Origin of the sequence: Pseudomonas sp. NPDC087803 (assembly GCF_044742995.1) — a bacterium.
GTDB lineage: Bacteria > Pseudomonadota > Gammaproteobacteria > Pseudomonadales > Pseudomonadaceae > Aquipseudomonas.
The window spans coordinates 1-56079 of sequence record NZ_JBIUVO010000019.1 but is presented as its reverse complement, the minus strand read 5'-3'; the positions used below and the strand labels follow the sequence as shown (position 1 = coordinate 56079).

General features: G+C 57.3%; 60 protein-coding genes and 1 tRNA gene. 35 read left to right on the top strand and 26 right to left on the bottom strand.

Going from position 1 to position 56079, the window contains the following annotated elements; all coding sequences use genetic code 11:
- Positions 1–57: 57 nt before the first annotated feature.
- Both ACIOUG_RS13180 and ACIOUG_RS13175 read right to left on the bottom strand, forming a co-directional pair.
- Positions 58–615 carry a hypothetical protein gene (locus ACIOUG_RS13180; protein WP_401066066.1) on the bottom strand — a complete coding sequence of 186 codons (558 nt, stop codon included), beginning with the start codon at positions 613–615 and terminating at the stop codon, positions 58–60.
- Between the two features lie 189 nt (positions 616–804).
- Positions 805–1515 carry a DUF2971 domain-containing protein gene (locus ACIOUG_RS13175; protein WP_401066063.1) on the bottom strand — a complete coding sequence of 237 codons (711 nt, stop codon included), beginning with the start codon at positions 1513–1515 and terminating at the stop codon, positions 805–807.
- 112 nt (positions 1516–1627) lie between these two features.
- On the opposite strand from ACIOUG_RS13175, the gene ACIOUG_RS13170 reads away from it, so the two are divergent.
- The 17 genes from ACIOUG_RS13170 (at position 1628) to ACIOUG_RS13090 (ending at position 14640) form a co-directional block, all read left to right on the top strand.
- Positions 1628–2200, top strand: coding sequence for a phage baseplate assembly protein V (locus ACIOUG_RS13170; RefSeq protein ID WP_401066112.1), 573 nt, complete (start codon positions 1628–1630; stop codon positions 2198–2200).
- Positions 2197–2541 (top strand): GPW/gp25 family protein, encoded by a 345-nt coding sequence (locus ACIOUG_RS13165; RefSeq protein ID WP_401066060.1) that lies wholly within the window; start codon positions 2197–2199, stop codon positions 2539–2541. The genes ACIOUG_RS13170 and ACIOUG_RS13165 overlap by 4 nt, the downstream gene beginning before the upstream one ends.
- Positions 2538–3449, top strand: a complete 912-nt coding sequence (locus ACIOUG_RS13160; RefSeq protein ID WP_401066058.1) for a baseplate assembly protein — start codon at positions 2538–2540, stop codon at positions 3447–3449. Before ACIOUG_RS13165 ends, ACIOUG_RS13160 begins: the two co-directional genes overlap by 4 nt.
- A complete protein-coding gene (locus ACIOUG_RS13155) occupies positions 3449–4072 on the top strand; it encodes a phage tail protein I (RefSeq protein WP_401066057.1) in 624 nt (207 codons plus the stop codon). Before ACIOUG_RS13160 ends, ACIOUG_RS13155 begins: the two co-directional genes overlap by 1 nt.
- A 21-nt stretch (positions 4073–4093) precedes the next feature.
- Positions 4094–5413, top strand: a complete 1320-nt coding sequence (locus ACIOUG_RS13150; protein ID WP_401066054.1) for a phage tail protein — start codon at positions 4094–4096, stop codon at positions 5411–5413.
- Positions 5414–5420: 7 nt separating this feature from the next.
- Positions 5421–5984, top strand: a complete 564-nt coding sequence (locus tag ACIOUG_RS13145; protein ID WP_401066051.1) for a tail fiber assembly protein — start codon at positions 5421–5423, stop codon at positions 5982–5984.
- 119 nt (positions 5985–6103) lie between these two features.
- Positions 6104–7273 (top strand): phage tail sheath protein, encoded by a 1170-nt coding sequence (locus ACIOUG_RS13140; RefSeq protein ID WP_401066049.1) that lies wholly within the window; start codon positions 6104–6106, stop codon positions 7271–7273.
- Between the two features lie 15 nt (positions 7274–7288).
- Positions 7289–7804, top strand: coding sequence for a phage major tail tube protein (locus ACIOUG_RS13135; protein ID WP_139055421.1), 516 nt, complete (start codon positions 7289–7291; stop codon positions 7802–7804).
- 27 nt (positions 7805–7831) lie between these two features.
- Entirely contained in the window at positions 7832–8161 is a 330-nt protein-coding gene (locus ACIOUG_RS13130) for a phage tail assembly protein (RefSeq protein ID WP_401066046.1), read from the top strand.
- A gap of 8 nt (positions 8162–8169) precedes the next feature.
- Positions 8170–8289: a GpE family phage tail protein gene (locus ACIOUG_RS13125; RefSeq protein ID WP_401066043.1), complete on the top strand. Its 120-nt coding sequence runs from the start codon at positions 8170–8172 to the stop codon at positions 8287–8289.
- The gene (locus ACIOUG_RS13120) at positions 8279–10837 is read left to right on the top strand and encodes a phage tail tape measure protein (RefSeq protein WP_401066041.1); all 2559 of its coding nucleotides are present in this window, start codon (positions 8279–8281) and stop codon (positions 10835–10837) included. Before ACIOUG_RS13125 ends, ACIOUG_RS13120 begins: the two co-directional genes overlap by 11 nt.
- Before the next feature lie 5 nt (positions 10838–10842).
- The gene (locus tag ACIOUG_RS13115) at positions 10843–11283 is read left to right on the top strand and encodes a phage tail protein (protein ID WP_401066039.1); all 441 of its coding nucleotides are present in this window, start codon (positions 10843–10845) and stop codon (positions 11281–11283) included.
- The gene (locus tag ACIOUG_RS13110; RefSeq protein WP_401066036.1) at positions 11280–12548 is read left to right on the top strand and encodes a phage late control D family protein; all 1269 of its coding nucleotides are present in this window, start codon (positions 11280–11282) and stop codon (positions 12546–12548) included. The genes ACIOUG_RS13115 and ACIOUG_RS13110 overlap by 4 nt, the downstream gene beginning before the upstream one ends.
- Positions 12549–12566: 18 nt before the next feature.
- On the top strand, positions 12567–12767 hold the full coding sequence (locus tag ACIOUG_RS13105; protein WP_401066033.1) for a Com family DNA-binding transcriptional regulator: 201 nt from the start codon (positions 12567–12569) through the stop codon (positions 12765–12767).
- Positions 12728–13579: a DNA cytosine methyltransferase gene (locus ACIOUG_RS13100; RefSeq protein ID WP_401066031.1), complete on the top strand. Its 852-nt coding sequence runs from the start codon at positions 12728–12730 to the stop codon at positions 13577–13579. The genes ACIOUG_RS13105 and ACIOUG_RS13100 overlap by 40 nt, the downstream gene beginning before the upstream one ends.
- Before the next feature lie 232 nt (positions 13580–13811).
- Positions 13812–14123, top strand: coding sequence for a DUF1778 domain-containing protein (locus ACIOUG_RS13095; protein ID WP_401066028.1), 312 nt, complete (start codon positions 13812–13814; stop codon positions 14121–14123).
- Positions 14095–14640 carry a GNAT family N-acetyltransferase gene (locus ACIOUG_RS13090; RefSeq protein ID WP_123374721.1) on the top strand — a complete coding sequence of 182 codons (546 nt, stop codon included), beginning with the start codon at positions 14095–14097 and terminating at the stop codon, positions 14638–14640. Before ACIOUG_RS13095 ends, ACIOUG_RS13090 begins: the two co-directional genes overlap by 29 nt.
- Before the next feature lie 455 nt (positions 14641–15095).
- On the opposite strand, the gene ACIOUG_RS13085 is transcribed toward ACIOUG_RS13090, so the two are convergent.
- The gene (locus tag ACIOUG_RS13085) at positions 15096–15941 is read right to left on the bottom strand and encodes a hypothetical protein (RefSeq protein ID WP_401066025.1); all 846 of its coding nucleotides are present in this window, start codon (positions 15939–15941) and stop codon (positions 15096–15098) included.
- 2285 nt (positions 15942–18226) lie between these two features.
- Here ACIOUG_RS13085 and ACIOUG_RS13080 point away from each other — a divergent pair.
- Positions 18227–18520: a DUF3077 domain-containing protein gene (locus tag ACIOUG_RS13080; RefSeq protein ID WP_401066022.1), complete on the top strand. Its 294-nt coding sequence runs from the start codon at positions 18227–18229 to the stop codon at positions 18518–18520.
- Positions 18521–18671: 151 nt separating this feature from the next.
- Here the strand turns inward: ACIOUG_RS13080 and ACIOUG_RS13075 are convergent, their stop codons facing one another.
- Together ACIOUG_RS13075 and ACIOUG_RS13070 are read right to left on the bottom strand one after the other, a co-directional pair.
- Positions 18672–18845, bottom strand: a complete 174-nt coding sequence (locus ACIOUG_RS13075; RefSeq protein WP_401066020.1) for a hypothetical protein — start codon at positions 18843–18845, stop codon at positions 18672–18674.
- A gap of 103 nt (positions 18846–18948) precedes the next feature.
- Complete coding sequence (locus ACIOUG_RS13070; protein WP_401066019.1) at positions 18949–19323, bottom strand: helix-turn-helix domain-containing protein; 375 nt, start codon at positions 19321–19323, stop codon at positions 18949–18951.
- A gap of 75 nt (positions 19324–19398) precedes the next feature.
- Here ACIOUG_RS13070 and ACIOUG_RS13065 point away from each other — a divergent pair, with 75 nt between their 5' ends.
- The 7 genes from ACIOUG_RS13065 to ACIOUG_RS13035 all read left to right on the top strand — a co-directional run bounded on the left by ACIOUG_RS13065 (position 19399) and on the right by ACIOUG_RS13035 (position 26236).
- Positions 19399–19605: a DNA-binding protein gene (locus ACIOUG_RS13065; protein WP_401066110.1), complete on the top strand. Its 207-nt coding sequence runs from the start codon at positions 19399–19401 to the stop codon at positions 19603–19605.
- Between the two features lie 33 nt (positions 19606–19638).
- On the top strand, positions 19639–19929 hold the full coding sequence (locus ACIOUG_RS13060) for an ogr/Delta-like zinc finger family protein (protein ID WP_401066016.1): 291 nt from the start codon (positions 19639–19641) through the stop codon (positions 19927–19929).
- A complete protein-coding gene (locus ACIOUG_RS13055; RefSeq protein WP_401066014.1) occupies positions 19926–20150 on the top strand; it encodes a hypothetical protein in 225 nt (74 codons plus the stop codon). The genes ACIOUG_RS13060 and ACIOUG_RS13055 overlap by 4 nt, the downstream gene beginning before the upstream one ends.
- An 82-nt stretch (positions 20151–20232) precedes the next feature.
- Positions 20233–20472 (top strand): hypothetical protein, encoded by a 240-nt coding sequence (locus tag ACIOUG_RS13050; RefSeq protein WP_401066011.1) that lies wholly within the window; start codon positions 20233–20235, stop codon positions 20470–20472.
- Complete coding sequence (locus ACIOUG_RS13045; protein ID WP_401066009.1) at positions 20469–23192, top strand: bifunctional DNA primase/helicase; 2724 nt, start codon at positions 20469–20471, stop codon at positions 23190–23192. The genes ACIOUG_RS13050 and ACIOUG_RS13045 overlap by 4 nt, the downstream gene beginning before the upstream one ends.
- A gap of 437 nt (positions 23193–23629) precedes the next feature.
- On the top strand, positions 23630–24811 hold the full coding sequence (locus ACIOUG_RS13040) for an Arm DNA-binding domain-containing protein (RefSeq protein WP_401066007.1): 1182 nt from the start codon (positions 23630–23632) through the stop codon (positions 24809–24811).
- Positions 24812–24961: 150 nt separating this feature from the next.
- Complete coding sequence (locus ACIOUG_RS13035; RefSeq protein WP_401066005.1) at positions 24962–26236, top strand: RES domain-containing protein; 1275 nt, start codon at positions 24962–24964, stop codon at positions 26234–26236.
- Positions 26237–26387: 151 nt separating this feature from the next.
- Here the strand turns inward: ACIOUG_RS13035 and ACIOUG_RS13030 are convergent, their stop codons facing one another.
- Together ACIOUG_RS13030 and ACIOUG_RS13025 are read right to left on the bottom strand one after the other, a co-directional pair.
- A complete protein-coding gene (locus tag ACIOUG_RS13030) occupies positions 26388–27509 on the bottom strand; it encodes a DUF4238 domain-containing protein (protein WP_401066002.1) in 1122 nt (373 codons plus the stop codon).
- A gap of 255 nt (positions 27510–27764) precedes the next feature.
- Positions 27765–27854 (bottom strand) — tRNA-Ser (locus ACIOUG_RS13025).
- 295 nt (positions 27855–28149) lie between these two features.
- Between ACIOUG_RS13025 and ACIOUG_RS13020 the strand changes: the two genes are divergently transcribed.
- The 3 genes from ACIOUG_RS13020 to ACIOUG_RS13010 all read left to right on the top strand — a co-directional run bounded on the left by ACIOUG_RS13020 (position 28150) and on the right by ACIOUG_RS13010 (position 30886).
- Positions 28150–28839: a crotonase/enoyl-CoA hydratase family protein gene (locus ACIOUG_RS13020; RefSeq protein ID WP_401065999.1), complete on the top strand. Its 690-nt coding sequence runs from the start codon at positions 28150–28152 to the stop codon at positions 28837–28839.
- Positions 28840–29056: 217 nt separating this feature from the next.
- Complete coding sequence (locus ACIOUG_RS13015) at positions 29057–29779, top strand: 1-acylglycerol-3-phosphate O-acyltransferase (protein ID WP_401065996.1); 723 nt, start codon at positions 29057–29059, stop codon at positions 29777–29779.
- Positions 29780–29914: 135 nt separating this feature from the next.
- Positions 29915–30886 (top strand): magnesium and cobalt transport protein CorA, encoded by a 972-nt coding sequence (locus ACIOUG_RS13010; protein ID WP_027613314.1) that lies wholly within the window; start codon positions 29915–29917, stop codon positions 30884–30886.
- A 98-nt stretch (positions 30887–30984) separates the two neighbouring features.
- Here ACIOUG_RS13010 and ACIOUG_RS13005 read toward each other — a convergent pair whose 3' ends face one another.
- The 3 genes from ACIOUG_RS13005 to ACIOUG_RS12995 form a co-directional block, all read right to left on the bottom strand.
- Entirely contained in the window at positions 30985–31707 is a 723-nt protein-coding gene (locus tag ACIOUG_RS13005; protein WP_401065993.1) for an amidotransferase, read from the bottom strand.
- Positions 31708–31802: 95 nt separating this feature from the next.
- Positions 31803–33947, bottom strand: coding sequence for a 3-hydroxyacyl-CoA dehydrogenase NAD-binding domain-containing protein (locus tag ACIOUG_RS13000; protein ID WP_401065990.1), 2145 nt, complete (start codon positions 33945–33947; stop codon positions 31803–31805).
- Positions 33948–33971: 24 nt separating this feature from the next.
- Positions 33972–35177 (bottom strand): acetyl-CoA C-acetyltransferase, encoded by a 1206-nt coding sequence (locus ACIOUG_RS12995; protein ID WP_401065987.1) that lies wholly within the window; start codon positions 35175–35177, stop codon positions 33972–33974.
- A 638-nt stretch (positions 35178–35815) separates the two neighbouring features.
- On the opposite strand from ACIOUG_RS12995, the gene ACIOUG_RS12990 reads away from it, so the two are divergent.
- Positions 35816–36583: a c-type cytochrome gene (locus ACIOUG_RS12990; protein ID WP_401066108.1), complete on the top strand. Its 768-nt coding sequence runs from the start codon at positions 35816–35818 to the stop codon at positions 36581–36583.
- A gap of 113 nt (positions 36584–36696) precedes the next feature.
- Here the strand turns inward: ACIOUG_RS12990 and ACIOUG_RS12985 are convergent, their stop codons facing one another.
- From ACIOUG_RS12985 to ACIOUG_RS12940, 10 genes are all read right to left on the bottom strand, one after another.
- Complete coding sequence (locus ACIOUG_RS12985) at positions 36697–37500, bottom strand: transglutaminase N-terminal domain-containing protein (RefSeq protein ID WP_401065984.1); 804 nt, start codon at positions 37498–37500, stop codon at positions 36697–36699.
- Positions 37497–38447, bottom strand: a complete 951-nt coding sequence (locus ACIOUG_RS12980; protein ID WP_027613321.1) for an alpha-E domain-containing protein — start codon at positions 38445–38447, stop codon at positions 37497–37499. The genes ACIOUG_RS12985 and ACIOUG_RS12980 overlap by 4 nt, the downstream gene beginning before the upstream one ends.
- Positions 38448–38459: 12 nt before the next feature.
- Positions 38460–39869 carry a circularly permuted type 2 ATP-grasp protein gene (locus tag ACIOUG_RS12975; protein ID WP_083366520.1) on the bottom strand — a complete coding sequence of 470 codons (1410 nt, stop codon included), beginning with the start codon at positions 39867–39869 and terminating at the stop codon, positions 38460–38462.
- Between the two features lie 495 nt (positions 39870–40364).
- Positions 40365–40712 (bottom strand): ribonuclease E inhibitor RraB, encoded by a 348-nt coding sequence (locus tag ACIOUG_RS12970; protein ID WP_007960698.1) that lies wholly within the window; start codon positions 40710–40712, stop codon positions 40365–40367.
- Between the two features lie 212 nt (positions 40713–40924).
- Entirely contained in the window at positions 40925–41158 is a 234-nt protein-coding gene (locus ACIOUG_RS12965; protein WP_003223224.1) for a hypothetical protein, read from the bottom strand.
- Positions 41159–41369: 211 nt separating this feature from the next.
- A complete protein-coding gene (gene speE, locus ACIOUG_RS12960; protein WP_003223223.1) occupies positions 41370–42245 on the bottom strand; it encodes a polyamine aminopropyltransferase in 876 nt (291 codons plus the stop codon).
- Positions 42246–42501: 256 nt separating this feature from the next.
- Positions 42502–42693 carry a PLDc N-terminal domain-containing protein gene (locus ACIOUG_RS12955; protein WP_007960694.1) on the bottom strand — a complete coding sequence of 64 codons (192 nt, stop codon included), beginning with the start codon at positions 42691–42693 and terminating at the stop codon, positions 42502–42504.
- Between the two features lie 71 nt (positions 42694–42764).
- Entirely contained in the window at positions 42765–43295 is a 531-nt protein-coding gene (locus ACIOUG_RS12950; protein WP_401065979.1) for a hypothetical protein, read from the bottom strand.
- 216 nt (positions 43296–43511) lie between these two features.
- Complete coding sequence (locus tag ACIOUG_RS12945) at positions 43512–44030, bottom strand: ankyrin repeat domain-containing protein (protein ID WP_401065976.1); 519 nt, start codon at positions 44028–44030, stop codon at positions 43512–43514.
- A 97-nt stretch (positions 44031–44127) separates the two neighbouring features.
- A complete protein-coding gene (locus ACIOUG_RS12940) occupies positions 44128–45966 on the bottom strand; it encodes a long-chain-acyl-CoA synthetase (RefSeq protein WP_401065973.1) in 1839 nt (612 codons plus the stop codon).
- A gap of 378 nt (positions 45967–46344) precedes the next feature.
- Here ACIOUG_RS12940 and ACIOUG_RS12935 point away from each other — a divergent pair, with 378 nt between their 5' ends.
- The gene (locus ACIOUG_RS12935) at positions 46345–46623 is read left to right on the top strand and encodes a DUF3509 domain-containing protein (RefSeq protein ID WP_401065970.1); all 279 of its coding nucleotides are present in this window, start codon (positions 46345–46347) and stop codon (positions 46621–46623) included.
- A gap of 178 nt (positions 46624–46801) precedes the next feature.
- On the opposite strand, the gene mtnC is transcribed toward ACIOUG_RS12935, so the two are convergent.
- From mtnC to aroC, 5 genes are all read right to left on the bottom strand, one after another.
- Positions 46802–47485 carry an acireductone synthase gene (gene mtnC, locus ACIOUG_RS12930; RefSeq protein WP_401065967.1) on the bottom strand — a complete coding sequence of 228 codons (684 nt, stop codon included), beginning with the start codon at positions 47483–47485 and terminating at the stop codon, positions 46802–46804.
- Positions 47486–47489: 4 nt separating this feature from the next.
- The gene (locus ACIOUG_RS12925) at positions 47490–48035 is read right to left on the bottom strand and encodes a 1,2-dihydroxy-3-keto-5-methylthiopentene dioxygenase (protein WP_401065965.1); all 546 of its coding nucleotides are present in this window, start codon (positions 48033–48035) and stop codon (positions 47490–47492) included.
- A gap of 92 nt (positions 48036–48127) precedes the next feature.
- A complete protein-coding gene (locus ACIOUG_RS12920; protein ID WP_400496937.1) occupies positions 48128–48754 on the bottom strand; it encodes a methylthioribulose 1-phosphate dehydratase in 627 nt (208 codons plus the stop codon).
- Positions 48751–49896: an MFS transporter gene (locus ACIOUG_RS12915; RefSeq protein WP_401065962.1), complete on the bottom strand. Its 1146-nt coding sequence runs from the start codon at positions 49894–49896 to the stop codon at positions 48751–48753. The genes ACIOUG_RS12920 and ACIOUG_RS12915 overlap by 4 nt, the downstream gene beginning before the upstream one ends.
- 31 nt (positions 49897–49927) lie before the next feature.
- Complete coding sequence (aroC, locus tag ACIOUG_RS12910) at positions 49928–51019, bottom strand: chorismate synthase (RefSeq protein ID WP_003223202.1); 1092 nt, start codon at positions 51017–51019, stop codon at positions 49928–49930.
- A 130-nt stretch (positions 51020–51149) separates the two neighbouring features.
- On the opposite strand from aroC, the gene ACIOUG_RS12905 reads away from it, so the two are divergent.
- Positions 51150–52103, top strand: coding sequence for an alpha/beta hydrolase (locus tag ACIOUG_RS12905; protein ID WP_401065959.1), 954 nt, complete (start codon positions 51150–51152; stop codon positions 52101–52103).
- 99 nt (positions 52104–52202) lie between these two features.
- The gene (locus tag ACIOUG_RS12900) at positions 52203–52994 is read left to right on the top strand and encodes a hypothetical protein (RefSeq protein WP_401065957.1); all 792 of its coding nucleotides are present in this window, start codon (positions 52203–52205) and stop codon (positions 52992–52994) included.
- A 160-nt stretch (positions 52995–53154) separates the two neighbouring features.
- Here ACIOUG_RS12900 and prmB read toward each other — a convergent pair whose 3' ends face one another.
- Positions 53155–54063: a 50S ribosomal protein L3 N(5)-glutamine methyltransferase gene (gene prmB / locus ACIOUG_RS12895; protein WP_401065954.1), complete on the bottom strand. Its 909-nt coding sequence runs from the start codon at positions 54061–54063 to the stop codon at positions 53155–53157.
- A 238-nt stretch (positions 54064–54301) separates the two neighbouring features.
- On the opposite strand from prmB, the gene ACIOUG_RS12890 reads away from it, so the two are divergent.
- The 3 genes from ACIOUG_RS12890 to ACIOUG_RS12880 all read left to right on the top strand — a co-directional run bounded on the left by ACIOUG_RS12890 (position 54302) and on the right by ACIOUG_RS12880 (position 55975).
- Positions 54302–54892, top strand: coding sequence for a cysteine hydrolase family protein (locus ACIOUG_RS12890; protein ID WP_003223193.1), 591 nt, complete (start codon positions 54302–54304; stop codon positions 54890–54892).
- A 130-nt stretch (positions 54893–55022) separates the two neighbouring features.
- Entirely contained in the window at positions 55023–55343 is a 321-nt protein-coding gene (locus ACIOUG_RS12885) for a hypothetical protein (protein ID WP_003223191.1), read from the top strand.
- Positions 55344–55417: 74 nt separating this feature from the next.
- Positions 55418–55975, top strand: a complete 558-nt coding sequence (locus tag ACIOUG_RS12880) for a Smr/MutS family protein (protein ID WP_401065950.1) — start codon at positions 55418–55420, stop codon at positions 55973–55975.
- The last annotated feature ends 104 nt before the right edge of the window (positions 55976–56079 follow it).

The window sequence follows — 56079 nt, the reverse complement described above, 5'->3', positions numbered from 1 at the left end:
CCTAGCTTAGCCACTTAAAAAGCAAAAGGAAAATGACCTTTTCAGACCTAACTCATTTCAATCCCCGTGCCATTCCTCGAAATGATGAGAAAAGTATGTCGCGCCCTCCATCACCGAAGTTTCTGTGGTGACATAACCATTATTTGTTCGAACCTCAAACATATAAATCCGTCTATCCGTCATCCCTGGCATAGATACGTAAATGCTTCTTACATCTTTGACATAAAGCTCCTGATACGCATCAGCCAAATATTTCGGTTCATTATCCGCCCCATCCTTTATCGGCCACCATGATGACCTTTCAACACGCTGCCATTTCGATGTAAAAATCCGCAAAAACCAATTTTTACTTTTTGGCTTTTCAAAAACTGAACAACTTTGAATTACGGCTGCTACGGAGCCTGGATTAAAAATCACAAGCTTCATTAACACTGACCCTTCCAACTGTTCAACATGCACTAATTTCAGCACAATCGTACTACTGCGATAAGTAGCACGGGACAAGTTATATGAAGACACCTGAGTAAACCGATTTTTTATCTGCAAAAAAAGCAAGCATACTGATATCGCAAAACCTGACCAAGAAATAAACATCTGCACAAAGTCTTTACTCATCACCACATCCTGATATAAAACAATAGTAAGCATCCCACCTGATGCAACCTCAACTCTCGGCGCGCGACCACTTCACGGGCAACATCAAACCACCCCATATGTATTTATTCGACTATCACCTTGCCAAACATTAGCCCAATATTCGTGCCGTATTAGACGCACCTCGAAATCACGCAACGCTAAACCCTCTCAAAGATCCTCAATACTAATATCATCATATTCGATTTTGAGCTGCCTTGGTGCTTTATACAGTTGAGATCGAACAACCTCCCCACGAAATTTTACTTTGTTCTTAAAATAAAACTTAAAAGCATCAACCAATTCGTCAGGAGCTCGCGGATCGAGCAGAATCCGATCAATAAAGCTATGTGGATCAATAGGCAACTTTATAGCTTTCGCCCCTCCAATATCTTTCTCGTTTGGAAAGAACAGAGTCGCACGCCACTCGCTTTCGTGACGAAATGCATCTCGCTTGAGGTAAAGCATATCGACTGCACGATGTATATTAAAATCTTGGCTCAGCTCTTTCGCTATTTTCGCGGCCTCGACTTCAAACTTCTTTTGACTTTTATAAACCACCTTCCTGACTCGATACTTGTAATTTTTCTCCTTCGCCAAAGACTTTAATGCAGACTCCAACTTCTCCTTAGTAGTAGAAATTCTAACTCCCATACCGTTTTGTGAGTAAATCCTCCACATAGCATCGGAAATTCCTAACTGGCACCAGCACTGCGCGAAGAGAGCATGATTCTTTGAGTGCTTTATACGTTCCTCATAGGGATCGTCCCACACACTAGGATTTACAAAATATAATTCTTTATTTTCGAAAATCTGGACAACACGCGAAAAATCCATAGTGCGATATAACATGGTCGGTTTAATACTTAGCATTACTTCCATTTGCCGCCCTCTTACAAATTTTCTATCTGATTACCAACAGACTAGTTGTACAAGATAAGCATACAAACTCTCTAAGCTGCACGCACGTATCTGAATGGGCAACATCGGCGCCATGACCAATTTATCCACCCTCACCCGCCTCATTGAAAACCTCATCCGCCTCGGCACCATCACCGCCGTCCGGATGAAGCCCCCGCGCGTGCAGGTGAAAACCGGAGCACTCACCACCGGTTGGCTCCCCTGGATCGCCCCCCGAGCCGGCACCGACCGCGAGTGGAGCCCGCCGACTAAGGGCGAACAAGTAATACTATTCAGCCCATCCGGCCAACTCGGTAACGGCATCGTTCTGGCTGGCCTGTTCAGCGACCACATTCCCGCCAACGGCGACCGCGAAGGCCTCCACCGCAGCACCTACCGCGACGGCACCGTCATCGAGTACGACAGCCTCACTCACCACCTCAACGTCACACTAGCCGAAGGCGGCACCACCAACCTGACAAGCACAAGCGGCATCCACATCGTCGGCCCGATCACCCACGAAGGCGACTACACCCAAACCGGCAACCAGAGCATCACCGGAAAGGTCACCGTATCCGCGGACGTCGTCGCAGCGAACATCAGCCTGGTCAACCACCCGCACGGCGGCGTCATGCCCGGCGGCGCAAAAACGGGGAAACCGGAATGAACCGAGAAACCGGCGCAACCATAGGCGTGGTCGAACACATCGCCCAGTCCATCACCGACATCCTCACCACCCGCATCGGTATCCGCGTCATGCGCCGCGAATACGGAAGCCTTCTGCCGGAGCTGGTCGATCAACCGTTCAACGACTTCACCCGCCTGCAGGTGTACGCCGCCACCGTCATGGCCCTGATGCGCTGGGAACCGCGGATCAGCCTCAGCCGCGTGCAGTTTGTCGGTGCGAATCTTCAAGGGCAGTCGTCGCTGGATCTGGAGGGTACCTTGGTGGACAGCAATCAGCCGCTGAGCCTGAGCGTGCCGCTGCAATTGGGGGGCAGCGTATGAACACCTTCGTTGCCCTCGACCTTAGCCAACTGCCCGCCCCGCAAATCGTCGAGCAAATCGACTACGAGCAGATCCTCGCCGAGCGCAAGGCGTACGCCATCAGTCTTTGGCCGTTTGAGCAGCAGGCCGAAATTGCCGCGCGCCTCAACATGGAGTCGGAACCGCTGACCAAACTGCTAGAGGAAAACGCCTACCGCGAAATCCTTTGGCGGCAGCGGGTCAACGAAGCCTCCGTCGCCAACATGCTCGCCTTGGCAAAAGGCACCGACCTCGAGCAGCTCGCCGCCAACTTCAACGTCAAGCGCTTGGTCATTCAGACCGCGAACCCGGCAGCGGTGCCGCCGATTCCCAGACGGATGGAAAGCGACGACAGCCTGCGCGAGCGCGCACAGATGGCGTGGGAAGGACTCAGCACAGCCGGCCCTCGCAATGCCTACATCTTTCACGCCCGCTCCGCTGACGGTCAGGTCGCCGATGCCACTGCTGAGAGCCCGGCGCCGGCCGAAGTGGTTGTCACGGTGCAATCGGTGCTGGGCGATGGCTCGGCGTCACAAGCACTGCTCGACAAGGTCAAGGCCTATCTCAGCGATGACGACCGCCGACCGCTCGCAGATCGCCTGAACGTGCAAAGTGCGCAGATCCTCAACTACCAGATCAAGGCCACGATCTACCCACTCAGCAGCGGCCCGGAAACCGAACTCGTCCTCGCTGCCGCGCAATCTCAATTACTCAAGTTCGTGCACCAGCGGCGACGCCTGGGGCTGGAGGTGTCCGAATCAATCGTGCACGCCGCGTTACACGTAGAAGGCGTGCGCAAGGTCTTGCTGCAAGACTGGACAGACATCGTTGCCACCCGATACCAGGCGCCCTACTGCACGGGAATCGAATTGGCATTAGGGGCCGAGTGATGACCTATCAGCCTTTGCTACCAAGCAATTCGACCCCTTTGGAGCTTCAGGCGGCTCAGGCCCTGGCACAGATCCAACGCGTCCCCATCCCCCTGCGCACGCTGTACAACCCGGACAAATGCCCAACATCACTATTGCCGTATCTCGCATGGTCGTTTTCGGTGGATCGCTGGGACAGCCAATGGCCCGAATCCGCCAAGCGTTCGGCCATTCGCTCCGCGTATTACATTCACTCGCGCAAAGGTACGCTCGGCTCACTGCAGCGCGTCGTCGAGCCGTTAGGCTTTGCGCTTGAAGTCGTGGAATGGTGGCAGACCATTCCGCTCGGTCGACGCGCTACGTTTGCGCTGAACATCAGCGTTTCCGAAACCGGCATCACCGAACAGATGTACCAGGAACTGACCTGGCTCATCGATGACGCCAAGCCACTCACACGCCACCTCACGAGCCTGGACATCATTCTGGAAACCGGCGTCGAGTCCTACACGGCGATTGCCATCGAGGACGGCGACGAGATCGACGTATACCCATGGATTAATCCGGACATCGACGTGTTCATTCAGAGCTACGGCAGCGCAAGCATTTACACCCTCGATGAAATGGACGTGTACCTTCATGGTTGATAAGAACACCCTGTCGGCGGCATGCTCACCACCCTCGGAGCCGCCAAGAAAACCAACTGCGACGCCCTCGGCATCCCTTGGGAACCCAGCCATCTGCTGATCGGCGACGCGAATGGCACTGACCCCGTGCCGGATCCGGCACAGACCCAGCTCATCAATCAGGTGCACCGCGCACCGCTCAATCAATTACGCGTCTCCCCTACCGATCCCAACATTTTGATCGCCGAGGTGGTGCTTCCACCGGAAGTGGGCGGCTGGTGGATGAGGGAGTTGGCACTTGAAGACAAAGTCGGCGTCTTTTCTGCGGTGGCGAATCTTGCTCCCAGCTACAAGCCACTCTTAGCGCAAGGCTCGGGGCGTAACCAGGTTGTGCGGATGCACATCATCACCAATGGCAACGCTAACGTTCAGTTGAAAATTGATCCCTCCGTCGTGCTTGCTACCCGTGACTACGTGGATCGCTCCATACGCAATAGCTATTTGCGGCCCTACACACTGGTTCGTGAAGGGAAAAGCCTCTCTTCGGAGCACATGGGTCTGGTTCTCTGCGATGCCAGCAACAGTGCAGTGACGTTGGAACTCCCGCCCTCCGATTCGAAATTGACGAGGCGAGAGATTCTGATACGTCGCAAAGACCACTCAGGCCATCGCCTTGTGGTGCGAGCACATGGCTCAGATCGCATCCTGTTTCATACGCATCTTTCCCATAGCGGCTATCCGTTTTTCCCCCTGATGGGTACGGGCGACTGGTGGCACTTATGTGCGGACGGGCGGGGTCACTGGTGGCTCCTCGGGCGGCTGGATACGCTGCCGCTGGGGCATCCCGTTTTTGAAACCACCACCCAGTTCAGTCCAGGTGGATACGCCGCGTTGAGTGGTCGGACGTTTGATCGCTCAGAGTGGCCCTGGCTTTGGGATCATGCGCAGCAATCAGGAATGGTCAATACGGAGCAACACCGCATTGGTAATGAGGGTGGATGGATTGCACATGACGACGGTTTGACCTTTCGGGGCCCAGAAGGCCGGGGCGAATTTCTTCGAATTCTGGACGAGTCACGCAACGTGGATACAGGTCGGAAACCTGGTTCTTGGCAAAAGGGCTCAAGACAAACCTACGACGCCAGGGGTGACGAGATTGTCGCGCTAACTACAAGTCTCACCCAAGAGTATTTGGTACGCGCCCACGACATCCATGGATTCGACCTAGGTGAAAACGCGAATTATGAAGAAAGCCTACTGGCATCTGAACAATCTGACATTTTGGAAGGAAGCGAAGTCGGTACGATTGCAACATCGCGCCCGCGAAACATTGCCTATCCAGGACGGATCAAAATAATTTGAGGCAGCGATGACGAATTACTTGATTGATAACGCCGGTGTCCTGACAGGGCCGGTCGAGTTTCCGGTCGTACCTGGTCTTGGGGCCGAAATACCCAGCAACGCAGTACGACTGACACAGCCACTGGGGCCTGCAAAACCAGGTCATGTCTGGGTCATGGTTGATGACTTGCCAGAGGAACGGGTGGACCGCCGTGGCATCGTTTACCGAACAGATACCGGGAAATCATTGCTCTGGCAAGAGGTCGGTGAACTCCCCGATACGGTGACGATAAAAGCGTGGCCTGGCCCCCACCATCACTGGATTGGTGCAGCTTGGAAGCTGGATCACTCAGCACTGGCGGCAGAAAAGAGGGCTCAGACACTGAGCGAGCGTGACGCCTTGATGCAACACGCCCAGCTGCGCATCGCCCCATTGCAGTATGCAGAACAATTACAGCTGATAACACCGGACGAACAAACGGCTTTAGTGGGTTGGATGCGGTATTGCATCGAACTCAATCGTCTTGAGCAAAGCTCGGGATTTCCAATGAAAATGGAATGGCCCGTACCTCCTCCCACTGGTAGCTCCTGACGGCGACCCCCATCGTCACCAGCACTTTGTTGACCTGCTCGATACAACTGCCGCGCCTCGTCAATGTTTGAAGAGCGCGGCAGCCTGTGTGGTGTCTTTTCTCACCACGCAGATTAACCATGTCAGATTATCTTCACGGTGTGCGGGTCATCGAACTCAACGATGGCTCTCGCCCGATTCGCACCATTCCCACCGCAGTCATCGGCATGGTCTGCACCGCCGATGATGCCGATGCGACGACCTTCCCGCTGGATACGCCTGTACTGGTCAGCAGCATTCAGACCGCCATCGGCAAGGCCGGCGTTAAAGGCACTCTCGCCACCAGCTTGCAAGCCATCTCCGACCAGACAAAACCTTACGTTATCGTTGTGCGCGTGAAAGAAGGTGAGGACGAACCGGCCACCGCAAGCGCCCTGATCGGCACGACTACGGAAACCGGCAAATACACCGGCATGAAAGCGTTGCTCGCCGCTAAATCGCGACTGGGTCTGGTGCCTCGTATTCTGGGCGTGCCAGGCCTCGATTCACTGCCGGTTGCTATTGCCCTCGCCTCCATCGCTCAACAGCTGCGAGCCTTCGCGTACGTAAGCGCCTGGGGCTGTCAGACCAAAGAAGAGGCCGTCGCTTACCGCCGCCATTTCGGCGCACGGGAAGTGATGGTTATCTGGCCCGACTTTCAGAGCTGGAGCACGGTCACCAACAAGACCGCCACTGCCAGCGCCGTGGCCAACGCACTGGGCGTGCGTGCCAAAATCGATCAGCAAGTGGGCTGGCACAAAACCCTGTCCAACGTGACAGTCAACGGTGTCACCGGCATCAACGCCGATGTGTTCTGGGACCTGCAAAACCCGGCCACCGACGCCAACTACCTCAACAGTCACGACGTCACCACGCTGATCAATGAAGGCGGCTTTCGCTTCTGGGGCAGCCGCACCTGCAGCGACGACCCGCTGTTCGCTTTCGAGAGCTACACCCGCACCGCGCAAGTACTGGCCGACACCATGGCCGGCGCGCAGATGTGGGCGATGGACAAGCCGCTGCACGCCTCATTGGTGCGCGACATGATCGAGTCGGTGAACGCCGAGTTTCGCACCAAAGTCGCTGGCGGTTATCTGGTCGGCGGAGGCTGCTGGTACCCCGAAGACATCAACACCAAAGACACGCTCAAGGCCGGCAAGCTCTGGCTTGATTACGACTACACGCCGATCCCGCCGCTGGAAGACCTGACCCTGCGCCAACGTATCACCGACCGCTACCTCATCACCTTCGCCAGCCAGATCAACCGCTAACCGGAGAACGGCGCCATGGCCCTGCCGCGCAAACTGAAAAACCTCAACCTGTTCAACGATGCCAACAGCTACGTCGGCGTGGTCAAGAGCGTCACCCTGCCCCCGCTCGGGCGAAAGATGGAGAGCTATCGCGGCGGTGGCATGAACGGCCCGGTCAAGGCTGACCTGGGGTTCTCCGATGACGGCATCCAGTTCGAATGGAAGACCGGCGGGCTGGATCTGATCGCGCTGCGCCAGTTCGGCGCCGTGAACGCTTCAGGCATCGCTCTGCGTTTCGCCGGCGCGTTTCAGCGCGACGACACGGGCGACGTCAGCGCCGTGGAAGTGGTCATGCGCGGCCGTCACGAAACCATCGAAATGGGCGACGCCCAGCCCGGCGAAGACACTGAACACAGCATCACCACCACCTGTTCCTACTACAAGCTCATCGTCGATAACGAAGACATCATCGAGATAGATCTGCTCAATTTCATCGAGAAAGTGAACGGCGTCGACCTGCTCGAAAAACAGCGCGCCGCGATCGGCCTCTGACCTTCCCAACCCAATTGGATACTCTTCATGCAGAGCATCGAAACACACGAAACCAACCAGTCTGCCGATGACAACCGCGTCACCCTCGACACGCCCATCACTCGCGGTAAAACCACTATCGATACGCTCACTCTGCGCAAGCCCCAATCGGGCGAGCTGCGCGGCGTCCAGTTGGTCGAGTTGCTGAACATGGATGTGGCCACCCTGATCAAGATCCTGCCACGCATCACTTCACCCGGCATTACCGCGCCGGAAGCCGCCGGCATGGACCCGGCGGATCTGCTGGCCTGTGGTAGCAAGATTTCCGCTTTTTTGTTGCAGAAGTCGGCGAAGACGGATGTCTGCCTCGTTGCGTAGAGGATGCAATGGCTGACTTGGCGGTGGTCTTTCATTGGGCACCAGCGGACATGGATTCGCTGTGCCTGCAAGAGCTGATGGAATGGCGCGAGCGCGCCAGGTTGCGGAGTGTTGTCGATGGCGAATGATCTGAAGCTGCGGGTATTGCTGAGTGCCATCGATCAGGCCACCCGCCCATTGAGAGCAATCAACAACAGCAGCATTGGCGCAGCCCGTGCTTTGAAGGACGCCCGCGATAAGCTCAAGGAACTCAACTCACAGCAAAAAGATGTGAGCGCCTGGCGCTCACAACGCGCGGCCGCCGAGACAACGGCGCAGGCGCTGAATGCTGCACGCGACAAAGTCAGAACGCTAAGTCAGCAAATCGCCGCCACTGCCGCGCCGACCAGGGCGATGACGCAAGACCTACGCAGGGCAATACGTGAGGCGCAAAAGCTCAAGCAGCAACACGAGCAAAGCAGCGGGCAATTACAGCGCCTTCGTACTCGGCTGCACGACGCGGGCCTTAGTACCCAAAACCTCAGTCAGCACGAACGCCGTCTGCGTGAGCAAACCGATGCGGCCAATCAAAGCATCGCGGAGCAGACCCGACGTTTGGCGGCATTGGCGGCTCAACAGCGAAGGCTGACAGCGGCGCGCACCGCGCTAAAAAATCAGCGAGATGTCGCCACCTCAATGGCTGGTAAAGGCGCCACCGCCGCTGCCAGTGGAGGCACTGCGCTGTACGCGGGCGCCAAGATGATCATGCCCGGCATCGAATTCGACGCCAGCATGAGCAAAGTACAAGCGATCACCCGTCTCGATCAAAACGCTGTGGAGCTATCGGATCTGCGCAAGCAGGCGCGTGGGTTGGGCAGCTCCACACAATTCACTGCCGGCCAGGCCGCCGATGCTCAGGGTTTTCTGGGCATGGCCGGCTTCCAGCCGAAAGCGATCAGAGCCGCCATGCCCGGCATGCTCGACCTCGCCTCCGCTGGCGGCACCGAGTTGGCCCAGACCGCCGATATCGCTTCAAACATCCTCTCCGGACTCGGCATGGAGGCCGAGCACATGAGCAAACTGGGCGACGTACTCGTCGGCACGTTTACCCGTTCCAACACCAATTTGCAGATGCTCGGCGAGACCATGAAATACGCCGCGCCGATGGCCAAGACCTACGGCGTCGAACTGGAAACCGCCGCCGCGATGGCCGGTAAATTGGGTGATGCAGGACTGCAAGGCAGCATGGGTGGCACAGCACTGAGTTCAATCATGAACCGCTTGGCGTCACCACCGAAAGCCGCTGAAAAAGCACTTGCACAATTGCAGATCCGAACGGCCGACGCTCACGGCAACCTGCGGAAAATGCCGGACATCCTCAAAGAGATCCACGACAAAACCCGACACCTGGGCACCGCGAAAAAAGGTGGGTTGTTCAAGGCTATTGCCGGTGAAGAAGCCGTCAAAGGCATGGCCCAATTGGTGGACCAGGCCGGCAATGGCGAGCTGCAAAAACTGATTGCCAGCCTGCGTGAAAGCCAAGGGGAAGCCGCTCGCACCGCCAAAGTCATGGCTGATAATTTGAAAGGCGATCTGACCACGTTAGGCAGTGCCTGGCAGGATCTGGGCATTGAATTGCAGGACCAGCAGGATGGGTCTCTGCGGTCGCTCATCCAATCGCTGACAGAGGTTATTCGCGGGGTAAAGAGCTGGGCCGCCGAGCACCCAGAACTGGCGACCTCCATTGTCAAAACCGTAGCGATCATCGCGGGGTTAGCGGTGGTTCTCGGCGGCCTGATGGTGACGGTTGCCGGTGTCATGCTGCCCCTTGTGGCGTTGCGACTTATGTTCCTGAGCTTGGGGATTCGCCTGCCCAGCCTGATCAGCCTGTTGTGGAATCTTGGTCGCAATGTATTGCCCTTTGTGGGCAAGACGCTTCTGCTCATCGGACGCGCGTTGATGTTGAACCCCATCGGATTGGCCATCACCGCCCTTGCCGGCGCTGCCTACTTGCTTTACCAGAATTGGGACGCGGTGAAGCTCTACTTCACCGATGCCTGGAAAGAGATCAAAGCCGGTTTCAACGGTGGCACAACTGGCATCCTCAAGACCCTGATCAACTTCAGCCCCGTGGGTTTGCTGTACAAGGCCTTCGCTGCCGTCATGAAATACCTTGGCATCGAGCTGCCCGGCCGGTTTACCGAGTTCGGCGGGATGATCATCGACGGGCTGGTGAAAGGGCTGAAGGCTGGCATCGGTGAGCTGAAAAATGTCATGGGCGATATCGGCGACTCGACCATTGGCTGGTTCAAGGAAAAGCTCGGTATCAACAGCCCTTCCCGCGTCTTTGCCGAGTTGGGCGGTTTCACCATGGCCGGCCTCGCACACGGCCTGGAGCGCAATCAGCGTCAACCGATCGGCGTGCTGAGCGCATTGGCTTTGCGACTTAACGATACGGCCAAATCAATCAGCGTTATGCCGGGTGCGAGAAACCATTCGCTGACCGTCGACAATCGTTCTCCCCTCAAACCGCGGACGCCATCGATTCAAGACAGCCACGACACTTACCAGATCAACATCCACCCTGCCCCGGGCATGGATCCGTTGGCGATTGGTCGTGCGGTACGCGCCGAGATGATGCGCGTCCAGTACGAGAAACAAGCCCGTCAACGCAGCCGCTTGGCCGACCTGGAGTAATGCCCATGATGCTTGCCTTGGGCATGTTCGTCTTCAGCCTCTCCACTGCGGCCTATCAGGCCTTGCAACGTCAAACCGAATGGCGACACGCGAGCAGCAACCGTGTCGGCGCGGCACCTGCACGGCAGTTTTTGGGCCGTGGTGACGACTCGATCACCCTGCCCGGCCTCATCCTCCCGGAACTGGTCGGCAGCGCGCTCAGCCTCGATGCATTGAGGCTGATGGCAAACACCGGTAAGGCGTGGCCAATGGTCGAAGGCAGCGGCCGGATTTACGGCTTGTGGATCATCGAAAGTCTGAGTGAAACCAAGACCCTGTTTTTCCGCGACGGTACACCCCGGCGTATCGAATTCATGTTGAGCCTCAAGCGCATCGATGACGACCGCATCGACTTGATCGGCACCGGAACCAGCGTGGGCATCAGCATCATGAGGGCTCTTTTGTGATCGAGGCCGCCCTCTCCCACGTCACCGGCTACCTGGACAAGACCTTCTCACGCTACCAGCGCGAAGCTGCTTACCCAGCGCCGGCGTACCGCATCACTGTGGACGGCAACGACATCGCCCATTTGATCAGCCCGCGCCTGATGAGCCTGGACCTCACCGACAATCGCGGCATCGAAGCCGATCAGCTTAGCATCACCCTCAGCGACCACGATGGCCTGCTCGCGATCCCACCCAACGGCGCAGTGATTCGCCTGTGGTTGGGCTGGAGCGATACAGGGCTAGTCGACAAAGGCACCTACACCGTCGACGAAACCGAACACTACGGCGCCCCGGACGTGTTGACCATTCGCGCTCGATCCGCCGACCTGCGCAAGAGTTTGAAAACAAAACGCGAACGCAGCTGGAGCAACACCACCCTCGGCGACGTGCTCGGAGACATCGCCTTGGGCAACGGCCTGACCGCCACCATCGCCGGCACGCTTGGCGGTTTACCCATTCTTCAACTCGACCAGGCCAATGAATCCGACGCCAATCTGCTCAGCCGCATCGGCGAGGAATTCGATGCCGTCGTCACCGTCAAGGCTGGCTGCCTGTTGTGTCTGCCGGCCGGCGGCGGCAAGACCGCCAGCGGTGCCGATCTGCCCCACATCACTCTGACTCGCGCCGACGGCGATCAACACCGATACCTGCAGGCCGACCGCGATAGTTACGACGGCGTGCGCGCCTATTTCTACGACGTCAACAGCGCCGAGAAACAACAAGCCATCGCGGGTGGCGGCGAAAACCTCAAAGATCTGCGCCACACGTACAGCGATCGGCAATCGGCCCTACGCGCCGCCCGCGCCGAATTCAACCGACTGCAACGTGGCAGCGCGACGCTCAGCTACACGCTGGCCGTAGGTCGACCGGATCTGATCCCGGAGCTGACTTACTCGCTCGAAGGCGTGAAACCTGAAATCGCCGAAATCATCTGGTACGGCGGCAACGTGCAGCACTCCCTCAGCGCAGACAGCGGCTACACCCTCAGCCTTGAGCTTGATAGCAAGTTGCCGGAGGACACAGTTGAGGTATTGGCAGAAGAAAACACAGACGCATTCACAGGCGTCATCGCGTACTACCGAGACAAGAAAACCGGCGTGCAGAAGCCGGTAACGACTGGAGACCAGCGCAAACCTAAACGCTTACGTTGGCTGTACGCCACTGACAACGCCGCCAAACGTGCGGCGGATCGCGAATGGAAAAAGCTTCAACGAGACAAACCATGACCCATCAAGGACGATTGCATGCAAGACATACGCTGCGGCCATTGCTGCCGCAAGCTCGCCGCTGTCAGCGGGTTCACTGAATTACAGATCAAGTGCCCGCGCTGCCGGACACTCAACCACTTGAAGGCCCCGAGCCTCCCCCAAGCGTGCCTTGAGCATCCAGAACAACGAGTTCCTGAATGCCCCAACCCACCCTTGGCAGCCTGTTCGCAGGCATAGGAGGCTTTGATGTCGGATTTGAAAACGCGGGATACCGCAGCGCTTGGCAAGTTGAGCTCAACCCCATCAACCGGGCTGTGCTTGCCGATCGATTTCCTCACGCACAGCAATTTGAAGACGTGCGCCACTGCGGCGCCCACAACCTCCGCTCAGTCGACGTCATTACCGCAGGATTCCCCTGCCAGGACATCAGCATCGCCGGCGCCCGAGAAAGCAATCGAGACACCCGCGGTCTACGCGGCGCCCGCAGCGGATTGTTTTGGGAAGTCATACGAATCCTCAAGGAAATTCAACCTCGCTGGGTGGTGCTTGAGAACGTCGTTAACCTGCTCGCTGTCAACGATAGCCACGACTTTGAGACAGTCATCCGGGCCCTTGCGGACTGCGGGTATGTGGGATTTTGGCGAGTGCTTAATGCTCAATATTTCGGAGTCCCCCAGCAGCGTCGTCGAATATTCCTGGTCGCAGGTTATCGACAAATGCCCCCCTTCGAGTTCCTGGCTGACGCCGCGCCAGTGGACGCAATACCTCCAGCGTCTCAATCGCAGCACTGGCCACGCCCAGCGGATGCCTGGGCTGCCAATACTCTACTGGCCGACAGAGTCCCCTCACAGATCGCTATGGGCTGTACCACTCTCGTCGCTCACGCGAACGGATGGGATCAGATGGCTGAGCGGCAGCGAGCGGCTGAAGATGATGGGTTTTGCCTCGGACTGGATGCGGCCAACCTTGCGGAGGCTTTTGGTGCCGGAAATGCCGTTGTTACGCAGGTGGCGGAGTGGGTTGGGCAGAGATTGATCGACGCGATCTGAATCAGGAAGCGTACGGATATTGCCCGTACGGGGATTGACTATCCCCGTACGTACGGCTATCATCCGTACGGCTAGCAAGAAAAATTACATGGAATGTAAATGCAAGTACTAGAGCCCATCACTGAGAGGATCATCATGGCTAACAAAAGGCCCAATAAGGCCGCAAATCGAAAATGACATTAACTACACTTATAAGGAACTCAAACCCGCAGGAAAACTAATGGTGCACAGCATGACTACTTTAGAAGAAACACTTAAAACTACGAAAAGCGCACGACTTGAAATCAAAACTACTGACTTTGCAAAGGAACTCATTAAAAGAGCCGCGACACTCCAAGGATTAGACATGACGTCTTTTATAATTGCATCAGCCTTTGAAAAAGCAGAAGCAGTTATAGAAAGCCACAATAGAATTGAAGCGTCAGAACGAGCATTTGCTCGGATACGAAATATCCTCCTAGAGGATGAAACCGCAGCGCCTTCAGAAGCGCTACTTAGACTAATGCGAGGGCAACATGAAGACCGAAGAGACGCCAACATGTGAAATTGACCGCAACCTGCTTGTCAATTGCGAAAAATATAAATACCCCAAAACTTTCAGTTGCGGAGTTAGCGTAATCGACTCGTACTTCAAGAGCAGCCTGAAACGTGCTCTGAAACACGAGAACTTTAGTGCCATTGGTGCAATCAACCCTGCTTTGGAAGTCGTAGGGTTCTGCACTCTGACCGTTTCCGATATCGAAAAGGTATTGGCTCAGAACGGCATCGATGACACTAATTTGCCTTCGCGTATCCCGGTCATACGTTTGGTAATGATTGGTGTCGACGAAAAATATCAGGGTTGGGGCATAGGCCAAAAACTCCTGATGGAAGCGTTCAAGCAAGCGGCTCGGATTCACCAGGAAATCCCGATCAAGGGGATCTATCTTGATGCAGCCCCTACCGCCGTCTCATTTTATGAGGAGCTTGGGTTTAAGATCATTGGCGAACCAGATGAGAATCAAAGCACGCCAATGCTGATCGGTATCAAAGTGATCCTGAAGGCTATTGCTGCCTGTTAGCGTCAATCTTTGATTCGCCTGCACAGATAAGCGCAGGCTTGCCTATGTCGCTATCAATGTAACTCTGTTGGCCAGAATTCCATTGATAGCGAAGCCAAGCAATATCTTCTGCACGGGCCTTTCACACCGGGAGGCTCGTACAGCTCTTTTTCTTCACCTATCCCCATCAGAATTACAAGACTACCCAGCACAAATTTTACAAGCTCAAAAAAATTAGTCCGACCAGAAATCATGCAAAAAATAGACTAAAACTATTACTGAAAACTATTGACCACAAAATCGTTCCAACTTCACCCTGCATAACAAATACAAAAAATAAGCCCCTATAGTACCCAGGGGCTTATCAACTTACAGTTCAGCGTTTAGGCCGAGGCTTCTCGTCTTTTACATATCGCACCGGCGGAGGTGTCGGAAGCTTAGGGGTGCTCGGTTTATCCCTAACTACCGTTACCTTATCATTTTTGTCGTGACTCATTGCTCACCTCGAAAGATTGACTTCTATCATCTTCAAGTACAATTCGCACCCGTGGAGCGTCTGGTTTGATAGGCCCGCTGGTTTTTATAGGTGCTGGAGCCTCTGTGGGTTGCTTCGCGGAATCTACATTACCTTTGTTTTTCTCACTCATTTGAACCTCCTTCAGCTTTTCTTTTTGATTAGCAATCAAAGCAATGCTCCGCTCCACTTTGCCTATCTGATCACCTACGTATTTATCTATCACCTGATAATTTTTTCTGGGTGATGATACATCCATGTCAAAACCAACGAACAGGATGCCAGCAACGCCCAATGGCGCAAATGAAAATAACAGCCACTTAAAGGACTCGTGCACTTTCCGCGAGCGCTCTTGATTGACCTCTGAGTTATGAGTAGCACACTCCTCATAAGCGTTACTCAGATAGGTATCGATCTCAGATCTCACATCAACAGCTTCAGCACCTAGGCCATCGCCTTCCCGTACTGCCTTTTCAATCTCATCATTGTAGCTTACCAATGCACTGCAATAACCTTTTACTTCCAGCGCTGGAGGCATTTGCTTAAAGGTGTTCCCCCAGAATGCCCGAATAGCATATTTAGAAGAGACAGTCAAACCAGCAAAAAATACGACTAGAGAGGCAATTATCGCAGCACCAATAAACACATAACGATCCAAATCCAGCATGCGCAACATATAACTAGAAACCGTTATAACTGCGAGTATCAGAGTAAATAATATTTGCACTCTAATAGTGATTTTTTCTTTAATTTCATTTTCCTGCAGGTACATCTTCTCAAAAACACCAAGAAGCTCTTTTACATCCATTTTCGCCTCTTACAATCTTCCCACCAATATCGAGTCTAGTGGACGGCCCCAAAAATTTATCAATTCCAAAGAAACTCTTCTAGGCACAAATTAAGACTGGGCCATGGCTTCATAGATTATGCTGGCGGTTTGGTATCAGCAAGGGCTTTGGTCACTCTCCGCGACCATCGCCCTCGCTGATAGGTCATGCCTCCCTATCCCTCCCGGCACCACCAAGATTGCGCACAAGCGCAACCATCGACGTACTCGATACTGCTCAGAATAACCCCCGTTACCGCCATGCCAGCCAATGTTGCATCCAAAAATGACGGTAATGGATCAGGATCCAGTGGCACACCTACTACCAAACGAGCGACGTTCGCAGCTCGCCCCAACTACTGATAGACCGAAGAGCTCACCATGACGTTGCCCCTTATGACTGGGTACTGACGCCATGCTTTGGCGTCGAGAGCAATGCCGCGTGATCTCATAGGGGTTATCAATAAATGCATACGGGTACCTACTCATCGCCATCAGTATCGAGCATCGACTTGACAGCGTAGGCCAGCGCCCCGTCAGCCAGCTAGAGCAAGTCGCAGAGTTCGCAGTTATCAATCAGATTGTCCTTGTGCAAGGCGAGGGCCTGCAGTGCTTTGTGATGAGCGCCTGACTGGGCGAGCAGCGCGGTTTTGTCCGCGAGCATGGATTGCCATTAGGAGAGATCCTTTCCCGTGGTGGAGGCCGCTGTGATGGCCGGGATGTTCATCGGGTTAAACCTCAACTCAAATACTGTATATGCAGTCAGTACATTTAGGACTTTCGGAATACACTACAAATGTCGAAGAAATGCCTCACCTTCGTAAGAGAATCAGCTGATTGAAGTATCATTTTTGACAGGTGAATGAGATCAAAAAAAAACCCGCATCAGTCGAAACTGAAGCGGGCTTTTCCTACATCAATGACCGTTACTTCAGGTCATCAAAGTGGTCTCGCAGGAACTCGTAAAAGCGAAACGCTTTCAACAATCTCCATACGAGGCTCAACGTACGCAATAAAAGCTTCATACGTTTTGGCCTCCAAGGTTGGGGGCCAAACCTCCAGCGCACTTACCGGACCATGCGCACCTTTGGGGATACACGCCAGTCTATCCACATGAGGCGGCCGGTTGAGTTCCCTCCGAGCCATCATTCCGGCACGGATGCAAAACCGTGTCAGAGGGATGAATTCGGCATATCACCGGCCAAACCCCACCGTCATACTGGTGCGAGAGCGTCGGCATAATAACCTAGAAGGCAGAACGCGACCCGACAGATAAGCTCTTCTTGAGTTTTTCAGATCAAATCAACACCGAATTTTTGTAAACTGTTATTTATGACAACATTACTCATCAGAAATATACAATCGAAACCGCTCACTAGCGACGCCGCATTGACCTACAAAGACATGCAGATTTGAGTTGCAATGACAGTTGAAGGTTACTAAGATGCGATCACGCCAGTGTATCCACGTGAGACACTAAGAGCCTCAGCCGCAAGCTGAAGCTCAAAAAAACCGCCCTGCAAAGGCGGTTTTTTTTCGTCTGTCGTTTTAGCAAATCATCGCCCATAACTTCATACGCTTTACCCTTGATGGGGTAAAAATAACGTTGCATGGATAGGTAACGCTCAATACCATGACCTCCACGCCAGTGCTTCCGGTGAGACGCACTAAGCCTCAGCCGCAATCTGAGGCTTGCTGGAAAAACCGCCCCGCAAAGGCGGTTTTTTTTCGCCTGCCGTTTGAGCATCACTCCTGACAGTCGCTTTCCTAAACCTGCCCGTTATCCCCTTCATCGAGCCTACAGCAGCGCTAGTCATCAAATATTGGGTGGCTTCAGGTCGCAGTTGTAGGCAAAATCTGCGCGTTGCGTAAGGAAGTACGCAAATCGCGTTTTTCAGCCAGCATCGCCTTGTTGGCCTTTCTTTCGGCGGGATATTCTCAGGACGTCACTGCACATTCAGTGATCGGGCTTGGAAACCCGTCGAGTCACGCAACAGCGCCCTTTACAAGCGCCAGCGTATTTTTACGTTCGGAAGTTTGTTGTTTATGGCGGCTGTGCGTGGGACGCCTTCGGGCGTGCCGGTCTCCTTGACTCCCGGTTTCCAACCTACGCATAGCTGCCACCCACTCGCTTGGAAACGAACGTGGCAGCTCCTCATGTCAAGGAGTTAGACCATGCAAACCGATTACCCGCTTGAAAACCGGACCCACCCTTATAGATACCTTTCAGTCTTCTGTCTGATCCCCTCCGCCAGTGGAGGTGACCAATGATCGAAGAAGTCGAAGAAAAAACCATCGGCCGCACCCACTTCATTTATTGCGGTGAAATCCCGCTGTTCCAGATCAGCGCCGGCGTCCCTGTCAAAGAGGCGCTGGAACAGGCATCTGATCTATTGAGCCTGGCTAAAGCGCTCGCCGAAGACGCTGCCTTCATGAAAGAAACCGACCGATACGCCTGGGCTTCGCATTTTCTGACGGAGATGGGCAAGGCGGTGATCGATGATGTGGTGAAAGCCGTTTCTCCCCGACCCAAGAGAGTGATCCTTAAAGCTGCAACCTAGCGGCTACGGCACTCTGCATTTTGGGGATTCTGGGGTGGCTGGGCGTACTGAGTGTGGGCGCCCGCCACCATTTGCCTGACAAAAAACCCGACGCTGGGCCGGGTTCCTTTTTGATTATGCATTTCAATTGAATCGTTTACTTGATTGTCGGTTATGCCTGCGCGCCTGCACTCGTCAGCACGTCTACAAAGTGCTGGATGTACTCGCGATCTTGGTCAGACAACGCTCTGTAACGTGTAAGAAGATTCCGCTCTTCTTGATTTAACTCGGACATTTCGCTGTTCGGCTTTTCCATGCGGACGTTCTTTTTTTCATCTTGATCCAAATGCCCACTACTCCATTAAGTGCATTGCGGGCGCCACGTTACTCAGGAGCGCGGAAGATCAAAACTGAAATCCAACGTAACGAATGTTCTAAATCTCGACGAGTTATTTCCTGGCGCTGGAAAGTTGGGTTACTTCGGCCATCGCGCCGACGATGCGATGCACAGCTTTTTGGTCATAGTCTGACAGGCTACGGAACTGCTGGATCAGTTGGTTTTCGGCAGGATCCAGCGCGCCGGCATGCTGTGGCATACGCCCGCCCGTCAAGACATAGAACACGTCCACGCCGGCCTTGGCCACGGCTGTGAGGTAGGCGGAATCGGGATTTCGCTCACCTTTTTCATAGCTGCCCTGGGTGTTGCGGGTGATGCCGCCCTGCTGTGCAAAGGCATCCTGGTTGAGCCCTAAGCGCGTCCTTTCTTCGCGCAAACGCTCACCCACTCCAACGTCCAACTCTTCATCAGATGCACAACTTTTCAAGCTTCCACCCTTTACAGGCCCAACTCTTTGGGCATAATGACGCCTAATCAACACGGATGCACACGAATGGACACTATGCCCGCCCCACTCACACCCGAGCAAGCCCGAGCAGCGCTGGATCGACAGGGCGTCAGCCTTGCCGAGTTCTGCCGCCGGCATGATCTCAACAGCAATTTGGTGAGCGACTTGCTCAACGGCCGAAAGAAAGGACGTCGCGGCAAAGCTCACCAAGCCGCTGTTTTGTTGGGTATCAAGGAAGGCACGATCAGCACAGGGATCTGAGATTACCGTTCATTTAACGCAAGGATGCCGCTATTGAGCACTTACAAACTTGTTTGCCCCCACTGCCAATCTCGAATGCGAATACGCACGAGCGAAGGCACTCACATTTTTCTTCGCGTCGCCTATTTGCAGTGCCTGAATGAAGCCTGCGGCTGGTCGGTTCGGGCGCAGTTCGAAATGACGCATGAGATGAGCCCCAGCGGCATGGCGAATCCTGAAGTACGACTCCCTTTGGCGGATGCTGCATTGCGACGGTCGGCCATGAAGCCAGTCGATGCTCAGTTGGTGCAGATTCCGATCCAGGGACTGGAGGCCAAACAATGAAAACTACCCACATCACCCCGGACTACCGCACCTGCATGCAGGATGCCGCGCACGCTTATTTGTTGCGCCATCGAGCGGAGTACCTGGTCGACTCTGATCAACTGTTCAGCAGCGCCGAACGTCATTTGATTGTGGCGCTGGAAGTGCCGGCCAGCCTTGCGGCGAAACTGGTACATCTGGCGTGGACTGACATCCGGCAAGTCGAATCACTTTCCGCGTAACACCCCCTCACGCCCATTTCCGTTTCTGGCATCCCCGCATCGCGGGGTGATGGGCATGCCATGCCTGAAAATCGAGGTTTCAATGGAAGACACTATTTGCGTCACCCTCACACTGACCCGGATTGAAGCGTGCCGCTTGCTGGATAACGCACGCGTGCTGCAGGTCGCCCAATTTAAAAAGCACTGGGATGAGGAACGATTCAGCTCTATTCCTATTACCGAGCGACGCGCAGCCTTGTATGCGGCGATACCTGCGATGTCGGCGCAAGCGCAGTTGATTACGGTCTTGTCCTGCGGCATTTGGGCGAAGAATCGTCGGTGAACACCTTCACCAGCGCGCTGCATGCCGATGTGTTGCAGCGCCTCGCTGATGACTACGGGCTCAAGCGTCGCTTGAGCACCGACTATCTGCGAGGCGGCAAATGTCCGGCTTGCGGTCAAAAGGAGTTGTACGCCCGCTACTCCGAGCCGTGGCTGATCATTTGTGGTCGCGAGAGCAAGTGCGCTCAGCGCTGGCACCTCAAGGAGATTTACGAGGACCTGTTCAATGATTGGAGCAAGCGGGCACCCTCCTCTGAGCAATTTCCATCGGCGACGGCACGGGCCTACCTTGAGTTTGCCCGGGGCTTTCGTCACGAAGTTATTCAGGGCTGGTACACGCAGGAAACCTATTTTTCTGAGGACTTGAATGCCGGTACCGCAACGGTGCGCTTCGCGCTGGAAAAAGGTGGCTACTGGGAACGCCTGATCGACCGGCCGCACCGGTTCGGCAAGATGAAGGCGCGATTCAAGCCCGGCGACAGCCCGCGTGGGTGCTGGTGGTGCCCGCCGTGTGTCGAACTGCTGGACGTCAAAGAGCTGTGGGTTGTCGAGGGTATCTTCGATGCCATTGCCCTAGTGCATAACGGCATTGCTGCGGTGTCGGCGATGTCGTCGGCCTTCTTCCCTGAAGAGTCTCTGAAAGAGCTGGCTCGGCAGCGCGGCGGCAAATTGCCCAAGCTCGTTTGGGCACTGGACAACGAACCCGGCGCGCATAAATACACTAAGCGCTGGGTGCGTCAGGCTCGCGTCCTGGGCTACGAGTGCGAAGCAGCGCAGATCCCGCAATCGGACAGCCGCAAGGTCGATTGGAACGATCTGCATCAACGCTGGGCATTTATCGATGACGAGAGCGAGCGCGCCGAGCAGATCGAAAAGGACCTGGCCACCGCTCGCTATCACGGCTCCTTGCTGATCGCCGAAAGCGCGTCTGAGAAAGGCGTGCTGATGTACGAATGGCGCGAGCGCCACGAGTTTCACTTCGGCTTCGACAGCCGACTCTACTGGTTCAAGATGGATCTGGAGAAATTCAACAAGGCCATGCAGGCGCTGGAGTCCTCCGAGCGCCACGAAGACCAGTTGCTCAACGAAAAGCAGCGCCGCGAAAAGGCCCTGCGCCAATGCGGTGGTGTGTTGGAAATCGCCAACTGCTACCCACAGGCGCTGTACTTCCAGCGCAACGAAGTCACCGACGAATCCTGGTACTACTTCCGCGTCGACTTCCCGCACGACAGCGGCAGCGTCAAGAACACTTTCACCGGTGGCCAGGTCGCCGCCGCCAGCGAGTTCAAGAAACGTCTGCTCAGCATGGCCGCCGGCGCCGTCTTTACGGGTAGCGGCCAGCAGCTCGACAAGATCATGAAGGATCAGCTGTTCGGCCTAAAAACCGTCGAGACCATCGATTTCATCGGCTATAGCAAACTGCACAGTTGCTACGTGTTCGGCGACTTGGCCGTTCGTGGTGGCATCGTCAGCGCGGTGAACAAGGAGGACTTTTTCGAGTTCGGCAAGCTGCGACTGAAGACGCTGCAGAAGTCGATCGCCATGCACATCCAGCGCGACAGCAAGCAATATCGCACCGACTGGTTACCCATGCTGTGGCTGTGCTTTGGCGCTAAAGGCATTGTCGCACTGGCGTTTTGGTTTGGCTCGCTGTTCGCCGAGCAGATCCGCGCGCAGTACAAGTCCTTTCCGTTCCTTGAAGTCACCGGTGAAGCCGGCGCCGGCAAGACCACGCTGCTCACTTTCCTGTGGAAACTGCTGGGCCGTGAGCATGAAGGTTTTGATCCGTCGAAATCGACCCGCGCCGGCCGTCAGCGCGCCATGGGCCAGGTCTCGAACATGCCTGTCGTGCTGATCGAAGGCGACCGCAACGAGCCGGACAAGGCGCACGCCAAGGGTTTTGACTGGGACGAGCTGAAGGACTTCTACGGCGGAGGCACGCTCGGCACAAAGGGCATGAAGACCAGCGGCAACGAGACCTATGAACCGCCGTTCCGGGGCGCGATTGCGATCAGCCAGAACGCCGATGTCAGCGCGTCCGAAGCGATCCTGACCCGGATTATCAAATCGCACTTTGCTCGTCCGGAAGTCACCACCGAAAGCCGTGCAGCGGCTGACAACCTAAACCTGATCCCGGTTGAACAGTTGAGCCACTTCCTGCTGCTCGCCGTTCGTGCCGAAGCCCAGGTGATGGCCAAGTTCTCCGAACGCGTGCTCGTCCATGAGCAGCAACTGCGCAAGCTCAAAGAAATCTGCGTGGAACGGATCATCAAGAACCACAGCCAGCTGATGGCCTTGGTCGATTGCCTGCGGCTGGTTTGCCCGCTCGACGACAACCACGTCGCCACGACACATCAGGCACTGATGGTCATGGCGCTGGAGCGACAAGCCGCGATCAGTGCCGACCACCCGCTGGTTGCCGAGTTTTGGGAAGTCTACGAATACCTCGAAAGCCTCGGCGAAGGCCCGCAGGTCAACCACAGCACCGACTCGAAACTTATCGCGATCAACCTCAACGAGTTCGCCGAAAAGGCCAGCGAGCATCGGCAGAACCTCGCCGACCTCAAGACCTTGCGCGGGCTGCTGGTGAACAGCCGTAGCCGTAAATGGGTGGAGACCAACAAGGCGGTTTACAGCGCGGTGCGTGCGTCGCAGGCCGTCATGAACGGCACGCCGAAAAGAAGCACCACGGTGCGCTGCTGGATTTTTCAGCAGGCGTAACGACCTGCAATTAAGGGATCACCCGGCGCCGTAGTGCCGGGATGTGTAAAGGAGAAACACGATGCAGATAGAGGTTTTAGAGCCCTTGGATGTGCCCTGCTCTGTTGGGCGAAATTTCAGCTTACACGTCGGGCGTTTCGGCTTTGGTCGGGGGACGTTATGAAGAAAAGGAAAGCTTTCCCCTGGTGTATGGATTTGAACGGGGTTTGCGACCAATGCGGGAGGTCGCGGGCGCATGGGAATCATCGCAAATGCAGCAAGGCGCGACAGGTGGCTGCGGATCGGCTTCGAGTTGAGGAGGCTCGGAGCGGGGTTCCTCATGGACGGAAAAGAAGTGCTGGGTTGTTTTGGTTGTTGAGGCAGGAGTGAGGTAGCAACGGCAGTGGAAGGCTCAGGACTAGGCCTTTCCCTTTTCCAACACAGCACAGGAGGTGCATATGGCAGACGGTGTAGAGGCTCGCGGGAACTCAGTGCGGGTGTACTTTCGCTTCAATGGCGAGTTGTGCCGGGAGCGCATCCCCGGCGGCAATACTGCGGCCAACCGGGAGCACGCGGCGCGCCTGGTGAACATCATCGAATACGAAATCCAGGCCGGTACTTTCGATTACAGCCGGCACTTCCCCAACTCGGGCAAGCTGGCTGAGAACACATTCGGCCACTACCTGGATCTCTGGCTGAAGATCAAAAGCAACAGCGTTGCTGCGACCTCCTATCGAGGGTACGCCAACAAGGCCGAGGTACATGTCCGGCCGCGCTGGGGTAAATCGCAGATCGACCAGATCGATCACTTGGACTTGCAGGAGTGGATCCAGGACACGCTGTCGAAGCGACTCAAGAACAAGACTATTCGAGACATCATCTGCAACGTGAGACAGGTGTTTCGACTGTATCGCACTCGTAAAAAGGTTGCGCACGATCCTACGGAGGGTTTGTTCGTGAGGTTGCCTGATCCAGAGGCGCCGGATCCGTTCACTAGGGCCGAGATTAAGCTGATCCTCGAAACGCCCACGAAGCGGATTCAGGAGGTGCTGATGGTGCAATTTATGATTTGGGCAGGGCCTCGGGTTTCGGAGACGATTGCGCTGGCTTGGGAGGATGTCGATCTGGAGCAAGGAACGGTGACGTTTCGGCGGTCGAAGGTGCGCGGTGCCTATCGAGTGACTAAGACACGGCGGTCGACGCGGAAGGTGCGGTTACTAGCACCGGCGTGGGATGCGTTGCGCGGGATTGACGCGATCAACCCAGCCAAGAAGGCGGAGACAGTCGAAATTGTTGAACGGGATAACAAGACTGTTCGTAAGCACACGCTGCGATTTGTGTTTCTGAACAGTAAAAGCGGGTTGCCGCATGTGAGCGATTTTGTGGTGCGGGATCGGTTTTTTAAGGCGCACTTGCTTGTGGCTGGGGTGCGGTATAGGGGGCCTGGGCAGTGTCGGCATACGTATGCGAGTCAGTTACTGACGACGGGGGTGGCTTCGATTGATTGGATTGCGGAGCAGATGGGGCATACCAACAGCAATATGATTCGGCAGCATTATGGGACTTGGATTAATGAGGACGGGCCGGATGTTGTGGGGATGTTGGAAATTGCGTTGAATCTTTCAATCAGCTCCTGTTAATGCGAGAAAAAAACCAAATCTGACTCAAAAGGAAGAAAATCGGGAGCTGCATCATTTTTCATGACCGTCTTGACTCATGTCGCGACGAGTCCCCTTGTACAGAGAGAGATGGTGCTTTTACACTATTACTAAACACATCGAGATTACAGCATGATCTGTTCAGATTGCGTAACACCAGAGCCTCTGAAAACATTGATTATTGAACGCGGCCAACCAGCCATTTGCGAATACTGCGAGAATGAAGCCATAGCATATGAAACGAAACTGCTTTTTGAGTATGTATATGATCGAATAAGAGAGAATTTCGCTTCAGAAGATGACTTGTCTAGTTTTGAGCATGGCATGCTTTACGAGGGAGGGTCTGATGAAATCCCCGTTCAAACAATAGACATTGTATTATCGGAATGGCTTGAACTGGGAGAAGAAGTCTATTTCGATGACATCTGGAGCGGCGTACCATCGGAGTTCAACATCAATAAAAACGGCCAAACAACGCACTTCTATATCGACGACGGCCTATTGGAACGAAACATCTACGAAGATCGATGGACAAAATTCATTGAAGACATAAAACATGCACATCGCTTCTTCAACCCTATTGCCCGTGATTTTCTCGACTCAGTGTTCTCATCACTTTCGACGAAAGAACAAAAAATTAACGAAAACTTTCTTCGAACAATAAATAAAGGTGAAATGCTATTTCGAGCTAGAAATGGTGGAAACTATAAAGAAACAAAAAAAATATGGGACGACCTCACTAACGAATTTGGGCCATCACCCAAAAACAAAGCTGGTAGCCAGCGCATGACCCCAAATGGAATATCAGCGCTATATTGTGCATTGGATCGCGCGACGTGCTTGAGTGAAATTAGATCAATCACGGGGGATAATGTAGTCAGCATTGCATTGACCCCAACGACCCAACTTCATCTACTTGACTTGACCAAGCTGACCAAAATAGAACCACCAAAACTCACATTTCTCGATATAGGTTATCTTGATTCATTACACTTGAAAACCTTCATCAACTCTTTGGTTAGCAAAATGTCTAAGCCCAAGGGACGAAATGATGAGCTCAGCTATATATCCACCCAAGTTGTGTTCGAATATTTACGCCTCCGCTTTGGGTTGCAGGTGGACGGCCTTGTATTCCCGTCTGTTCAAACAGGAAGCATCGGAACAAATGTGGTTCTTTTTCCAGAAGCCAGCGTTCTGAGCAAGATCATTATAGAAAAAAATGAATCGAACCCAGCCTATAAATTCGAACCGAAGGCTAAACTAGCTGTGATTGCAGACTCTGTTAGATTCCACAAAATTACAGCTATTGAAACAAAGGCTACGCAGTATGACGAAATCCATGGGTTATTTATGAGCGAGCTTGAGCGCAAAAGAATGGGCTCAATACTCTGGCAATCCGAGGAATAACTCATAAATGACTGTCTCACACCTCAAAAATTAGTCAACAAAAGGTGTGAGACCACCTAAAGTAAAACTCTTCACGCTTTAGAAGCACTCCCCCCTCAGAACTATACTAAAAAAGAGATCACTAAATTATTAATTAAAATATACAGCCTTGCTAAGCCCTCCTCGACGCCTCCCTTGCCAATATACGATTAAGAGTTAACCTTAGCTCTTCGACTTCGAGCTTTCTCTTTTCGTACTCAGCTCTAGTCACTGGCTTCCGTCCGAACTCGTCATGAAAATGAATCTCTCCATTTTCATAGCCAACAAATGTTTTACCACCAAATTTATGTAACTTGTCTTTTGACGGCATAAGAAAATGCCCCAACTTACTCCAAAGTGTCATTTTCATCGATCTCTCCGGAAAAAGATCTTCCTCAGACTGTCCGGCGATGTACCGGTGAGCGCGTACTTTTATTAAATAATTCACTTCAAGAACCTGTGAGACAGTGAGCTCTCTTGTGCGAATACAGTTATCAAAGCGAATTACAGTATCATCAAACAGACGCGGATTCGTTCTAGGAATCCTGGCGCGACGCTCACCCTGTTTTTGAGACCACTCAAGATGAGTGAGGACAAACAAATGGTTCCTGTCCATCGGGAAAATTGTTTGAGTTCCCATCCATGCTTGAGGAGGATCCAGTCCAGGTCGGAGATGTTTATCATGAGGAAAAACAAACCGATTGAAAAAAGTTACTGGATGATCAGAGAAAATAAACTTCGGCCCGCCCAAAGGGGCATTGACTATTTCAAGTACTCCTTCGGCCCACATTAAGCAGTGCATCCTCCTCCATAATTGCATTTGGTGGAGTAACAAACTATGGTCATGAATACCACTGCGCCCCCACAACAACATCCCTTTGGGAGTTCGAAGCCGAAGGGCATCCATAAATTCAAATACAGCGCCGTATGTTTTTGAAACTGTTTGCCAGTCCTCATGTAGATAAGCCTGTATAGCAATTTTTCCTTGCTCATCCAACGGCCCGAATAAAAGACGCTCAATATCGTCGTTTGGCTCACCAAATACTTGTGTCGTATACAGATCGCTTTCGAAGAACCATGCATCTGCGCCTTTGTCCAAGATAGATCGGCCACGCCCGCGAACTTTTCCAGTTTTGTCTCTGTAAATAAAGGGGTGGAGGTCTAGAATTTTGAATGAAGTCTGACCTTCATTTAGAAAGCCCTTCTGATACCACTGTGGGACATAGTGATGTCGAAATGACTGCTGCTTTGCCATGGTGTCATCCTTCTTGGGGTGACTAGATGGTAAATTCCATCGAACCGATGGGCAGCTGTACCGATAGCACAGTGCAAGACGGGCTGTTCCATCCCTACCTAAGCAATACTTAAGTGGATCATAGGAAAGCTTGCAACCGCCTCACGTCTACAATCGTGATTCCCATAACGTTCCCATATCACCATTTTCCAGACACCAAAAACCACAAACCCCCGACTTTCTCTAGGAAAATCAGGGGTTTGTGTTTACTGAATGTGGCGGTGAAGGAGAGATTCGAACTCTCGATACAGTTTCCTGTATACACACTTTCCAGGCGTGCTCCTTAAGCCACTCGGACACTTCACCGTATCTCTTCAAACATGTTCTGTCTGTCGAGGCGCGCTAATGTAGTCGAAAGCTTTTCTGATGGCAAACTTTTTTTCAGAATTTTCATGCGGTTAAGACAGAAAGGCGTTTCGCCCCGCCTTGGGCCATGGCAAACCGGCCAATCTCTGGTGACGGCTACCCTTCTATATAGAAGCAGAACGGCGTGCTACGCCGGGCGCGGCCGGAAACGGTGACCGGCGAGTCAGTCACGGCGCTTTACCTGGCCTACGGCGGTGGGTAACGTCTGCCCATCTTTCTTACAAGGAATAGCGTCATGAGTGAGTTGATTGCCTACCACCTCGAAGACGGTATCGCGACCCTGACCTTGAACAACGGCAAGGTCAATGCCATTTCCCCGGACGTGATTGCGGCGTTCAACGCGGCGCTGGATCAGGCGAAGACTGATCGTGCCATCGTGATCATTACCGGTCAGCCGGGGATTCTGTCGGGCGGCTATGACTTGAAGGTGATGACCGCCGGCCCTAAAGAAGCCGTGGCACTGGTGACTGCGGGTTCGACCCTCGCCCGTCGTCTGCTCTCCCACCCATTCCCGGTGATCGTCGCCTGCCCTGGCCACGCCGTGGCCAAAGGCGCATTCCTGTTGCTGTCCGCCGACTACCGCATCGGCGTCGACGGCCCGTTCAGCATCGGCCTGAACGAAGTGCAGATTGGCATGACCATGCACCACGCCGGCATCGAACTGGCGCGTGATCGTCTGCGTCGTTCGGCGTTTCACCGTTCGGTGATCAACGGCGAGATGTTTGATCCGAAAAGTGCGGTGGATGCCGGCTTCCTCGACAAGGTGGTGGCTGCCGAAGAGCTGCACGGCGCAGCCCTGGCAGCGGCGCGTCAGTTGAAGAAGATCAACATGAACGCGCACAAGAACACCAAGCTCAAAGTGCGCAAGGCGCTGCTCGAAGCCCTCGACAACGCGATCATCCAGGATCAGGAACATCTCGGCTGATCTTGCGCTTTCCGAGCCAGAGAAAAGCCCGACCGTCGTGTCGGGCTTTTTCTTGCGCATACGGTTGATCGAGCGTCGACAGCTCTAGGCTGCGTCTGACGAACAACTCGGAAACATGCGCTTAAACATCGCCTATCTCCGGACTCTATAGCAGCAATTGCCGAAAACAGTGCACATCCGTACACTGCGCCACCTTTTGTCCCGGTGGGGCCTGAAAATGCTGTTTGTGTTTCGTATGTTATTGATGGGCCTGCACTTTATTCTGGCCGGCGTGCTGGGTGTGATCCTCGGGCTGTGCCGGCCGTTCAACCCGGACAATAGCCGACTGTGCGCCCGCCTCTACGCGCTGCCGGCCATGTGCATTCTGCGCTTGCGGGTGAAAGCCGATGTCGGCCCGTTGATGAACAAGCCCGACAGCTGTGTGATCGTCGCCAACCATCAGTCCAACTATGACCTGTTCGTGTTCGGCAACGTGGTGCCACGCCGCACCGTTTGCATCGGCAAAAAGAGCCTGAAATGGATACCGCTGTTCGGGCAATTGTTCTGGCTGGCCGGCAACGTGTTGATTGATCGTGGGAACGCGCACAAGGCGCGCCAGTCGATGCTCACCACCACCCACACCTTGCAGCACGAAGACACGTCGATCTGGGTATTCCCGGAAGGCACGCGCAACCTTGGCGAAGAACTGCTGCCGTTCAAGAAAGGCGCGTTCCAGATGGCGATCGCCGCTGGGGTGCCGATCGTGCCGGTATGCGTCAGCAGCTACATCAAGCACATGCGCCTGAATCGCTGGCGCAGCGGGAAAATTCTCATACGCTCGCTGCCGGCTATCCCTACAGCCGGGCTGACCATGGATGACATGCCCATGCTCATGTCCCAGTGCCGCGAGCAGATGCGCGAATGCATCGCCGCGATGGATCAGCAGCTGCAGGCTGCGTGAAAAAACAAACCCGCCTTGTGCGGGTTTTGTTTTGCCGGGTGAACTGTACAGATTTCACTGACTCTCAAGCAGCGACACGGCTAAGCTGAAGCCTTGTATTCCCTGCCATCTGCCAAGAAGAAGTGAACCACCACCATGGGTCGAGTTGTTGCTGCTGCGGTTTACAGCGCTGGTAAGAAAGTCACCAATATTACCCTCGATGAGGGCGCCGCCTGGGCTGCGAAAACCGGGCACTTTGTCTGGATCGGCCTGGAGGAGCCGGACGCTCAGGAGCTGGCCAATCTGCAACGCCAGTTCAACCTGCACGAACTGGCCATCGAAGACGCTCTGGAAAAACACAGCCGGCCGAAGCTGGAAACCTTTGGTGACGCCTTGTTTATCGTCACCTACTCGCCGATTCGCGAACATGGGATCTTGCAGTTCATCGAAACGCACATCTTCGCTGGCAAGGGTTACATCATCACCGCCCGCAACGGTCACTCGGCGTCCTACGCGCATGTCCGTCAACGCTGTGAGGCGCGACCGCTGTTGCTGGAGCACGGGGAAGATTTCGTCCTGTATGCACTGCTGGATTTCGTCATCGAAAACTATCAGCCGGTGGGCGAAGCGATCCATGCCGAGATCGATGAGCTGGAGCGCAACGTACTGTGCAGTGCGTTGAATGAGCACGACATTCAAAAACTCCACGGCCTGCGTCGGGACGTATTGCGCCTGCGCCGTTATGCGGCGCCGATGGTGGAGATCGGCGAGGAACTGCAGAAATTGAGCTTCCCGTTCATCGACAAGAACATGCGTCCGTACTTCCGCGATGTGCAGATCCATGTCACGCGGCAGATGGAGGACCTGACCACTCTGGCCGACATCGCCAGCCAGACCATCGAAATCGGCGTGCTGCTGGAGGCCTCACGGCAAAGCGTGGTGCAGCGCAAGTTTGCCGCCTGGGCGGCGATTCTGGCGTTCCCGACGGCGGTGGCGGGGATTTACGGGATGAACTTCCAGAACATGCCGGAGCTGAGTTGGCATTACGGCTATTTCGCCGTGCTGGGGTTTATTACGGTGGGGTGTGTGAGTTTGTGGGCGAGTTTCAAGAGGTCGGGTTGGTTGTAGGGAAGCAAAATCAAAAGCAAAGATCGCAGCCTGCGGCAGCTCCTACAGATGACATTCCCTGTAGGAGCTGCCGCAGGCTGCGATCTTTTGATCTGCTATCAAGCCGCTTCCGGCTTGTGCGCCACAAAGCGCATCATCCACTCCGCCACCGTGGTGCCATGGTGCTCCTGCTCCAGGCTGGCGACGCCCTTCGAGTAGATCTGCGAGCCCAGCGCGTCCTGACGCAGATCCAGCAGTGCCCGCGAATAGTCATGAATGAATTCCGGGTGGCCCTGGAAGCACAGCACCTGATCGTTGATGTGGTACGCGGCAAACGGGCAGAAATCGCTGGAGGCGATGACGGTGGCGTTTTCCGGTAGCGCAGTGACCTGATCCTGGTGACTGATCAGCAGCGTCAGCTCTTCACGCACCGGGCTCATCCACGGCGCCTTGGCCGCCAGTTTGTAGTTGTGGGTGCCAACGCCCCAGCCCTGAGTGGCACGCTCGCTCTTGCCGCCCAGCAGCAGCGCCAGCAATTGGTGGCCGAAGCACACGCCGAGCAGCTTGTCGCCGCGCTCGTAACGGGTCAGCAGGTATTGCTTGAGGGTCTGGATCCACGGGTCGGTGCCGAACGAATCGGCCTTGCTGCCGGTGACCAGGTACGCATCGAAGGTCTGATCGTCGCTGGGGTATTCGCCCTGCATCACGTTGTACACGGTGAACTCGGCGGCAATCGGTTGCTGCGAGAACAGGCGCTGGAACATCTGCCCGTAACCCTGATATTGATCGACCAGTTCCGGACGCAGGATGTCGGTTTCCAGAATGCAGATGCGTAGCGACATAAAAAATACCTGACACGTGATGGGAATAATGAACACCCCAGAGCCTGCCTTGAAACACCCCGGCAAGGCAAGCCCCGCAGCGTTCACCCGATCACTTAAAACAGCTCGCCTTTTGCCGCTTTGTCCAGCAGCAAAGCCGGTGGCGCAAAGCGCTCACCGTACTGCTCAGCCAGGTACTGCGCACGAGCGACGAAGTCCTGCACGCCGTACTGATTGATGAACTGCAGCGCACCGCCGGTCCACGGCGCAAACCCGATGCCGAAGATCGAGCCGACGTTGGCATCCGCCGTCGAAGTCAGCACGCCCTCCTCCACACAGCGCACGGTTTCCAGGGCCTGCACGAACAGCAGACGGTCACGCACATCCTTCGGCGAAATCTGTCCATCGGCCTTTTCGAAGCGCGTCTTCAACTCTGGCCACAGATGTTTCTGAGCTCCGGCTGGGTAGTCGTAGAATCCGCCGCCAGCGGCCTTGCCCGGACGCTTGTATTCATTGAGCAGCAAGTCAATCACGGCGAAGGCCGGGTGTTCTATCAGCGGTTTCCCTTCCGCTTGCAGGTCTTTGGCCGTCTGTTGACGGATATGGCTCATCAGGCTGAGGGAAACTTCATCGGAGATCGCCAGCGGCCCGACCGGCATCCCGGCCTTGCGCGCTTCGGTCTCGATCATCGGTGCACTCACGCCCTCGCCGAGCATGGCGATACCTTCGTTGGTGAAGGTGCCGAACACCCGCGAGGTAAAGAAGCCGCGACTGTCGTTGACCACGATCGGGGTTTTCTTGATCTGCAGGACGAAATCGAAACCCCGCGCCAGGGTTTCTGCGCTGGTTTGCGCGCCTTTGATGATTTCCACCAGCGGCATTTTGTCCACCGGGCTGAAGAAATGCAGGCCGATGAATTTGCTTTGATCCGGCACCGCGGTCGCCAGTCCGCTGATCGGCAGGGTCGACGTGTTGGAGGCGATTACTGCATCAGCGCCGACAACCTTTTGCGCTGCCGACGAGACTTTGGCCTTCAGTTCACGATCCTCGAACACCGCCTCGATGATCAGGTCACAACCCGCCAGATCCGCATCCTCTTCAGTGGCGTGAATTCGCGCCAGCACCGCCTCACGCTTCGAAGCATCCATCTGCCCACGGGCGACTTTCTTGTCGAGCAGCGCCGCCGAATGGGCCTTGCCCTTCTCGGCCGCGGCCAAGTTGATGTCCTTGAGCACCACGTCGATACCGGCCGATGCACTGACGAAGGCGATCCCGGCGCCCATCATGCCCGCCCCAAGCACACCGACCTTGCGCGTCACGTAAGGCGCAAAGCCCTGCGGCCGCGAGCCACCGGCGTTGATCTCGTTGAGCTGGAACCAGAAGGTGCCGATCAGGTTTTTCGAGATTTGCCCGGTGGTCAGTTCGGTGAAGTAACGGGTTTCGATCAGGTGCGCGGTGTCAAAATCGACCTGCGCACCCTCCACCGCCGCACAGAGGATTTTCTCCGGCGCGGGCAGCGTGCCCTGGGTTTTGCTGCGCAGGATCGACGGCGCAATCGCCAGCATCTGCGCGACCTTCGGGTTCGACGGTGTGCCGCCGGGGATCTGATAGCCCTTCACGTCCCAACGCTGCACCGCGCTCGGGTTGGCGCCAATCCAGGCGCGCGCCTTGGCCAGCATCTCGTCACGATCCGCCGCCAGCTCATCAATCAGACCGGCCTGCAACGCCTGCTGCGGGCGCACCTTCTTGCCTTCGAGCAGGTACGGCAAGGCTTTTTCGATGCCGAGCATGCGCACCATACGCACCACCCCGCCGCCGCCCGGCAGCAGGCCCAGGGTCACTTCCGGCAGACCGAGTTGCACCGCCGCGTCGTCCAGTGCCACGCGATGATGGCAGGCCAGACAGATTTCCCAGCCACCGCCCAGCGCGGCGCCGTTGATCGCCGCGACCACCGGTTTGCCGAGGGTTTCCAAAGTGCGCAATTGCGCTTTGAGGCTCAGCACCATGTCATAAAAGGCTTTGGCTTCGGGTTTGCCGACCTTGATCAGCTCGTTGAGGTCGCCGCCGGCAAAGAAGGTTTTCTTCGCCGAGGTGATGATCACCCCGGCGATGCTGTCCTTTTCCGCCACCAGCCGCGCAACGCAGGCGCCCATGGCCTCGCGGTACACGGCGTTCATGGTGTTGGCGCTCTGGCCCGGCAGGTCGATGGTGAGGACGACGATGGCGTCCTGGCCTTTTTCGTAACGAATGGCTTCGCTCATAACAAGGTTCCTTGAATTCGGGGCTCAGAGGCGTTCGATGATGGTGGCAATGCCCATGCCGCCGCCGACACACAGCGTCGCCAGACCATAGCGCAGGCGCCGGGCTTCCAGTTCATCGAGCAGGGTGCCAAGGATTGCGCAACCGGTGGCGCCGAGCGGATGGCCCATGGCGATCGAGCCGCCGTTGACGTTGACCTTGTCCGGGTCCACCGCCATGTCCTTGATGAACTTCAGCACCACCGAGGCAAACGCCTCGTTGACCTCGAACAGGTCGATGTCCTCCACGCGCAAGCCGGCCTTGGCCAAGGCCTTGCGCGTGGCCGGCGCCGGGCCGGTAAGCATGATGGTCGGGTCAGTGCTGGTCACCGCCGTGGCGACGATGCGCGCCCGCGGTTGCAGGCCCAGCGCGCGACCCTTGGCTTCAGAGCCGATCAGCATCAATGCCGCGCCGTCAACGATCCCGGAGCTGTTGCCCGGCGTGTGCACGTGGTTGATCCGCTCCACATGGCTGTAGACCCGCAGCGCGGTGGCATCGAAGCCCATCTGGCCGATCATCTCGAAGCTGGGCTTGAGTTTGCCCAGGCCTTCCATCGTCGATTCGGCGCGAATGAATTCGTCGTGGTCGAGCAGGATGATGCGGTTCTGATCCTGCACCGGCACCAACGACTTGTTGAACGAACCGTCGGCCCGCGCTCGGGCGGCTTTGTGTTGCGAGTGCAGCGCGTAGGCATCGACGTCCGCACGGCTGAAGCCTTCAAGAGTGGCGATCAGGTCGGCACCGACGCCCTGCGGAGTGAAGTGGCTGTGCAGGTTGGTCTGCGGATCCAGCGCCCAGGCGCCACCGTCACTGCCCATCGGCACCCGCGACATCGACTCGACGCCACCGACCACCACCAGATCCTCGAAGCCCGAGCGCACCTTCATCGCGCCGAGGTTGACCGCCTCCAGACCCGAGGCGCAGAAGCGGTTGATCTGCACGCCGGCCACGCTGACATCCCAGTCGGCGACCTGCACCGCGGTCTTGGCGATGTCGGAACCCTGATCGCCAATCGGCGTGACGCAGCCGAGCACCACGTCATCGACCTGGCTGGTGTCCAGCGCCGTGCGGCGTTGCAGCGCGGTCAGCAACCCGGCGACCAGATTCACCGGTTTGACGCTGTGCAGCGCGCCATCGGCCTTGCCTTTGCCGCGGGGCGTGCGTAACGCATCGAAAATCAAAGCTTGGGTCATGACGTCCTCGAACCTGTGCGGTGAGTGAATTTCGTGCTGTCACTGTTGTCCCGTACCGTCGAGGATTCAATGACCACAGCGCTCAATGACGTTGACGCGCACGCTCAGACGGACGGTCGTCCGCCATTGGGTGAACCGGTTCAGGTCGGCGAGTTGTCTAGCAAGCGGGCGGCGCAGAAGCTGGCAATACGCCTCATGCCTTTTTTATCGCTACTGGTAGCAAATACATATGAAATGGATCTAAGCCAAGCGTGACGCGGCCTCTAAGGTAGTACATGTACGTCAGGGTCGTCGGGTTTTGCCGGGGCCGACGTTCTTCAACAGGAAGTGCAGCGTTTGCCGTCATGGATATGCAGGCAAACATCAGGAAATAACAAAAAAGGCGGTCAAGCCATGTTCAAACAACCGAAAGTTCGTCAAGCAGGACTCATTCTTTTCGCCACCACGCTGTTGTTGATTCTGCCCAACCTGACCAAAGTGATTGGCTGACTCAAGCGGCAGGCGCTCCTTATCGCCAGACAAAATGTGGCTGGCCCGCTACCCGGGCCAGCGTGGCTGTGCCAACCTTTGTGCACTTCCACGACAGGGACGACGATCATTTGAAAAAGCTCATTGGGTTCTGGGCCTTGCTGCTGAGCATGCCCTTGTCTGCCGCACAGCTCACGCTGGAGCTGGGCGCGAACAGCCGCACCTGGCAGACAGAAGACTTGCTCAAGCACCCACAGGTGCAAACCCTCACCATCAACAACGATGTTTCCTACAAGAAAGACATGACCTACCACGTCGTGCCTGTGTCAGCGCTGCTCACCGGGATCAAGCCGGACGATCACCTGCAGGCAGTAGCGCTGGACGGCTTTGCCGCGGAGTTGAGCGCTGCACCGTTGCTCAACACCAAAGGCGCGCGGGCGTGGCTGGCCATCGAGGACCCGGCGCAGCCGTGGCCGCCATTGTCCGAAGGCAAGCACAGTGCGGGGCCGTTCTATCTGGTCTGGACCGACCCGCAGGCGGGCAACATCAGCCCGGAGCAATGGCCGTTCGAAGTGGCCAGCATCAAGCGCATGGCGCCGGTGGCCGAGCGTTTCCCTGCGCTGTTGCCGGATCCCAGGCTGAAAGCGAATGACCCGGTGAATCAGGGTTTCGCGTTGTTTCAGAAGAACTGCCTGGCCTGCCATCGGTTGAACGGTGCCGGGGATGCGCAGTTCGGGCCGGACCTGAACATTCCGTACAACCCGACCGAGTATTTCGGCGCGAACTTCCTCAAGCGCTACATTCGCGATCCGCAGAGTTTGCGCCACTGGCCGCAGGCGAAGATGCCGGGGTTTTCGGCGCAGGTGTTGCCGGAGGGGGACTTGCAGTTGCTGATCGGTTATTTGCAGCACATGGCTGGGCGCAAGGTTAAACCATAATTGCTGTTCAAAAACCTTGTAGGAGCTGCGGCACGCTGCGATCTTTTGACCTTGATTTTAAAAACAGAAGCAAAAGATCGCAGCGTGCCGCAGCTCCTACAGGGGGTAATGCGTTATTGCTGCTGAACAGAGATAACCGGCGTCGGCGACACGAACACCTTCGCATGCATCTGCTCGCTCCCGCCGCCCCGGCGCATGCCGCGCACCGGGCAGGCGTCCAGATAATCCAGGCCCACCGCCAGTTTCAGGTGCCGCTCCGGGCGTGCCAATTGGTTGGTCACGTCAAAGCTGTACCAGGCGTCATCCAGCCACGCTTCGGCCCAAGCGTGACTGGCCAGGTGCTCGGCGTCTTCGCTGTACAGATAACCGGACACATAACGCGACGGAATTCCCAGACTGCGCGCGCACGCCAGAAACGCATGGGTGTGATCCTGACAGACCCCGGCGCGCCCGGCGAAGGCTTCGGCAGCGCTGGTGTCGACTTCGGTGGAACCCGGCGTGTAGCTCATGTGCTGGTTCAAACCGTGCATCAGGTCGATCAACGCGGTGCGATCACGGCGCTGCTTGCAGGATTTCGCCGCAAACGCGCGCAAGGCTTCGTCCGCCTCGGTCAAACGGGTGAAACGCAGGAACGGCAGCGCTGACTGGCTCTCATGCTCGGCCTCGCGCAATTCGTCGATATCGACCTGGCCACGGGCGCCGATGATGATCGCTTCGTGCGGCTCGTCCATGGTCAGCACATGCAGAATGTTGCCGAACGGATCGAGCTGGGCGCGCACCGGACGCGGCAGGTCGAGCTGCCAACTCAACACGTGCTGACGCTCGCTGTCGTGCGGGGTCAGGCGCAGATACTGGATGCTCGCCCGCACCTGATCTTCATAGTGATAGGTGGTCTCGTGGCTAATGGAAAGTCTCATGCAGCCTCCAGGTATGAACTGTGAATCGCGTTGCCCAACTGGCGCACCAGCGGGATGAATTCGGTGAGCCAGGCGTGCAGGCCTTCAGCGAGGATTTCGTTGATGCCGGTATAACGCAGACGCGCGTCCATCTCAGCGGCGAGGCGTTGTGCCGGACGGCCATTGGCGCCAGGTAATTGGGCGAGAATCTGGTCGATTTCTTCGGTGCAGGCGCGCAACGAACGCGGCACATCGGCGCGTAACAGCAGCAGCTCGGCGACATGCCGGGCGCCGGGTGCGTCGCGGTAGATCTCGGTGTAGGCCTCGAACGATGACAGCGCCCGCAGCAGCGCACTCCATTGATAGTAAGCATGAGCGGTGCCGTCGCTGACGGCCTCGGCCTGATCGCCGGCCATTTCATAGCGCGCATCGAGCAGGCGCAGCGTGTTATCCGCACGCTCGATAAACGTGCCCAGACGAATGAAGCGGAACGCATCGTTGCGCATGATCGTGCCGTAGGAGGCGCCACGGAACAGGTGCGAGCGCTCCTTGATCCACTCGCAGAAACGGCTCATGCCATAGCGACTGAGACCTTGTTCGGCAATGCCGCGAATCTCCAGCCAGGTGGCATTGATGTTTTCCCACATGTCGGCGGTGATCCGCCCACGCACCGCATGCGCACTGGCCCGTGCCGCGCCGAGACAGCTGTAGATGCTCGCCGGGTTGGCCGCATCGAGGGCGAAAAAATGGAGCAGGCGTTCGGCGTGCAGTTCGCCGTGACGCTCCAGATAATCGTCGAGGGTGCCGGTGATCAACAGCGGCATGGCCAGTTCGTGCAAACCATCGCCGCGACCGTCCTGCGGCATCAGCGACAGCGAATAGCTGATATCGAGCATCCGCGCGAGGTTTTCCGCCCGCTCCAGGTAACGCGACATCCAGTACAGATCCGAGGCAGTTCTACTTAACATGGCAGGCTTCCTTCAATCCTCGACCACCCAGGTGTCCTTGGTTCCGCCACCCTGGGAGGAGTTCACCACCAGAGAGCCTTCACGCAGGGCGACACGGGTCAAACCGCCGGGCACGACCCGGGTTTCGCGGCCAGACAGTACAAACGGACGCAGGTCGATATGGCGCGGCGCAATGCCGTTTTCGACAAAGGTCGGACAGGTCGACAGCGACAACGTCGGCTGCGCAATGTACGCGTGGGGCTTGGCCTTTATCCGCTCACGGAACGCATCGATCTGCGCCGTGGTCGACGCCGGCCCCACCAGCATCCCGTAACCGCCGGAGCCCTGGGTCTCCTTGACCACCAGATCCGGAAGATTGGCCAGTACGTGGGAAAGTTCCGAGGGGTTGCGGCACTGCCAGGTCGGCACGTTTTTCAGGATCGGCTCCTCGTCGAGGTAGAAACGGATCATCTCGGTAACAAACGGGTACACCGATTTGTCGTCCGCCACGCCAGTGCCGATGGCATTGGCCAGCACCACGTTGCCCGAGCGATACGACGACAACAGCCCCGGTACGCCGAGCATCGAGTCGGGATTGAACGCCAGCGGATCGAGGAACGCGTCATCGAGACGGCGGTAGATCACGTCCACCGCTTTCGGCCCGTCGGTGGTGCGCATGAAGACTTTGTCGTCGCGCACGAACAGATCGGCGCCCTCCACCAGTTCAACGCCCATTTCCCGCGCCAGGAAGGCGTGTTCGAAGAACGCACTGTTAAAGCGCCCCGGCGTCAACACCACCACGCTCGGGTCGTCGATCGGGCTCGAACTCTTCAGCGTGTCCAGCAACAGGTTCGGGTAGTGGTCAATGGGCGCAATGCGCTGGGCGGCGAACAGTTCCGGAAACAAGCGCATCATCATCTTGCGGTCTTCGAGCATGTAGCTGACGCCGCTCGGCGTGCGCAGGTTGTCTTCGAGCACGTAATAGGTGCCGTCGCCATCGCGCACCAGGTCGACGCCGGAGATGTGCGAATAGATATCGCGGTGCAGATCCAGGCCCTGCATCGCCAACTGATACTGCTCGTTGGCCAGCACCTGTTCGGCGGGGATGATTCCGGCCTTGATGATGCGCTGCTCGTGATAGAGATCGGCGAGGAACATGTTCAACGCCTTGACCCGCTGGATGCAGCCACGCTCGACGATCCGCCACTCGCTGGCGGGAATGCTGCGCGGAATGGTGTCGAAAGGAATCAGGCGCTCGGTGCCCTGCTCGTCGCCATAGAGCGTGAAGGTGATTCCGGCCCGGTGGAACAGCAGATCAGCCTCGCGTCGCCGTTGTGCCAGCAACTCGTCAGGCGTGTCGGCCAGCCAACGGGCGAACTCGCGGTAATGCGGGCGGACCTGGCCGCCGGCATCGTACATTTCATCAAAATAGGTGCGGATCATGCCGTACTCCTTGTCACCCGGACCTACAGGCCTTCGCAAGGCCCGTGCCATCGGCATAAACGCTTTGATTTCAATCGCTTGGATAATCACGCCGCAAGCACCGCACCATTCCTGTGCGACAAATGTCCCAAGCTGATTGCCCCCGCCTCATTGCGACGCAGTGCTGTCGCCTATCACCAGCATAGTCAGAGTTGATTTCACTGCCTGCGCCGGGCTGCGGATAATCGGCGCATCGGCTGACGACTGCCCCGGCGCAGGCTTCAGCTCAATTGATCCAGGCTGCCAGCGCAGCCCCCGCAAGCCTTGACCCTGACCGGTTTCATGTCCTTATCGCTCTTCCCTTTTAGCCACCCTCTCCGGTGGCTTTTTTTTGCCTTTCTGAAATGTTTTGAAAGCAAAAGCAAAAAGATCGCAGCCTCCGGCAGTTCCTACACCGATCACCTGTAGGAGCTGCCGAAGGCTGCGATCTTTTGACTTTAAAAAAGGTAACCCGAATCAATTCAGACGATGGCGGTTACGCACCTCCTGCTTGACGCCCCAGCCCTCGATGATGCCGCCCAGCGGCTCGACCACGGCAGAGAAGCCCTGCTCGAAATCGCCAATGTCGTCATAGGTCGCGTACATCACTTTGCTCAGTTCCAGCGACCAGGCGCCATCGTCGCGCGCACTGACCTGGGCATTGATCGATTCACCACGGAATTTGCCTGCCGCCCTGCGCGCCCGCTCCTCGTCCGGGAAAATGGCGTAGAACTCGATGGGATGGAACCGGGAAAAGTCGAAACCGCCTTCTTTCATGCGGCGCAGAACATTGCTGCTGATGTCTTCTTGATAGGCTGTGCTCATGAATCGTCCCCCTCGGATAGATGGATAGACTTTCCGTATTCCCGCCCCGGGCCTTACAGGCCAAAGTACTGCGGCAACGTGATTGCACGCGGGAAACAAGCATGTAGCTGACAAGACCAGACCTTAGCGATTCATTCGCTGATCTCGCTTGCAGAGTAGCCCCAAGATAGAGCTGCTGCCAAGGCCTGGTGTTTCAAGTGACAGGAAGAATTTCAGATTGGCGTGATGCTGCGGATTTCGATGCTGTTCTGGGCTTTCAGGTTTTTTGCACCTGCGTCTGGAGTTCGCCCTTCCAGATCATTCATATCCAGTTCGGCGGCCACCGGCAGGAGCCGTTCCTTGATCAGGCGTGCCGCCTCGTCGTCGCTGGGGCATTCCGCGCGCTCGAACACCTCATCGACAATTTCACCATGATCGTCCACGAAAGTGACTTTCCACTTTTGCATCGGTGCCTCCTCGATCAAACCCGCAAATGGGCTTACCTCTATCTCGACTTTTGGCGAGATTGATCGTTCAAAAGGATTGCAGCAGACGAACATGAAAAAAAATACATCCACTGTAGGAGCTGCCGCAGGCTGCGATCTTTTGATCTTGTTTTTTAACAATCAAAGTCAAAAGATCGCAGCCTGCGGCAGCTCCTACAGGGTTTTGCAGTGGTCAGTCGTTGCTTGGCTTGTTGATCGCCTGCAGCACGTACTGTGGCAGCGCGAACGCGCCGATGTGGATTTCCGGGTTGTAGTAACGAGTGACAATGCCGCTGCCGATGAAGCGCTGTTGCAGGGTTTCACGGCTCAGCTTGCGGTAGGCCGGGTTGGTCGAACCCCAGGCGAAGGTCATCGAACCGCCGATGTAGGTCGGCACGGCCGCCTGATAGAAGTGCCAGTCCGGGAACAGGCTGCGCAGGCGGCCGGCGGTGGTTTTGACTTCGTCGATCTGCATGAACGGCGTGCCGTTCTGGGTCACGAGGATCCCGCCTTCGTTCAGGCAACGGTGGCAGGCCTGGTAGAAGTTCTCCGAGAACAGCACTTCGCCCGGGCCGATCGGGTCGGTGGAGTCGGAGATGATCACGTCGAATTTTTCTGTGGTGGTGGCGACGAAACGCATGCCGTCGTCGATCACCAGGTTCAGCCGTGGGTCGTCGTAGGCGCCTTTGGAGTGGTTCGGCAGGAATTCCTTGCACATGTCGACCACGGTGCCGTCGATCTCGACCATGGTGATGTGCTCGACGCCGGCGTGTTTGGTCACTTCGCGCAGCATGCCGCCGTCACCGCCGCCGATGATCAGCACGCGCTTGGCGGTGCCGTGGGCGAGGATCGGCACGTGGGTGAGCATTTCGTGGTAGATGAATTCGTCGGCTTCGGTGGTCTGGATCACGCCGTCCAGCGCCATCACCCGGCCCATGCGCGGGTTCTGGAAAATCACCAGGTGCTGGTGCTCGGTGCGCACTTCGTGCAGCAGTTTTTCCATGCGAAAACGCTGGCCGTAGCCTTCGTAGAGGGTTTCCAGGTACTCGCTGGTCTTGGTGACGGTCATGGTCAAGTGCTCCGATGAATGCGCGGGCGTCAATCGTGGGGGACGATTGCCCGGGAAAGGCGCGCATTCTACGTTGCTGAAGATGACAGGTCGAACCTTCCTCCGACAGGGCACACTCTGGAGCTAACGCAAGACCAATGTGGGAGCGGGCTTGCTCGCGAAAGCGGAGTGTCATTCAACCTGTGTTTCGATTGAACAATCGCCTTCGCGAGCAAGCCCGCTCCCACAGGGGGATCAGCGTGTTTTCGGGAAAGCGTCAGACCCGCACGTTGCCCCGTGGCCCGGCGATCGCCCAGATGATCAGGCCCAGCACCGGCAGGAGGATGATCAGCAGGACCCAGAGGATTTTCATCCCGGTCTCGGCGCCGCTTTTCAGCACGTTGATGATCGCCCAGATATCGAGGGCAAGGATGATCAGGCCAATCAGACCGTTGAACGTAGAACCCATGGTGTCGCTCCAGAATAGTGGCATGCACTTTTAGGATAGACGGTCGCGCGCAGGGTTCCCTTTTATTGCGCTCAGACGTGAACGGCGACTTTCAGCGCTTCCAGCGAAGGCGCAGCAGCGATACCGACTTCGGCGCACAGCTCCAGCACTCGCGGTACGTCGTTGCCGTAGACCAGCACCACTTGCAGCTCGTCATCGAGCAACTGGCTGAAGTTCATCAGCGTGTAACCGCCGTTTTCCTTGTTCAGGCTGCTCATCTGCACCTGGATGCGGTTGAGCGCGGTCAGCGCCTCGGTCTTGGCCAGTTGCTTGGGCTTGAGGTTGAAATCCACGCCCGGGCCGAACGAGGCGACGATCTGCGCGAACAGGTCAACGTAAGTGTCGGCCTGGAACAGCACGGTTTCCGGCAGGCTGCCGACCACTACCCACTCGCCCAGCGGGATCGGGAAGGTGTCGTCGTAGTTGATGTCCGGGTTGGCTGCCAGAAAGGCATCGGCATCGGCGTAGGCCTGCGCCGCTTCGTCGGCCACGCTCAGGATCTCGTCCTCGCCCATGCAGCCGGAGCTGATTTTGCTGATGAGTTCGACGAGTGCGGCTTTCATGAGGGCGGGTCCTGTAGAAGGTTGAATTCGAGGGCGCGGAGGATAGCTCATTGCAGCCTCAGGCTGCACACAGAACATCTGTGGCGAGGGAGCTTGCTCCCGCTGGGGCGCGAAGCGGCCCCAAAACAGTTAACTCACCATTTTTACCAGCGCTGCGCACTGGAGCGGGAGCAAGCTCCCTCGCCACAGGATTCACATCAACTGGAGATTCGAGTTTCAGCCCAGCAGTTTTTCCAGCTGCGCCGTGGTATCGACCGCGCCCATGGTGCGCGCCGCATCCAGGGCGGTGATGCCGTTGGCATCCTTGGCTTGCGGATCCGCGCCTTTGCCGATCAGGTAATCAACGATTTCAACGCGGTTGAACATCGCCGCCATCATCAGCGCAGTGCGGCCGTCGAAAGACGAACCTTCGATCTCGGCGCCCGCTTCCACCAGCGCCTTGACCACGGCCAGATCGCCTTTGAATGCAGCGCCGGCAATCGGGCTCTGGCCATTGCCATTACGCATTTCCGGGTCGGCCTTGTGCTTGAGCAGTACCTGCACCGCGTCGATGTGACCGTAGTAGCTGGCGAGCATCAGCAGCGTATCGCCCTTGCTGTTTTTCAGGTTGACCGGCAAACCGGCGCTGATCAGCCGATCGAGCATCAGCGCATCACCGTCGCGTGCCTTGTTGAAAACCTGCTCGGTGAATTCGGCAGCTTCTTCAGGGGTCATCTGGCGGCTTTGGTCAGACATGGGGTCACTCCACTTTCGGTTGATCGCAAAGCCGACAGTTTCCCGAGCGCGACGGTAGCTGTCACCCCCTTTTTCTCAAGTCGTGCCATAGCCAATATCAATAGCGGTACTTGCCCTGATGAATATCGGTCAGCACCTGATCCGTCACCTGCACGTAAGTCTGCGTGCCGGGCAGCCAGGCGTAGATCGGGTCATCGCCCGTCTGGCCGGGGTCGAAACCTTCGTTTTTCAGTCGGGTTTTCTGGTATTTGAAGGTCCCGGTGGTTTCCATTTTCACCTTGACCCGCAGGAACAATGGCACCGCATAGGCCGGCATGCGCTGACGGGCGAACGCGAGCAATTCGGCGAAATCCAGGGTCGCCAGTGACTCGGCGGGGGTGATCGCAGCCATGCCGGCGCGGCCGTTGGTGTTGCGCACTTCCACACCATAAGCGACTGCCTCGGAAATGTGCGGATGTTGCAGCAACAGGTTTTCGACCTCGGTGGTCGAGACGTTCTCGCCCTTCCAGCGATAGGTATCCCCGAGCCGATCGACGAATTGCGCATGGCCGAAACCGATATTGCGCAGCAGGTCACCGGTATTGAAGTAGCGGTCGCCTTTGCTGAACACGTCGTGCAACACCACTTTGGCGGTTTTCTGTGGATCGGTGTAACCGTCCAGCGGCGCTTTGTCGTCGATCCGCGCGAGCAGCAAGCCCTGCTCGCCTTTGCCGACCTTGCGCATGAAGCCGTCGGCGCTGCGCAGTGGCTGCCCGCTGTCGTGGTCGTACGCCACCAGTTCCCAGGCCATCAGCGAGAACCCGATGGTGTTGTCGAAGTTGAGGATATTGCTGAAGCCGATGTTGCCGTCGCTCGCCGCGTACAGCTCGCAGATGTGCTCGACGGCAAACCGGGTCTTGAACTCGGCCCAGGCGCCGGGACGCAAGCCGTTGCCGATCATCTTGCGCACCGCGTGACGGCTGTCATCGGCGCTGACCGGTTGATCGACCAGATAACGACACAATTCGCCGACGTAACCGAGGGTGGTCGCGTGGTAGCGACGCACGTCCGGCCAGAACTGGCTGGCGCTGAATTTGCGGCGGATCGCGAACCCGGAGGCGCCATTGATCGCCGAGCCCCAGCACACGCACAGCCCGGTGGCGTGGTACAGCGGCAAGGTGCAATAGACGACGTCATCGGGGGTCATATTCAGCGCGATCATGCCGAAGCTGGCCGAGCTGCGCATCCAGCGGCCGTGCTTGAACACCCCGGCCTTGGGCAGGCCGGTGGTGCCGGAGGTGTAGATGTAAAAACACGGGTCGTTGAAGAACACTGCGCCGCTGCTGGGCGGGTTATCAGCACAAGCGTCGGCACTGGCGCTGATCAGATTGACGTAGCCTTCGGGCGCAATGCCCGGGTGGCTGTAGGTGTCGCGGTCGGCGATAAACCAGGTGCGTTGCGCCGGGATCGACACTTGCTCACGGATCGCGGCAAATGCCGGCAGCAGTTCCTCACCGAGGATGATCGCCACCGGCGCCACCAGATTTATGCTGTGAATCAGCGTATCGCGGGTCTGCGAAGTATTGAGCAGCGCACTGACCGCACCGACCTTGGCCAGCGCCAGAATGCTCACCAGCAGTTCCGGACGGTTTTCGATGAACACTGCCACCACGTCGCCCTTGCCAATCCCCTGCGCGCTCAGACAGTGGGCAATCCTGTTGGCCCACTGGTTGACCTGCGCATAGGTCAGCAAGACGTTGTCCTGCAGGATCGCCAGGCCGTCGGGATTGCGCAGTGTTGCCTGCTCGAAGGTCCAGCCGAGGCCACACGTTTGGGTCGGATCCGTGACATTGGCGACTTTCATGCCTTTGACCACCCGCGGGATGGCTTTGGCAATCGTCGGCAGTTTGCGGAGCATCATGCTCCAGGTAATCGTGTCGCTCGACGCGTGATTCATGGCAGCTCCCCGGTCGGCCTGGTTGGCCGGTTTTTTATTGTTCGGGTTGTGGGCATGACCTGCGTTGTGGGCAAGGTCGAGATCGAAAATACGTCAGCGCTTCTCGGCCTGTACACGCGGTTTTTGCAATGATTTGTATCCGCCCTGTCACACTTGGTGGCGGGGATTGCACCTTTGTCATTTGGTTCCGTTCAACGCATGAGAATCCCGCAAAATGCAGGATGCACGATGGCCATTCATGCAGATTGCACGAGCCCGGCAAATTTCACGATTTTTAACTCATTGATTTATATAGGTTTTTATTTTTTCGCGTGCTGGCACAATCGCTGCAACCTCCTCTGCATGCTTGCCATTCAAGTGCATACGGAGCTGAAAGACATGAGCCTGATCCAAGAAAAATTTACCTCGCTGTTCTCCAACTTCAACGTCACCACTGCGCCACGTCCCGATGGCGGGATCCTGCTGACCCTGCGCAGCAGCGATGGCAAAGTCTTCAAGCGCGCTCTGACGTACCAGCAAATGCACAACGCCGACCAACTGTCGTGGGCGATCAGCGCAATTCGTCGTGACCTGGCGGAACAGGCCAGCGAGCTGCCGCAGATTGCCATGCTGCAAAGCCAGCAGCGTTTTGCACTGCCGACGTATCACTCGCTGTAAAAATGTAAACGCATTAAACAAAAAAGGCCTTGGAGCATCTGCTCCACGGCCTTTTGTTTGTACGCGGCTTTTATGTAGGAGCTGCGGAACGCTGCGATCTTTTGATCTTGATCTTTAACACCAAAATCAACATCAAAAGATCGCAGCCTTCGGCAGCTCCTACAGGGGGTGTGCGTGGTTAGAAGGCTTCGGGTTCGATGCCGGTGAAGCTGTCGACGGTGATATGGCTTCCCAGTTCTCCACCCTCGCGAGCCAGGCCACAGGTCTGCAAACCGGCAGCCTGCGCGGCATCCAGTTCCTCGACGATGTCCGACAGAAACAGAATCTCCCCCGGCTCGACGCCAATCGCCTGTTGGATGTTGCGATAGGATTGTTCTTCGCGTTTAGGCCCCGACGTGGTATCGAAATACCCGCTGAACAGCGGCGTCAGATCCCCCGCTTCGGAGCAGCCGAAGATCAGCTTCTGCGCCTGGATCGAGCCCGACGAATACACAAACAGTTGATAACCGGCCTGATGCCATTGCTTGAGCGCTTCAACAGCATCCGGGTAAACGTGGCCTTTCAACTGCCCGGCTTGATAACCCTGCTCCCAGACCATGCCTTGCAGCGCTTTCAGCGGCGTGGCCTTGCGGTCTTCGGCGATCCAGCTCAGGAGAATTTCAACCACCCGTTCAACGTCGGCCTGCGGCTCGTCGCTGTCGCGGCGCACGGCGGCGATCTGTTCGGCGACATCGGCGCGCTCGGCGTTTTGCCGCACGAAGTCCGGCAGGTGTCTGGCGGCGTACGGGAACAGCACGTCGAAGACGAAACTCACCGCGCTGGTGGTGCCTTCGATGTCGGTGAGGATGACTTTGATCGACATCGGCTCAGTCCTCCAGACGCGGGAAGCGCCCGGCGATGTCTTCGCCGGTGAAATTGGCGACCCAGCCTTCCGGGTTGTTGAACAGACGAATCGCCACGAAGTGCGGGTGCTCGCCCATGTCGAACCAGTGCTTGGTGCCGGCCGGCACCGAGATCAGGTCGTTCTTCTCGCACAGCACTGCGTAGACGTAATCGTCGATGTGCAGGGTAAACAGGCCACGGCCAGCGACGAAAAAGCGCACTTCGTCTTCGCCATGGCGGTGTTCTTCAAGGAACTTGGCGCGCAGTTCGGCTTTTTGCGGGTGGTCGCTGTTGAGGCTGATCACGTCGACGGTGATGTAACCGCGCTCGGTCATCAGTTTGTCGATTTGCTCCTGATAGGCGCTGATCACCTCTTCCTGACTGGCGCCGGGCTGGATCTTCGCCGCGGCTTGCCAGCGGTCGAAGCGTACGCCCTGCTCGGCGAGCGTCGCGGCGATGTCTTCGAAATGGGTCAGCACCTTGTTCGGAATCTCGGGGCTGGATACGTGATAGACGGACAGGCTGCTCATGGGCAATTCCTCGGTATCGGCCTTGCCGTCCGGCTCTTGCAGACCGGTCGGGCAGTGCATTTCATCAGGCGAATGGGCGGCTTCTGGTGAAGTCAGCCTTGGCGGTTCATGACGCTGCGGGTTTTCAACTCGCATTCAAACAGGAATTCAAAAGCCTCGATCTGCCGCAGGGCATCGCTCATCTGCGCGCCCCAGGTGTAGAGGCCGTGGCCGCGAATCAGGTAACCGACACAATCGGGATGGGCGTCGAGCCAAGGCTGCACCTTGGCGGCGAGGCGCGCAATGTCCTGATCGTTGTCGAAAATCGGCACGCGCACCCGGGATTCGTGGGTGGAGATGCCGCTGAAGGCTTTTTGCAGCTCGTAGTCTTCGAACTCGATGAAGTCTTCCGGCGTCAGGCGCGACAGCACCGTGGCATTCACCGAATGGGTGTGCAGCACCGCGCCGATCTCCGGGCGCCAGCGATACAGCTGAGTGTGCAGCAGGGTTTCGGCGGAGGGCTTTTTGCCCGGTTCCAGGCTGTTGCCGGACAAATCGGTGGCGAGCACGTCGTCCAGGCCCAACTGGCCCTTGTGCTTGCCGGACACGGTCAGCAGCGCTTCGCTCGGCGACAGACGCGTCGAGTAATTGCTGCTGGTGGCCGGCGACCAGCCGCGACCATAAAGAAAACGCCCGGCGTCGACGATCTGCTGGGCGAGCTGTTCACGCGTAAGGCTCATGGCCTGTCCTCTTGCATACGTGTGGCAATGATAACGGCAGCAGCGAGCGCCGCGAGACTGGCAATACTAAAGGTCAATGTCGCCCCGAGGGCATTCCAGCTGTAACCGGAATACAACGCACCCAACGCGCCACCGGTGCCGGCCAGCGCCGCATACAGCGCCTGGCCCTGACCTTGCTGACGCGCGCCGAAGCTACGTTGCACGAACGCGATGGCAGCGGCATGAAAGCTGCCGAAGGTCGCCGCGTGCAACACCTGGGCGAACAACAGCACCCAGAGGAATTCGGCGAACGAACCTAGCAGTAACCAGCGCAACGCCGCCAGCAGAAAACTCGCCATCAGCACCCGACGCAATGAAAACCGCGCGAGAATCCGGCTCATCGCCATGAACATCAGCACTTCGGCGACCACGCCCACGGCCCAGAGCATGCCGATCGTGCCACGTGTGTAGCCGAGTCGTTCAAGGTGCAAGGTCAGAAAGGTGTAATACGGGCCGTGGCTCATCTGCATCAGCGCGACGCAGGCGTAAAACGCCAGCACACCAGGGCTGCGCAGTTGCTTGAGGAACCCTTCCCCGTTCGGCCGGTTGCCTTGCGCTGGTTGCGCATTCGGCACCCACAAACTGCTGAGGACGATGCCGGCCATGATCAGCACCAGCGCCGCCGGGTAGATGTCGAGGCTCAGCCATTCGAACAAGCGCCCGAGCGCGACCACGGTGATGATGAAACCGATCGAGCCCCACAGGCGAATCTGGCTGTAGCGCGAGGTTTGCCCCTGCAAGTGCGCGAGGGTGATGACTTCGAACTGTGGCAGCACCGCGTGCCAGAAGAACGCGTGCAGCGCCATGACCATCGCCAGCCAGGCGTAGGTTTTGCTGACGAAAATCAGCGAGAACGTCAGCAACGTGCACACCGCGCCGAAGCGCACGATGGCCAGGCGTTTGCCGGTGTAGTCGCCGAGCCAGCCCCAGATGTTCGGCGCCACGCAGCGCATCAGCATCGGAATCGCCACCAGTTCGCCGATACGCGCAGGGCTGAAGCCGAGGTGATCGAAGTACAGCGCCAGAAACGGCGCTGTCGAACCAAGCAAGGCGAAATAGAACAGATAGAAACTGGACAGCCGCCAGTACGGGAGCGCCGCCACGCTCAGACCGCGACGGCTTGGCGATCAACCATCAAAGCTGACCCAGTACCGGGGTGCTGACGCGCACGTCGGCGTTTTGCCCACGATGACGCAGCAAGTGGTCCATCAGCACGATGGCCATCATCGCTTCGGCGATCGGCGTGGCGCGGATGCCAACACACGGGTCGTGACGGCCCTTGGTGATCACGTCGACCGGATTGCCGTGGATGTCGATCGAACGGCCCGGAGTGGTGATGCTCGACGTTGGCTTGAGCGCCAGATGCGCGACGATCGGCTGACCGGACGAAATGCCGCCGAGGATGCCGCCAGCGTTATTGCTGAGGAAACCTTCCGGGGTAAGTTCATCGCGATGCTCGGTGCCACGCTGGGCGACGCAGGCGAAACCAGCACCAATTTCCACGCCTTTAACCGCGTTGATGCTCATCAGCGCATGCGCCAGTTCGGCGTCGAGACGGTCGAAAATCGGCTCGCCGAGACCCGGCATCACGCCTTCGGCAACCACGGTGATCTTCGCCCCGACCGAGTCCTGATCACGGCGCAACTGGTCCATGTAGGCTTCCAGCTCCGGGACCTTGTCCGGATCCGGGCTGAAGAAGGCGTTCTCTTCCACCGAATCCCAGGTCTTGAAGGGGATTTCGATCGGGCCGAGCTGGCTCATGTAGCCACGGATGACGATGCCCTGGGTGGCGAGGAATTTCTTGGCAATCGCCCCGGCCGCCACGCGCATCGCGGTTTCCCGCGCCGAACTGCGACCGCCGCCGCGGTAATCGCGCTCACCGTATTTGTGGTGGTAGGTGTAGTCGGCGTGGGCCGGGCGGAACAGATCCTTGATCGCCGAGTAGTCCTTGGACTTCTGGTCGGTGTTGCGGATCAGCAGGCCGATCGAACAACCGGTGGTGCGCCCCTCGAACACTCCGGAGAGGATTTCGACTTCGTCGGCTTCCTGACGCTGGGTGGTGTGGCGGCTGGTGCCCGGCTTGCGGCGATCGAGGTCGCGCTGCAGGTCTTCGAGGGAGATCTCCAGGCCCGGCGGGCAGCCGTCGACAATGGCGACCAACGCCGGACCATGGCTTTCGCCAGCGGTGGTGACAGTGAACAACTTGCCGTAGGTATTGCCGGACATGCAGGACGCTCCGTGAAATCAAACCCGAATTCGTGATGCGCGCCAGTATACGCAGGCTAACCGACTAGTTCATCCTCGAACCTTAGTGGTGTTGGTGAGTCCAACCCGCACCTTGGCGAATGATGGCGTGATGATGCTGCGAGTTCTGATCTTGAGTCTTACCCTGTTTACCGGTTTTGCCCACGCGACTGTTCTGCAAAGACCGATCTCTCTGGATACCGGCAGCGGAGAGCTTTTCGGCTCGCTGCTGCTGCCAAAATCCGACAACCCGGTGCCGGTGGTCCTGATACTCGCGGGTTCGGGTCCTACGGATCGTGATGGCAATAACCCCGATGGCGGGCGCAATGACAGCCTCAAGCGGCTGGCCTGGGTACTGGCCAAACACAACATCGCCAGCGTGCGCTACGACAAGCGCGGGGTGGCTGCGAGCCGGCCGGCCACGCCTGACGAGCGCAATCTGTCGGTGGAAGGCTACGTCGACGACGCGGTGGCGTGGAGTCAGAAGCTGAAAAGTGATCCGCGTTTCGGCCCGCTGATTCTGCTCGGTCACAGCGAAGGCGCACTGATTGCCACCCTCGCCGCCCCGCGCGCCGATGCCGCTGCGCTGATTTCGCTGTCCGGCAGCGCCCGCCCGGTGGATCAGGTGATCCGCGAGCAACTGGCGCGCAGCCTGCCACCGCCGTTGATGCTGCGCAGCAATGAAATTCTCGACAGCCTCAAGGCCGGCCATACCGATGCCGACGTGCCGGCGCCGTTGCAGGCGATTTTCCGGCCGAGCGTGCAGCCATACCTGATCTCGCTGTTCCGCCAGGATCCGGCCAAGGCCTTCGCGCAATTGAAGATGCCGACGCTGATCGTTCAGGGCAGCAACGACATGCAGGTCGGCGTGGGCGATGCGCAGGCACTGAAAGCCGCCAATCCCGACGCCGAACTAGTGGTGATCGAGGGCATGAACCACGTGATGCGCATTGTCGCCGCCGATGTGAAGCGACAATTGGCTTCCTACAAGGATCCGAATTTGCCACTGGCAGCGGAACTGGGCGGCAAACTCATCGAATTTATTGACGGACTTCGCACCCGTTAAGGGCTTTTTGCCCTCCAGTCCTGGAAAAAACGGCCGATAAGCCTTTGTCGCCAGCGTACCGGCTGGCGTCAAGCAGGGCTTGGACAGGATCTCGCCGTTATGACTGATACCCCGACTTCACCCGACACCACCGCTGAAAAAGACGCACCGCCAGCGGTCGAGCTGCCATGGGCGGACGTCAGCGTCGAGCACCACAAGATGCTCCGCCTGGCCCCGCTGCAGACTGACCGTCACACCGGTGGCCGGCCGTTGCGCTTTGTCGAATTCGGCTATGCCGAGCGCAACAGCAAAGAACACAGCCTGATGCGCATGGCGATCAAACTGCCCGGTCAGCGCGTGCGCAAAGAACAGAACCATCTCGACGTGTGGGCCGATCACACCAGCAAACGCGTGCACTTCGGTCCCGACAGCGGCCTGCAAATTGAACCGCTGAACCGTGGCATCGGCCGCTTCATGGCCGCGCAAGGCATCAACTGGGCGAAAAAACGCTGGCCCGCCTACACCGTCGACGGCATGGACCTGAACAATAAGGACGCGCTGAACGAAGACACCCGCCTGCGTCGCGATCACTTCTTGCGCGTGCACGGTTTCGATGTGGTGTACGCCGATGCCCAGCATTTGAAGGGCAGCGTCAAAGAGGTACAGGTCGGTGACCTGTTGGGCGACTGGAACAGCGAAAAGCTGCAGATTGTCGAGATTCTTGAAGCGGCGCAGATGCTGCAACAGGCCGAGCAGAACCTGGCCGAGCAGGAAGTGAAGCTGAAGAAGCAGGAAGACAAAGTCAGCAAGTTCAAGCGTGAAGACGCCGGGCTGCGCTTTACCATTACCTGTCTGGTGGCGTTTGCGGTGTTTCAGGCAGGTTTGCTGATCTGGATTGCTACGCACCGCTGAAATCAGCGATGACCTGTGGCGAGGGAGCTTGCTCCCGCTCGGCTGCGAAGCAGTCGTAAAACATGCGCATGCGGTAAGTCTGGTGCACCGCCATTGCATATTTTGGGTCTGCTTCGCAGACCAGCGGGAGCAAGCTCCCTCGCCACAGAAGTCAGTCAGGTCAGACGCGGGAAGCGAACAAGGCCTGGTGAGCGCGGCACTGCTCCGCCGTCAGCATGAACACGCCATGCCCGCCGCGCTCGAATTCGAGCCAGGCGAAATCGACTTCCGGGTACAGCGCTTCAACGTGCACTTGGCTGTTGCCCACTTCAACGATCAGCAAACCCTTCTCGGTCAGGTGATCCGCCGCTTCGGCGAGCATCCGCCGTACCAGGTTCAGACCGTCATCACCGCAGGCCAGGCCGAGCTCCGGCTCGTGCTGGTATTCGTCCGGCATGTCGGCGAAATCTTCGGCATCGACGTACGGCGGGTTCGACACGATCAGTTCGAAACGCTGCCCCGGCAGTCCATCGAAACCATCGCCCTGCACGGTGTACACACGCTCATCGACGCCATGGCGCTCGATGTTCTGGTTGGCCACTTCCAGCGCTTCGAACGACAGATCCGCCAGCACCACTTCGGCGTTCTGGAACTCGTAGGCGCAGGCGATGCCGATGCAGCCGGAGCCGGTGCACAGGTCGAGGATGCGTGCCGGTTCGTCGCCGATCCACGGTGCGAAGCGGTTTTCGATCAACTCGCCAATCGGCGAGCGTGGGATCAGCACGCGCTCATCGACGATGAACGACATACCGCAGAACCACGCCTCGCCCAGCAGGTATGCAGTCGGGATGCGTTCTTCGATGCGGCGCTTGAGCAGGCGTTGCAGGTTGACCAGCTCGTCGTCTTCCAGCGCGCAATCGAGGTAGCTGTCGGCGATTTCCCACGGCAAATGCAGCGCACCGAGCACCAGCTGCCGGGCTTCATCCCAGGCGTTGTCGGTGCCATGGCCGAAAAACAGATCCTCCCCATGGAAGCGGCTGACGGCCCAACGGATGTGGTCGCGCAGGGTACGAAGTCGGGAAGTGATCACGGGGCAGAACTCCAGAAAAAACGACTGGCGATTCTACCAGCCAAAACGCCCGCCGACGACGCAGGAAAATCAGCGGGGCGACGGTAGGAGTTTTCTGATTTTTGCATCAGCCATTGAACAGAACGTGTAACTTGACAAGGCTGCAGGCCAGTAACGACGCTGCCTACGATGGTAGCGGTTCACAGAACCGCTCAGCCAGAGGACAATGCCGCAAAAGCCCCACCCCAAGGAGCCCCGAATGTCCGTTCCAAAAACGATGTTTCAACTCAGCGGCCGCGGTTACGCAGCGGCCACCCTGAGCCATGCCACCGTGGTCATCATCGATGCCCAGAAAGAGTACCTCAGTGGCCCGCTGGCCCTGAGCGGCATGGACGCGGCCGTCGCGAACATCAAACAACTGGTCGCCGCGGCCCGTGCAGCCGGTCGGCCGATCGTGCACGTGCGTCATCTCGGCACCGTCGGTGGCCTGTTCGACCCGCAGGGCGAGCGTGGCGAGTTCATCCCCGGCCTCGAGCCACAGGGTGATGAAACCATCATCGGCAAACTGCTGCCGAGCGCGTTCCACGGCACCGAACTGCTCGACCGTTTGCAGAATCTTGGCTCGCTGGACCTGATCGTCTGCGGCTTCATGAGCCATTCCAGCGTCAGCACCACCGTGCGCGCGGCGAAGAACCTCGGCTTCCGTTGCACCCTGGTCGAAGACGCCTGCGCCACCCGTGACCTGCCGTTCAAGGGCCGCGTGCTCAGTGCCGCCGTGGTGCAGGAAGCGGAAATGGCGATCATGGCCGACAATTTCGCCACGCTCGCCCTGACTCAAGATCTGATCTGATCTGCTCTGATGAGCGGCTCACAGCGCCGCTCATCCGCAAAAGCCTCGCATTTGCTTCAATTGCCTTAGCCTCAGGAACAACCCGGTCAACTCCCGGTCGAAGGGCCGATACCCATTGAGGAAGGTCGGAATGAAGTTATCCGATGGATTTGACGCACGCCGCTTGCGGCCCAAAGGCCAAAGCAACTGGCGTTTTCGATTCGGCGCAGCGATCGCCGCCATTCTGGCGACGTTCGGTGTGCTGCTGGCGATGGCCGGTGCCGCCAGCCTGCTGGGGCGCCCGCCGGCGCTCGGCGACTTGAATGCCACGCCGACGGGTTCGGCGATCATTCTCGCGGTCGGCTTGTTGTTCCTGTACTTCGGCGTGGCGCTGTGGCGTCGATGCCGGCGCCGCGCCCGGCAATCGCGGGAACTGAACATGTCCCCGCACCTGATGAAAAAACACGACTGAGGTGATGGCCTGGCTTTTTGCCGGGCCGTTTTGTTTCGACTTGGGTAAACTGGCCGCCCTTCGCGGAGGCTGACATGCAAGACGACGATTTTTCCCTGTTCAAAAATGCGATCCAAGGCGTCAAGCCGATCAAGCACGACCGCGCCGACACCGGCAAACCCAAGGCTGACCGCGCGCAAATCGCCAAGCTGCGCCAGTCCGCCACTGTGCGCACCGACAACACCACCGTGGATGGCCTGTCCGATCAGTTCGTGATCGACGTCGGCCCCGAAGACGAGTTGATGTGGGCCCGCGACGGGGTGCAGGAAAGCCAGATGCGCAAGCTCAAGATCGGGCAAATTCCGTTCGAAGGCAGCCTCGACCTGCACGGCATGAACGTCGAAAAGGCCCGCGAGACCCTTTGGGCATTTCTGGCTGAAGCGACCAGATTCGAAATCCGCTGCGTGCGCGTCACCCATGGCAAGGCCGTGCGTCTGGACGGCAAGCGGCCGATGATCAAGAGCCACGTCAACACCTGGCTGCGCCAGCATCCGCAAGTGCTCGGTTTCACCTCGTGCCAGGCCAGACACGGCGGTGCCGGAGCGGTGTATGTGATGCTCAAACGCACCATGATGGAAGGTCGCGACGAATAATCGCGTTACACCGAACTTGCAGGGTTGTGTCCGCCACCGTACCCTTGCCCTTTGCGAAAATCCCCACAGGTAGTTTCATGTCCCTGGAACAGAATTACACCGCG

Coding starts and splice junctions, on each gene's coding strand:
- ACIOUG_RS13175 (WP_401066063.1), bottom strand. CDS start 1,515: ATGGAAGTAATGCTAAGTATTAAACCGACCATGTTATATCGCACTATG.
- ACIOUG_RS12880 (WP_401065950.1), top strand. CDS start 55,418: ATGCAAGACGACGATTTTTCCCTGTTCAAAAATGCGATCCAAGGCGTC.
- ACIOUG_RS13065 (WP_401066110.1), top strand. CDS start 19,399: ATGCCCGCCCCACTCACACCCGAGCAAGCCCGAGCAGCGCTGGATCGA.
- ACIOUG_RS13120 (WP_401066041.1), top strand. CDS start 8,279: ATGGCGAATGATCTGAAGCTGCGGGTATTGCTGAGTGCCATCGATCAG.
- ACIOUG_RS13030 (WP_401066002.1), bottom strand. CDS start 27,509: ATGGCAAAGCAGCAGTCATTTCGACATCACTATGTCCCACAGTGGTAT.
- ACIOUG_RS13170 (WP_401066112.1), top strand. CDS start 1,628: ATGACCAATTTATCCACCCTCACCCGCCTCATTGAAAACCTCATCCGC.
- ACIOUG_RS13115 (WP_401066039.1), top strand. CDS start 10,843: ATGATGCTTGCCTTGGGCATGTTCGTCTTCAGCCTCTCCACTGCGGCC.
- ACIOUG_RS13090 (WP_123374721.1), top strand. CDS start 14,095: ATGAAGACCGAAGAGACGCCAACATGTGAAATTGACCGCAACCTGCTT.
- ACIOUG_RS13155 (WP_401066057.1), top strand. CDS start 3,449: ATGACCTATCAGCCTTTGCTACCAAGCAATTCGACCCCTTTGGAGCTT.
- ACIOUG_RS12985 (WP_401065984.1), bottom strand. CDS start 37,500: ATGAGACTTTCCATTAGCCACGAGACCACCTATCACTATGAAGATCAG.
- ACIOUG_RS12935 (WP_401065970.1), top strand. CDS start 46,345: ATGAGCCTGATCCAAGAAAAATTTACCTCGCTGTTCTCCAACTTCAAC.
- ACIOUG_RS13000 (WP_401065990.1), bottom strand. CDS start 33,947: ATGAGCGAAGCCATTCGTTACGAAAAAGGCCAGGACGCCATCGTCGTC.
- ACIOUG_RS12950 (WP_401065979.1), bottom strand. CDS start 43,295: ATGAAAGCCGCACTCGTCGAACTCATCAGCAAAATCAGCTCCGGCTGC.
- ACIOUG_RS12920 (WP_400496937.1), bottom strand. CDS start 48,754: ATGAGCCTTACGCGTGAACAGCTCGCCCAGCAGATCGTCGACGCCGGG.
- ACIOUG_RS13160 (WP_401066058.1), top strand. CDS start 2,538: ATGAACACCTTCGTTGCCCTCGACCTTAGCCAACTGCCCGCCCCGCAA.
- ACIOUG_RS12925 (WP_401065965.1), bottom strand. CDS start 48,035: ATGAGCAGCCTGTCCGTCTATCACGTATCCAGCCCCGAGATTCCGAAC.
- ACIOUG_RS13020 (WP_401065999.1), top strand. CDS start 28,150: ATGAGTGAGTTGATTGCCTACCACCTCGAAGACGGTATCGCGACCCTG.
- ACIOUG_RS13080 (WP_401066022.1), top strand. CDS start 18,227: ATGATCGAAGAAGTCGAAGAAAAAACCATCGGCCGCACCCACTTCATT.
- ACIOUG_RS13095 (WP_401066028.1), top strand. CDS start 13,812: ATGACTACTTTAGAAGAAACACTTAAAACTACGAAAAGCGCACGACTT.
- ACIOUG_RS13035 (WP_401066005.1), top strand. CDS start 24,962: ATGATCTGTTCAGATTGCGTAACACCAGAGCCTCTGAAAACATTGATT.
- ACIOUG_RS13145 (WP_401066051.1), top strand. CDS start 5,421: ATGACGAATTACTTGATTGATAACGCCGGTGTCCTGACAGGGCCGGTC.
- mtnC (WP_401065967.1), bottom strand. CDS start 47,485: ATGTCGATCAAAGTCATCCTCACCGACATCGAAGGCACCACCAGCGCG.
- ACIOUG_RS12975 (WP_083366520.1), bottom strand. CDS start 39,869: ATGATCCGCACCTATTTTGATGAAATGTACGATGCCGGCGGCCAGGTC.
- ACIOUG_RS13165 (WP_401066060.1), top strand. CDS start 2,197: ATGAACCGAGAAACCGGCGCAACCATAGGCGTGGTCGAACACATCGCC.
- ACIOUG_RS13150 (WP_401066054.1), top strand. CDS start 4,094: ATGCTCACCACCCTCGGAGCCGCCAAGAAAACCAACTGCGACGCCCTC.
- ACIOUG_RS12945 (WP_401065976.1), bottom strand. CDS start 44,030: ATGTCTGACCAAAGCCGCCAGATGACCCCTGAAGAAGCTGCCGAATTC.
- ACIOUG_RS12965 (WP_003223224.1), bottom strand. CDS start 41,158: ATGCAAAAGTGGAAAGTCACTTTCGTGGACGATCATGGTGAAATTGTC.
- ACIOUG_RS13050 (WP_401066011.1), top strand. CDS start 20,233: ATGGAAGACACTATTTGCGTCACCCTCACACTGACCCGGATTGAAGCG.
- ACIOUG_RS12900 (WP_401065957.1), top strand. CDS start 52,203: ATGACTGATACCCCGACTTCACCCGACACCACCGCTGAAAAAGACGCA.
- ACIOUG_RS13130 (WP_401066046.1), top strand. CDS start 7,832: ATGCAGAGCATCGAAACACACGAAACCAACCAGTCTGCCGATGACAAC.
- ACIOUG_RS13180 (WP_401066066.1), bottom strand. CDS start 615: ATGAGTAAAGACTTTGTGCAGATGTTTATTTCTTGGTCAGGTTTTGCG.
- ACIOUG_RS13005 (WP_401065993.1), bottom strand. CDS start 31,707: ATGTCGCTACGCATCTGCATTCTGGAAACCGACATCCTGCGTCCGGAA.
- ACIOUG_RS12885 (WP_003223191.1), top strand. CDS start 55,023: ATGAAGTTATCCGATGGATTTGACGCACGCCGCTTGCGGCCCAAAGGC.
- ACIOUG_RS13010 (WP_027613314.1), top strand. CDS start 29,915: ATGGGTCGAGTTGTTGCTGCTGCGGTTTACAGCGCTGGTAAGAAAGTC.
- ACIOUG_RS12970 (WP_007960698.1), bottom strand. CDS start 40,712: ATGAGCACAGCCTATCAAGAAGACATCAGCAGCAATGTTCTGCGCCGC.
- ACIOUG_RS13125 (WP_401066043.1), top strand. CDS start 8,170: ATGGCTGACTTGGCGGTGGTCTTTCATTGGGCACCAGCGGACATGGAT.
- ACIOUG_RS13040 (WP_401066007.1), top strand. CDS start 23,630: ATGGCAGACGGTGTAGAGGCTCGCGGGAACTCAGTGCGGGTGTACTTT.
- aroC (WP_003223202.1), bottom strand. CDS start 51,019: ATGTCCGGCAATACCTACGGCAAGTTGTTCACTGTCACCACCGCTGGC.
- ACIOUG_RS13015 (WP_401065996.1), top strand. CDS start 29,057: ATGCTGTTTGTGTTTCGTATGTTATTGATGGGCCTGCACTTTATTCTG.
- ACIOUG_RS12955 (WP_007960694.1), bottom strand. CDS start 42,693: ATGGGTTCTACGTTCAACGGTCTGATTGGCCTGATCATCCTTGCCCTC.
- ACIOUG_RS12980 (WP_027613321.1), bottom strand. CDS start 38,447: ATGTTAAGTAGAACTGCCTCGGATCTGTACTGGATGTCGCGTTACCTG.
- ACIOUG_RS13100 (WP_401066031.1), top strand. CDS start 12,728: ATGCCCCAACCCACCCTTGGCAGCCTGTTCGCAGGCATAGGAGGCTTT.
- ACIOUG_RS12990 (WP_401066108.1), top strand. CDS start 35,816: ATGCCCTTGTCTGCCGCACAGCTCACGCTGGAGCTGGGCGCGAACAGC.
- ACIOUG_RS13135 (WP_139055421.1), top strand. CDS start 7,289: ATGGCCCTGCCGCGCAAACTGAAAAACCTCAACCTGTTCAACGATGCC.
- ACIOUG_RS13105 (WP_401066033.1), top strand. CDS start 12,567: ATGCAAGACATACGCTGCGGCCATTGCTGCCGCAAGCTCGCCGCTGTC.
- speE (WP_003223223.1), bottom strand. CDS start 42,245: ATGACCGTCACCAAGACCAGCGAGTACCTGGAAACCCTCTACGAAGGC.
- ACIOUG_RS12940 (WP_401065973.1), bottom strand. CDS start 45,966: ATGAATCACGCGTCGAGCGACACGATTACCTGGAGCATGATGCTCCGC.
- ACIOUG_RS12905 (WP_401065959.1), top strand. CDS start 51,150: ATGATGCTGCGAGTTCTGATCTTGAGTCTTACCCTGTTTACCGGTTTT.
- ACIOUG_RS12995 (WP_401065987.1), bottom strand. CDS start 35,177: ATGACCCAAGCTTTGATTTTCGATGCGTTACGCACGCCCCGCGGCAAA.
- ACIOUG_RS13055 (WP_401066014.1), top strand. CDS start 19,926: ATGAAAACTACCCACATCACCCCGGACTACCGCACCTGCATGCAGGAT.
- ACIOUG_RS12890 (WP_003223193.1), top strand. CDS start 54,302: ATGTCCGTTCCAAAAACGATGTTTCAACTCAGCGGCCGCGGTTACGCA.
- ACIOUG_RS13085 (WP_401066025.1), bottom strand. CDS start 15,941: ATGGATGTAAAAGAGCTTCTTGGTGTTTTTGAGAAGATGTACCTGCAG.
- ACIOUG_RS13140 (WP_401066049.1), top strand. CDS start 6,104: ATGTCAGATTATCTTCACGGTGTGCGGGTCATCGAACTCAACGATGGC.